Raw genomic sequence first — 55,780 nt, 5'->3', positions numbered from 1 at the left:
AATCGCTGGAATATCAAGCGCTTCGGCGATATCGACAGCGAAATTCGTGGTCTGGTGAAAGACGATGGCGTCAACGTTCTGGGCCGTCACCCACAGATTCTTGCAGGCTTCCTTCAGGATCTTCTGCCCGTCGCGCAGGAGCTTGGGGGCGTAGAGCAGGGAGTTTTTCGACATTACGTTGTCGAACTGCGACTGGCGCATGAAGGCCTGGATATCGCTGCCCAGGGTCTGAAACTCGACGCCGTGGCCGGTGACGAAGCCTTCGAAATCATTGGTGGCGCTCAAAACGACCGAGTGGCCGCGCCGCTGCAGCGTCAGAGCGAGCGCGACAAAGGGCTGCACGTCCCCCATCGTTCCGATAGCGGCGATCGCGATGCGTTTACTCATATGCTCCTCAACCCGCCTGGTGCCGTCTCTGTTCCGGCTGTGTCGGCCATCATTGGGCCACGCCGATGAACGTCACCTGACCAGACCTTGGAAACATACCTCGGGCGCGGAAGCAATGGCTCATGCGTCACTCGCTACCCGGAACGTCGCCATGACGGAACGGGGTGTAGCGTTCCAGCATCCGTTGCTCGTTTTCCACCGATGCCCGCTCCTGCTGCAGGAAGCGCGCGATGGCCTCGCGCAGCCCAGGGTGGCCGATCCAGTGGATCGATCGCGTGGTGGCGGGTGCATAGCCTCGGGCAAGCTTGTGTTCGCCCTGTGCGCCGGCTTCGACCACCTTGAGCCCGTGCGCGATGGCGTAGTCGATGGCCTGATAGTAGCAGAGCTCGAAGTGGAGGAACGGAACCTCGCGGGTAGAACCCCAGTAGCGGCCATAGAGCCGGTCCTTGCCGATCAGGCTCAGGGTTCCCGCTATCGGCTCATCGCCGTCATAGGCAAACATCAGCAGGATGCGGTTGGCCATGGCAGCAGAGAGCTGGGTGAAAAAGCTCCGCGTCAGGTAGGGGCGGCCCCATTTGCGGCTGCCGGTATCTTGATAGAAGGTGAAGAATGCATCCCACACGGCCTCGGTGAGGTCGCTGCCACTGAGCCATTTGACGGTGAGGCCATCGGCCGCCAGAGCGTCTCGCCGCTCCCGACGCGTAACCTTGCGGTGACGGGAGGAGAGCGTTCCGAGGAAATCGTCGAAGCTGCCGTAGCCCTCGTTGTGCCAGTGATACTGGGTGTCGTGACGCACGAGCCATCCGGCTTCGCGCGCCAGTTCAACCTCGTCGTCGGGAACGAACGTTGAGTGGACCGAGGAGATGTCGTTCTGGCTTGCGAGCGTTGCGGCGGCGGTAAGCAGGGCGGACCGCGAGGCTGGATCACGGGCGAGAAGGCGCGGGCCGGTGACGGGGGTGAAGGGGACCGCGCATTGGAGCTTGGGGTAGTACTCGCCCCCGGCGCGCTGAAAGGCATCGGCCCAGCCGTGATCGAAGACATATTCGCCCTGCGAGTGGGACTTCAAATAGAGCGGCATGACGCCGACTGCGGCGCCAGTGGCGTCGGAGAGCAGCAGGTGCTGCGGTTGCCAGCCGGTGCGGCGGGTGGCGGAACCGGACTGTTCAGCGGCGAGAAAGAACGCGTGCTCAAGGAATGGATTGTCCGGTACGCCACCTGCGCCGGGAGCCAGCCCATTCCAGACCGCCGCCGGGATCTCGGCGACGGACGAAACGACGCTAGCCGTGTAGGCGCTCTCAGGCACTTTGCGGATTAAACCCCTCGAAGACGATCTGGTCAGCTTTGCCGACGGTGGCAAGCGCGGCAGTGGGAGTCTTGATTGTCCAGGTCGTGAACGGGATGCCAAACGAGCGGAAAAGCTTCACCGCCGGCAGGTCCAGCGCCTTGTCGTGGCAGGAGATGAAGTCGAAACGGGTCAGGGGCCAGTGCAGCAGGTTGCGCAGCACCAGCTTCTCACTGAAGCTGAGGTCGGTGTCCCACTCGGGTTCGTCGTACCCGTAGGTGATGATGCCCAACGGCATCCGGGCACCGCGCTTTCGGACTTCCATGATCAGGCGCGGATCAAATGATTCGATGGTGACCGGACCGCGATAGGTCTTGAGGGCATCCATGACCGTTTGGGCCAGCACCTGGGTCGCTGGCATGTTGGGCTGTTTCTTCAGCTCAATCTGCAGAAGCACGCGCCCCGCGACCTGATCGAGGAATTCGCTAAAGCGCTGCGGTGTGTCCCCCGCTGAGCTGCCGAGCAGCTTGTAGCTGGAAAGCTCCGCCATGCTCCTGGCACCAACTGGGCCGGCGACACCGGTTAGTCGATCGAGTTCGTCGTCGTGAAAGATCATTGGGACCCCGTCACGGCTCAACTGGACATCGCACTCGATGGCGAAGCCTTGGGCGATCGCGGCCTCGAAGGCGCTTGCCGTATTCTCAATGACACCACGCTCGCGATCATGGAGACCGCGGTGGGCGATGGGACGATCAAAGTTGGGTTTGGCGCACATGGGTTTTCGCTATGTAGGTACAGAGGAGCGCTGGCGCTAGCAGCGCTCCGTGACACTGTCGCGTCGCAGCCCTGTAAGCGTCAGTCCTCGACCTCGACGATACCTTCGACTTCGACAGCGGCCCCCAACGGCAGGGCCGCCATGCCGATGGCGGAGCGGGCATGCTTGCCCTTGTCCCCCAGGACACCGACGATCAGGTTGGAGGCGCCATTGGCCACCAGATGATGCTCGGCGAAATCCGGGGTGGAGGCGACAAAGACAGTCAGCTTCAGCACGCGCTTGACCTTGGTTAGCTCTACGCCGGCGCTGTAGACGATCTGGCTGAGGAAGTTCACGGCAGCCAGCTCGGCTGCATTGCCACCCTGCACGACGTTCATCGTGTCACCCAGCAGCCCTGTGATCACGCCGCCTTCAGTCCGGGAGATCTGGCCTGACACATAGATAATGTTGCCGGTCCGGGTGACAGGGATGTAGGTGGCGACCGGCGCGCTGGGCACTGGGAGCTCGTAACCATATTCACGGAGCTTTTCGACGGGAGTGGTCATTCTGGCTTCTCTTGCTCTTTCGAATCTTCGTCTGCCCGGGCGGCGCGGGCTTTCACCCGGTCATATAGCTTGCCGCGGATCACAGCGTCCTTGCCGAACCGCTCACGAACTCTGTCGATAGCACGTTCTGCTGCGGCGCGCCGCGCAATCTGGGGTTCGATGAGATCGACTTGATCAATACCGTCGGCCCCGGATAACCCTGATAGCCCGATTCCGATGAGCCTGAAGGCAGTGCCATCTATCTCTCGGGCCAGCAGCTGAAGGGCGCTTTCGTACATCACGCCCGCCAGTTGCGTAGGGATCATCAAGTGCCGCGCCCGGGTACGCAAGCGAAATCCGGCTGACTTGAGCTTCAGCGTCACCGTGTCGCCGACCAGCGATTTGGCTTTCAGGCGGTCCGACAGCCGCTCGCAAAGGGCCAGCAATTCGGTGGATAGCGCCTCGAAATCCTTGAGATCGGTGTTGAAGGTCGTCTCGCTCGAAATGCTCTTCATCTCGCCGTCGATGGAGACCGCGCGCGCATCCTCACCCCGGGCCAGCCGCGCGAGTCGGGCGCCGCTCTCTCCGTAGCGCCGCATCAGCTGCTCCGGTTCGGCCTGTTGCAGCTGACCGATGGTTTCGTAGCCGTCCTTGCGCAGCGTTTCGGCAAAAACCTTGCCTACGCCGAAGATCAGGCTCACCGGCTGGGCGGCGAGAAAGCTGAGGGTTTCGGCCTTGCCGATCACCGCAAAGCCGCGGGGCTTGTCGAGGTCTGACGCAATCTTGGCGAGAAACTTGTTGTGGCTCAGCCCCACCGAGATCGTGACGCCGATCTCGTCTTCGACGCGCTTGGCGAAGCGGGCGAGGCTGATGGACGGCGGGGCGCGGTGCACGGCCTCCGTTCCCGACAGGTCGAGGAAGGCCTCATCGATCGAGAGCGGTTCGACCAGCGGCGTCAAGGCATCCATCAGCGCCCGGATCTGCCGGCTGACGCCGACATATTTCTGCATGTTGGGCGGGATGATCACCGCGTGCGGGCAGAGTTCTCGCGCCTTGAACATCGGCATGGCCGACCGCACCCCGAACTGCCTTGCGATATAGCAGCAGGTCGACACCACGCCACGCGTGCCACCGCCAATGATGAGGGGCTTGTCGGCTAGCGTCGGATCATCGCGTTTCTCGACCGAGGCGTAGAACGCATCGCAGTCCACATGCGCCACGGAAAGTCCGTTCAACTCCTCATGCGCAACGATGCGAGGGGAGCCACAGCGCTTGCACCGCGACGGCCGCTCGGTACTTTCGCTTGTTGCAAAGCAGTCGCGGCAGACGCTCTGCATTTCAGCCCGCAGGATTCAGCTTGGCCCAGACCCTCATGAAGTCATCTGGACGGAAGCCGGCATTGGCGCAAAGCGCCAGCAGCAGCGGCTCGTTGCTGGCAAAATAGTCGATCAGACCACGTGCGAGGCCCGTGGTGCCCACCGAGCTCCGGATCGCATCCGGGGAGTAGCCCGTCACACCCATGAATTCGGCCAGCTGGCCGGGGTTTTCCGCCAGATGATGCAAGCAAAGCTCACCCAGTGTTTTCGGCGTCAGTTCAATGGACTTGGACAATGGACTCAGGGCCATGTTGTGGCTTCGGTAATCGATTGATGTTACCCCGAAGTTCAGGCAGAACACGAGGGGCCTTGGGCCCCGCAAAGGTGCAGGGCCGAGTCCGATATGCCAAAGACCGTGATGATCGTCGAAGACAATGAGCTCAATATGAAGCTCTTCAACGATCTGCTGGAATCGCGTGGCTACTCGGTCATCCAGACGCGCAACGGTCTTGAGGCTCTCGATCTTGCCCGGGAACACCACCCAGACCTGATCCTCATGGATATCCAGCTGCCGGAAGTGTCCGGGCTGGTGGTCACCAAATGGCTCAAGGAAGACGACGACCTGATGTCGATTCCGGTGATTGCGGTGACGGCATTTGCCATGAAGGGCGATGAAGAGCGGATCCTGCAGGGCGGTTGTGAGGGGTACATCTCCAAACCCATCTCCGTACCTCACTTTTTGGAAACGATTGCCCGTTACATTGGGACTGCCAATTAGTCGGCATTCGGACGCTTTTCGTAAAAATCACAGGGCGGCAGGTCTTTGACGGCACGTGTGCTGATCGTTGACGATATTCCTACGAACGTGCGCCTCCTCGAGGCGCGCCTGAGTGCGGAGTATTTCGATGTCGTAACCGCGTCTTCGGGTGCGGAAGCGCTGGCTATCTGCCAGGCAGGCGAAATTGACATTATCCTGCTCGACGTAATGATGCCCGAGATGGACGGCTTTGAGGTCTGCCAGCGGCTGAAGGCCGACCGGCGTACCCACCACGTCCCTGTGCTGATGATTACAGCCCTCGATCAGCCCTCGGATCGCGTTCGTGGCCTCGAGGTCGGCGCCGACGACTTTCTGACGAAGCCAGTAGATGACGTGCAGCTGATGGCGCGCGTCAAAAGCCTGGTGCGCCTCAAGGCGCTGACAGACGAGCTGCGGGCGCGTGCACGCACCGGCCAGGAAATCGCCATCGAAGAAGCGATGCGCGTGATGGACCAGATCAGCTCGGAAGACGGCAAGATACTGGTTGTGGATATAGATGCGCGCCAAACCGAACGCCTGCGTGGCTATCTCGGCGCGACCAACCGCGTCGATGTGCTTTCGAACCCGGCAGACGCGGCACTGGCCGTCAGCAGTGGTGACTATGAGCTCGCGATCGTCTCGATGTCGCTGGGCGACTTCGACCCGCTGCGGGTTTGCTCACAGATGCGCACGGCCGAACTGACGCGGTCGCTGCCGATTATCCTGATTGCCGAGGAAGACGATCGCCCCCGCGTGGTGCGCGGCCTCGACCTGGGCGTCAATGACTTCATCATGCGGCCGGTTGAGCGCAACGAGCTGATGGCTCGGGTGCGGACGCAGATCAGGCGCCACCGCTACGCCGCCGAGTTGCGTCAGAGCGTGACCAACACTCTTGCCCTAGCCGTGACTGATGAGCTGACCGGGCTCTACAACCGCCGCTATTTCGACCGCCACCTCTCGATCATGCTCGAGAAGGCCCAGTCGCAGGAGCGCGACATGGCCGTGATGCTGATCGACATGGATTTCTTCAAGGCCGTCAACGACACGCACGGGCATGATATCGGCGATGCGGTGCTGCGCGAGTTCGCTGACCGCCTGCGTCGCAATATCCGAGGCGTCGACCTCGCCTGCCGCTTTGGCGGCGAAGAGTTTGTGGTGCTGATGCCGGACACAGACTTCCGGCAGGCCCAGGCGGTTGCCGAGCGTGTGCGGCACGCCGTGGCAGAGCGCGCCTTCGAGGCCGATGGGGCCCGTCCACTGGGGATCACGGTTTCGGTGGGTGTGTCGCTCAACGAATCCGACACCGATACGCCCGAAGTCATGCTCAAGCGCGCCGATGTGGCGCTCTACAGGGCCAAGCGCGAAGGCCGCAACCGCGTTGTTTTCGACGCGGCATAGGCCGATCCGAAGTCGTCGGACCGTGTCAGGACTAGACCTTTAATCAATTGTAATTAGGCGGGCCAGGTAAGGTTAACGATTAGTTATCCTGTGGTCTAGTTGTTGATGCCGCAGTGGTTTTGACTAGGGTGAGCCTTAGCAAAAACGCCAGCACGATGTGTCTGGCAGTTACCCCTACGGTTCTCCTCAGGTCCGCCGCAACTCCTGAGCCCGTAGGGAGGCTGGTCCGAAGTGGACAAGAGTGGCCTCTTCGACATGCCGCTCCGGACCAGCCACTTATTTGCAAACGCCCGTTCCCTTGCCTGGGAGCGGGCGTTTTGCGTTTCTGGTCGGCGCAAACAAAAACCCCGCGCCAAGGCACGGGGTTTTCAAATGGTCTGCGAGAAGCCGAAGACTACTTGATCTTGGCTTCCTTGAACTCGACGTGCTTGCGCACCACCGGATCGTACTTCTTGAAGCTGAGCTTCTCGGTCTGCGTACGCGAGTTCTTCTTGGTGACATAGTAGAAGCCGGTGTCGGCAGTCGACACGAGCTTGATCTTGAGAGATACGGCTTTGGCCATGGTCGTGATCCTTAAACGGCTTGCCGCGCGATTGGCGCGCGGCACTGAATTCACCCGGCCCAGCGGCCCGTGGAAATTTGGCCGCAACCTACGGATTTGCCGCCGATTGTCAAGGCGATATCCTGGTGTGGCTCAAGGGTCGACGAACCGGCCCAACTGGTGACGCTAAGCGCTAGATATTGCTGGTTTCGGGGGCAGCCGGATCGAAGCCATACATATAGTTGGCCCACTGCAGGCCCACTACGGCACCCTTGATCGAGGGTAGCATGATGATGGGCAGAATGATCGCCATGGGAATCATCGTCCAGACGTAGAACATCGGATCGACCGGGCCGCTCATTTCGCTATGCAGCATCCAGCCGACCAGGACGTGGCCAACGATGAAGATGGCGATGTAGGGCGGGAAATCGTCGGCGCGCGCGCTGCCCAGATGCTCGCCGCATTCGGAACAGTTTTCGTTGATCTTGAGGTAGGCGCGATAGAGCTTGCCCTTGCCGCAATTGGGGCAGCGGCACATGATTCCGTTGGCAATACCGCGCCAGAGCGACCTCGGTTCACGCAACGCCTGGATCTCGATGGCCATGTCTATCTCTTCTTCCTGGCGAACTTCCGGTATGCGCCCGCCTTGCCTGATGGTCTAGATGGGCCCTTGCGACCACGTTTCACAGATGACGGATCGCCGCGGCCGCCTTCGGAGAGCAGTTCGAAGCGGAGCGCGCCGGCAACCGGGGCGACTTCTAGCAATCGGACCTTGACGGGATCGCCGATGCGGAAGGTCTCGCCGGTGCGGTCACCGACCATGGCCTGCATTTCCTCGACGTACCGATAGTAGTCCTGTCCGAGGGTGGAGGCGGGGATGAAGCCGTCGGCGCCGGTTTCACTCAGCTTCACGAAAAGGCCGGAGCGGGTAACGCCCGAGACCCGGCCCTCGAATTCGACACCGATCTTTTCAGCGAGGAACTGCGCCAGCAAGCGGTCGGCGGTCTCGCGCTCGGCCAGCATGGCACGGCGCTCGGTCGAGGAGATGTGCTGCGCGATGCCCTGAAGCTTGGTGACTTCAGCGTCGGTCAGGCCGTCCGGCCCGAAATCGAGCGCGGTGATCAGGGCGCGGTGGACGATAAGGTCGGCGTAGCGGCGGATCGGCGAGGTGAAGTGGGCGTAGCGGTCGAGGTTCAAGCCGAAATGGCCATAATTCTCCGCCGCATACTCGGCCTGCGCCTGGGTGCGGAGGACGATCTCGGACACCTGCTGGGTCTTGCCCAGCCCCTTGGCCTTTTCGAGCACGCGGTTGAAATCGACAGGGCGCACGGCGTCGGATTTGCTGAAAGGCAGATCGAGGGAACTGAGGAAGTCCCTGAGCCCCATCAGCTTTTCCTGGCTGGGCGTATCGTGGACCCGGTAGAGCAGGGCACTGCGGTGCTTTTCCAGCGTCTCAGCGGCCGCAACGTTTGCTGCGATCATCATCTCTTCGATGAGGCGGTGAGCGTCCAGACGCTCCGGCACGCGGACATCGGCCACCATGCCCTTGGCATCGAGGATGATCTTGCGCTCGGGCAGGTCGAGGTCGAGCGGGCCACGCTTGTCGCGGGCCTTCGCCATAGACCCGTAAGCGCGCCACAGCGGCTTGAGGATGGTATCAAGGATCGGGCCGGTCTTGTCGTCGGGACTGCCGTCGATGGCGGCCTGAGCCTGCTGGTAGCTGAGCTTGGCGGCCGAGCGGAACAGCACGCGGTGGAAGCTATGCGTAAGCTTGCGGCCGTCGGCGCTGAAGATCATCCGCACCGCGAGGGACGGGCGGTTTTCGCCTTCCTTCAAGGAGCACAGGTCGTTGGAAATCCGCTCCGGCAGCATCGGGACGACGCGGTCGGGGAAATAGACCGAGTTACCGCGCAGATATGCTTCGCGATCGAGCGCAGTGCCCGGTTTTACGTAGGCCGAGACGTCGGCGATGGCGACGTAGACGATGTGCCCGCCGGCATTTGCCAGGTCGGTATCCGGCTCGGCGTAGACGGCGTCGTCGTGATCCTTGGCGTCATAGGGGTCGATGGTGACCAGCGGAATGTGCCGCCAGTCTTCGCGGCCCTTGAGGCTGGCTTCCTTCGCGTCCTCGGCTTCCTTCAGCACGGCGCTGGGGAAGCGATAGGGGATTTCGAGGTTGTGGATGGCGATCATCGACACCGCGCCTTCCGAGCGCGGGTTGCCGATCACCGCCGCCACCTTGGCCTTGGGGATCATCATGCGGCCAGTGATCTTGACCTCGACTTCCACCAGGTCGCCATCGCCGGCCGTGCCGAGGTCGCCGCGCTCGATGCGCATTTCCTTCTGCTTGCGGTCGATGGGGATCAGGCGGGCACCGTCTTCGTCCATGCGCACGATGCCGATCTGGCCGCGGCGCGGCTTTTCGAGGATCTTCATGGCGCGGGCGGTGTAGTGGGGCAGGTCGCCGTCGCCGGCATCGATGCGCGCGAGGATGCGATCACCCGGAGCGGGGACGACGCGGGCGTTCTTGGGCTGCTCGACGATGACGCGCGGGCGTTCGCCTTCCTCTTCGTTCCACTGGGCCGGGAAGGCGTGGAGATCGTCCGGGTCGGCGTCGGCCGGGATGTCGAGTACGGTGACAGCGGGCAGGGCGGCAGTGCGGCGGATGGCCTTGCGGGTGCGGGCGATAAAGCCCTCGCCTTCCATCTGCTTCAGCAGCACCTTGAACGGGGTGCGCATGTCGCCGTGGATCCCGAAATGGCGCGCGAGGTCGCGCTTGCCGTCGAGGTTCGGGTCCTCGGCCATGGCTTCAAGGATGGCCTCCCGCGAGGGGAGGGTGCCCACGACGAACTGCCGTGGGACTTTGGTTTTGGTCTTGTCTTGCGGCGGTTTCGCCATTGTCTCTTTCTTTTAGGCGGTCGTTACCGCCTTCGGTTTTGCTGCCGCTTTGGCAGGCTTCTTGGCCGCCGGTTTGGCCGCAGTCGCTTTCTTGGCGGCGGGCTTTTTGGCAGGCGCCTTTTTGGCAGCGGGCGCCTTCTTCTTGGACGGTGCACCGCCCTTGGCAATGATCAGCTCAAGCGCCTGCTCGAGCGTTACGTCTTCGGGCTTCAGCGTCTTGGGCAGCGTGGCGTTCACCTTGCCCTGATTCACGTAAGGCCCATAGCGCCCGGCGCGGACGGCAATAGCGCCGCCTTCGTGCTCGAAGCTCTTGATCGCGGCAATCGCCGCCCCGCGGCCCTTGCCGAAGCGCCCGCCACCGGCGGCCTTCTCGGCCAGTAGGTCAACAGCCCGGTTGAGGCCGACGGTGAAGACTTCCTCGACATCTGGGAGGTTGGCATAGGTGCCGTCATGCAAGATGAACGGTCCGTAGCGGCCAATTCCCGCGCTGATCGGCAGGCCCGTTTCCGGGTGATTGCCGACCGCGCGGGGCAGCGCCAGCAACTGAAGCGCCCGTTCCAAGGTCAGACCGTCAGGAGTCCAGCCCTTGGGGAGGGAGGAGCGCTTCGGCTCGTCACCGTCGCCAAGCTGGACATATGGGCCGAACCGGCCCGACTTCAAGAGCACGTTGAGGCCGGATTCCGGGTCAACGCCGAGGATCCCGTCGCCCGGTGTGGCCGTCTCGGAGCCGGACGCGGCATCGGAGAGCTGCATCGTGTGCTTGCATTCAGGATAGTTCGAGCAGCCGATGAAGGCGCCGAATTTGCCGAGCTTCAGCGACAGCTGGCCGGTGCCGCAGGTGGGGCAGCGGCGCGGATCGGAGCCGTCGGCCTTGGCCGGAAAGATGTGGTCCTTGAGCGACTCGTTGAGTGCGTCGAGCACCTCGGAGACGCGCAGATCCTTGATCTCGTCGGTCTGCTTGGTGAAGTCGGTCCAGAACTCGCGCAGCACGTCCTTCCACTCAAGGGTGCCGGCTGAGATCTCATCGAGCTTTTCCTCAAGGCCGGCAGTGAAGCCGTACTCGACCAGCTTGGCGAAGAAATTTTCGAGGAAGGCCGTGACGATACGACCTCGATCCTCAGGGATCAGCGAGCGCTTTTCGAGCCGCACATAGTTTCGATCCTGCAGCACGGTAATGGTTGCGGCATAGGTGGAGGGTCGGCCAATACCGAGTTCTTCCATCTTCTTGATCAGGCTCGCCTCGGTGTAGCGCGAGGGCGGCTGGGTGAAGTGCTGCTCGATAAGCGCCTGCTCAAGCTTGGGTCGGTCGCCGACGGCAAGCGGCGGCAACTCGCGGCTGTCCTCGTCGTCCTCATCGCTATCTGTCTTGGCCTCGACGCCGTAGAGCGCGAGGAAGCCGGAGAACGTCACGACCGAGCCGATGGCGCGGAGCGCGATGTCGCGGCTGGTGGCGAAGACGGAAATGTCGGCGGTGGTACGCTCGATCTCCGCCGCACGCATCTGGCTGGCGAGGGTGCGCTTCCAGATCAGGTCGTAGAGCTTGAACTGGTCGGGATCGGCGCGGAGCGTATTCGGATTGCGGAACATATCCGTCGGCCGGATCGCTTCGTGAGCTTCCTGGGCGTTCTTGGCCTTGGTCTGGTAGATGCGGGCCTTTTCCGGGATGTACTCGGCGCCAAACTCTTTGACGATGGCGCGGCGGGCCTGCTCGATGGCTTCCGGTGCCATTTGTACGGCGTCGGTACGCATGTAGGTGATCACGCCTTCTTCGTAGAGGCGCTGCGCGATCTGCATGGTGCGGTTGGGCGAAAAGCCCAGCCGCGACGAGGCATCCTGCTGCAGGCTCGACGTGGTGAAAGGCGGATAAGGGTTACGGCGCGTCGGCTTCTTGTCGACCGAACTGACACTGAAGCTGCCGCCTTCAATGGCAGCCTTGAGCGCTTCGGCCTCGGCGCCGCTCGCGACATCCAGCTTGTCGGTCTTCTTGCCGTCGACCGAATAGAGCCGGGCCTCGAAAGCCTTGCCTTTTTCATTGAGGCGAGCGGCGACGCTCCAGTATTCCTGGGCTCTGAATTTTTCGATCTCACTTTCGCGATCGGAGACGATGCGCAGGGCAACGGACTGCACCCGTCCCGCGGAACGCGAACCGGGAAGCTTGCGCCAGAGGATGGGAGAGAGCGTGAAGCCGACCAGATAGTCGAGAGCGCGCCGCGCCAGATAGGCATCGACCAGCGGCTCATCGATCTGCCTCGGATGCAGCATGGCCTCGGTAATCGCCGACTTGGTGATGGCGTTGAACACCACGCGGCTGACCGGCTTGTCCTTGACCAGCTTCTTTTGCCGGAGGACGTCGAGCACATGCCAGGAGATCGCCTCGCCTTCACGATCCGGGTCGGTTGCGAGGATCAGTTCGTCGGCATTTTTCAGCGCATTGCCGATGTCGGCGAGCCGCTTCTTGGATTGCGCGTCGACCTCCCAGATCATCGCAAAATCGTCGTCGGGCAGCACCGAGCCGTCCTTGGCCGGCAAATCGCGGACGTGACCAAAGCTCGCCAGGACCTCATAGCCCTTGCCTAGATAGCTGTTGATTGTCTTGGCCTTAGCCGGACTTTCAACGATGACGAGCTTCATTTAGGGAACTTTCAACGGTGGCCTGCAAACGCGGCGCAACATGGTGAAGCGGGGTAGGGCTGTCAACCGCCACAAAGGCATGGCTCTGTGTTCCCCCTATAGGGGGGAAGAAAAGTTGGGCTAGGGGCGCAGAGCAACCAGTTGCCCGCTCGACCATTCGATCCTGCCTTCGAGGTCGAGTTCCAGCAGCAGCGACTGCATGCGCGAACTGCCGATGCCGGTGGCGCGGATCACGTCATCGATTGCCGTTGGAGTGACGCTCAGGGAATCGAGGAGCTGGGCCATCTCATCGCCAGTTGGCGGCGTGAAATCGAACGGCTCCGCTTCCGGCAGCCAGTCCGGTTCAAGGAGGCTGGTGCGAGAAGGATCAGCGTCTCGCAGGGTCTCGATGATATCGGCGGCACCAGTGATGAGCTTGGCGCCCTGCTGGATCAGCAAATTGCCGCCCTCGGCGCGGGGATCGAGCGGCGAGCCGGGGACCGCGAAAACCTCGCGGTTCTGCTCCAGCGCCAGCCGGGCGGTGATCAGAGATCCCGAGCGCTTGGCCGCTTCGACCACTACGGTGCCAAGCGACAGTCCAGAGACCAGCCGGTTGCGGCGGGGGAAGTCGCGGGCGCGTGGCTCCCAGCCGACCGGCATTTCGGTGAGGAGTGCCCCGCCATTGGCGAGGATGTCTCGCGCAAGGGGAATGTTCTCATCGGGATAGATGTGGTCCATGCCGCCTGCCAATACTGCGACGGTGCCGGTGCGTAGGGTCGCCTTGTGGGCGGCTGCATCGATACCCCGTGCCAGCCCCGAGACGACAACATAACCGGCGTCACCCAAATCCTCAGCCAGCATGCGGGTCATCTTCTGGCCAGCGGCGGAGGCGTTGCGAGCGCCAACCATGGCCACCGTGCGGCTCCAGTCGATGCTCTCGCCTCCCGCGACGGCGATCAGCGGCGGAGAACCCGTGATGTAGCGCAGCAGTGTCGGGTAGTCAGGCTCGCCCGAACCGACAAAGCGGCCACCCAGGCGATCGAGCCTCGCCACTTCGTCTTCGGCCTCGGTTAGCGTCGGAATACGCGTCGGGCGGCCCAGCCGCTGCATGATGGCCGGCAGTGCGGCCAAGGCTGCTTCCGCCGACCCTTCCCGGTTGATCAACTGCCTAAACGTCTGCGGGCCGATGTTCTCTGTGCGGATCAGGCGGAGCCACGCAAGGCGCTGTGCGGCGGTGAGGCTGGTGCCGTCGCGCCGCATCCGTCAGCTCGCCTTGGTCTTTTCCGAGCCGATCTTTGGCTCTGTGCCGTTCCAAAGGCGGCGGATGTTGCCCCAATGGCGATAGTAGAGCAGCAACGTCATGATGCTCACGGCCGCTGCCATTTCGAGGCTATCGAGCCCGTAGGCAAAGAGCGGCGCCGTTGCGGCAGCCGTCAGCGCGGCGAGGGACGAGTACTTGCGGGCAAAGGCGATGAGCAGCCAGCAGGCGCAGAACACCAGACCTACGATCCAGTTGAGGGCCAGAAGCACGCCGATATAGGTCGCAACGCCCTTGCCGCCGTTGAACTTCAGCCAGACCGGGAAGACGTGCCCAACCATTGCGGCGATCCCGGCGGCAAAGACCACCAGCTTGTCGGAGAGGATGGTTTCAGCACCCGGAACCGACAGCAGGAACCAGCGCGCAATCAGCACGGCGGCGGCGCCCTTGGCGGCGTCGAGGATCAGCGTTGCAGCGGCCAGCCAGCGGTTGCCGGTGCGTAGCACGTTGGTGGCGCCGATATTGCCCGAGCCGACGGCCCGGATATCGATGCCGACTGCACGGGTCAGCAGCAGCCCAAAAGGGATCGAGCCCAGGAGGTAGCCGATAACGACGGCGACGATGTAGTTCATGCTGAATAGTCCCCACTGAGCGCAGCATGGCGGAAGACGGACTTGCCTGCAACGAAGCTCTGCATCACCGCGCCCTGCATCCGCGCGCCCTCGAAGGCCGAGTTGCGCGAACGGGAGCGCAGCGACTGTTCTTTCACCACCCACGGGAAATCGAGGTCGAACAGCACGAGATCGGCCGGGGCGCCCACCGCGAGACGGCCGGCAGAAAGTCCGAGGATCTCAGCAGGCCGCACCGTCATCGCGCGCAGCACCGTCAGCAGCGGCACATCGCCGGAATGTACCAGCCGTAAGGCGGCAGCGAGCAGCGTTTCGAGTCCGATCGCGCCGTCTGAGGCCTCTGCAAAGGGCTGGCGCTTGACCTCGCTATCCTGCGGATCGTGGGCGGAGTGGATGACATCGATGGTGCCGGCGCGCAGACCCTCGACTACCGCGCGGCGATCGTCCTCGCTGCGCAGCGGCGGGGCGAGCTTGAAGAAGGTGCGGTAGGCGCCGACGTCGTTCTCGTTGAGGCTGAGGTTGTTGATCGAGATGCCGCAGGACACTGCGGCAGAGCGCGCCTTCGCGGCGGCCATCAGAGCCACGGAGCTTTCGGCTGAGATCTGAGCGGCGTGGTAGCGCACGCCGGTGAGGGACGCGAGTTGCAGGTCACGGGCGAGGGGGATGCTCTCGGCCTCGACGGGAATGCCACGAAGGCCGGAGAGAGTAGCGAGGGTGCCCTCGTTCATCACGCCGTCGCCAACCAGTGTCTTGTCCGCGATATGGTGGAGCACGGGCAGGTCAAAATTACGGGCGTAGGTGAAGGCGGCACGGAGAATGCCGGCCGACTGGATCGACTGCTGCCCATCCGTCAGCGCCACGGCGCCGGCTTCCTTGAGGAGGCCAAACTCGGTGATCTCCTCGCCCCGAAGGCCGCGCGTGATGGCGGCCGCGGGGAGGATATTGACCGAGGCCGTCGCCTTGGCGCGGCGGAGCAGGAAATCGACCAGCGCGCCATCGTCGATCACCGGGCTGGTGTCTGGCATCAGGACGAAACTAGTAACGCCTCCGGCCGCGGCTGCAGCCGCCGCCGATGCGAGGGTCTCGCGATATTCGTGGCCCGGCTCGCCGGTGAAGACGCGCATGTCGATGAGGCCCGGGGCGAGGACGAGGCCCTTGGCGTCGATGACCTCGGCGCCGTCTGGCACGCCTTGCGGCGCACCGTTGGAAAGGCCTGCTATCTTGCCGTCAACGATCAGCAGGGCGCCGGGGCCGTCGCGACCGGTGGCCGGGTCGATGATCCGCGCGCCGACGATAACCTGGGACGCGCTCATGGTTCGTTCCGCTGTGGGTCGGCAAGCAGGGTATCGAGGATCGCCATGCGCACGGCGACACCCATCTCCACCTGCTCGGTGATCACCGAACGGGGACCGTCGGCAATGGCGGGGTCGATCTCGACGCCGCGGTTCATCGGGCCGGGGTGCATGACGATGGCGTCGGGCTTGGCAAAGCTCAGTTTTTCCTCGTCGAGACCATAGAAATGATAGTACTCGCGCACAGAGGGGATCATCCGGCCATTGGCGCGCTCGTGCTGGAGGCGCAGCATCATCACCACATCGGCGCCCTTCAGCCCCTCGCGCATATCCGTGAAGACCTCGGTGGCGAGGGCCTCGATGCCGCGCGGCAAAAGGGTGCGCGGGGCGATGACGCGAGTGCGCACTTGCATGGCGCCGAGCAGCAGGAGGTTGGAGCGGGCGACGCGGGAATTGGCGATATCGCCGCAGATCGCCACCGTGAGACCCGCGAGATCGCCCTTGTGCTGGCGGATCGTCAGCGCGTCGAGCAGGGCCTGGGTGGGGTGCTCATGCGAGCCGTCCCCGGCATTGATCACCGAGCAGCCGACCTTCTGGCTGAGCAGCTCCACCGCCCCGGACGCCGAGTGACGGACGATGATCACGTCGGGCTGCATGGCGTTGAGCGTCGCGGCGGTATCGACCAGCGTCTCGCCCTTGGCGACTGACGAGGTTTTGACCGACATGTTGGTGACCTGGGCGCCGAGCCGTTTGCCGGCGATCTCGAAGCTCGCCTGGGTGCGGGTGGAGTTCTCAAAGAACAGGTTGATCTGGGTCTTGCCGGTCAGCGTGGGGAGGATTTTGCGCGGCTGCCGCGAGATCGGGATCATCGCCTCAGCGCGATCCAGAAGATCGACAATTTCAAATTGGTTCAGCTGGCTGATGCCGAGGAGGTGTCGATGGCGAAATGGCACCCTGAGGCCACTTCCCTGTGCTGGCGAAACCTGTGCCATGCCGCTCCGTTCCCAATGTTCGCGGGGGTCTAGCGCGCGTGCACGAGACTGGCAAGCCGCTGGGGCGATTATCCCCGGCGCAGGCGCTCCAGTGCCCCCTGCAAAATGTAGCTTGCCGCCAGCTTGTCGACCACCTCTGCCCTCTTGTCCCGGCGGACATCGGCCTCGATCAGGGTACGGGTGACGGCGCTGGTTGATAGTCGCTCGTCCCAGAACACCACCGGGATGCTGATCTTGGGCAGCAGGTTGCGGACAAAGGCTCGGGTTGACTGCACGCGCGGACCCTCGGAGCCATCCATGTTCAGCGGCAGCCCGATGACGATGCCGACCGCGGCATTCTCGGCGATCAGCTGGATGATGCGCTCGGCATCCTGCGTGAACTTGGTGCGCCTGATGGTCTCGAGCGGGGTGGCCGAGTAGCGCATGCCGTCGGCGATAGCGATTCCAATGGTTTTGGTACCAAGGTCGAGCCCGAGGAGCTTGCCGGTAGGGGGGAGGGCGGCGAGGGGATTGGGCGCATCGGCTGCAGTATCGGTCATGGCATTGCGCTACCACGAACTCGACTTAATCGGAAGCAATCACTATGATTGATAACGATTAGGAGCTGCACATGACCACGCGCGTAGTGACGGCACACATTCCCGAAGAGATGGCGGAAAAGGTCGACGGCTACGCCAAGAGCATGGAACGCTCGCGTGGCTGGATCGTGAAGCAGGCGCTGGCGAACTGGATTGGACGGGAAGAGCACAAACTTCGCCTGAGTCTGGAAGCGCTAGATGCAGCCGAGAAAGGCGACATCGTCGAAGACGAGGATGTCGCAGCCTGGGCCGCGAGCCTTGATACCGATAACCCGCTTCCGCCTCCGGCGCCGCGCAAGAGATGAAGGTTCGCTGGACGGGCAAGGCGTCCTCCGATCTCGTTCGGCTCGCAGAGTTCCTCCGTCCGAAAAGTCGTCGGGCGGCCGCGCGTGTCGCGCAAATGCTTCATGCGGCGCCATCCCGCCCCCGCGATCAACCCAGAATTGGCGAGCTGATTGAGCACGCTGGATCCCGGGAGATTAGGCGGCTTCTGATCGGCGATTACGAAATGCACTATGAAGTTCGCTCCGACGAAATCTGGATTGCCCGCATCTTTCACACCCTTGAGGACCGATGAAACTCACCTGGTTCGGCGGCACCACGCTGCGCATCTATATTGGGGGCAGTATACTCGTGTCCGATCCCGCGGGGATAAGTGGGGTGGCGACGGAGGAACTGGTCGGCGGGGCTGATGCGACCTTTGAGGTCGCGGCACCGGGACCGGTGGTTGATCTCAAGGGCTGGCAGCCACGGCGCGCGGGCTCGGTGCTTGAGGATAGCCCATTAGAATTGCCGCGCACGTTCCTGGCAGAGGGCGGCGTGGTAGTGGTGGACGCGATGGGCGAGCCGCCGCTGTTGCTGGTGACAGGCGACGTTCCGGCAGCCGGTCGGTGGGGGCGGGATGCGGTGGTTGTTGCGTTTGGCCAACGCGCTGCAGAGGCGGCGCTCGCAGCGCTTGGGCCGCGCCTGATTGCCGTGGCGGGTGACGATGCGGACGTGGAGCGGACCTTTGCGGCGCTGCGGGATCGTCTAGATGGCACGGCGCTAGTCGCCCTCGAGAAGGCGCTGGCGCTGGAAGTTTGATGCAGCCCATCAAAGCTTTTCGTTTTTCTTCTCGCTCCTTCATTGCTAGAAGCCGGTGACGTTAAAGCCTTTCGGAGCCACCCATGTCGGTCGACGCTGCCACCGTTAAGCGCATCGGGCGCCTCGCCCGTATCCGGATCGAAGAGTCCGAGGTCGAGACTTATCAGTCCGAGCTCAACACGATCCTAGGCTTTGTCGAGCAACTGAGCGAAGTCGATGTGACCGGCATCGAGCCGATGACCTCTGTGACGCCGATGGTTCTGCGTCAGCGCGAAGACAAGGTCGCCGATGGTGGCTATCCGGACAAGATCGTCGCTAACGCGCCGCTCAGCCAAGACAATTTCTTCATGGTGCCCAAGGTCGTCGAGTAAGCGTCATGGCGATTTCGGTTGCGGTCGAGAGCCCGCTGCAGGACGATGTGCGCGAACTGGTAGCCCTGCTCAACGAGCATCTGCTGCCGCTATCGCCGATCGAGTTCCAGTTCAAGATGACCGTGGAGCAGATGGCCGGTGCCGACACGACGGTGTTTGTTGCCCGAGACGAGTCGGGCCGGGCGGTGGGCTGCGGTGCACTCAAGGTGCATTCGACGGAGCTGGCTGAGGTCAAGCGCATGTACACACGGCCCGAAGTGCGCGGAAAGCGGGTCGGATCGGCGCTGCTGGGGGCCATCGAGGCACTTGCTGTAGACAAGGGCATTGGGCAACTGATGCTTGAAACCGGCACCGGGCCGGGCTTTGATGGCGCCGTCCGGCTCTACACCAATAGCGGTTTTGCGCCGCGCGGGGCCTTCCTCGACTACCCGGACAGCGAGTGGTCGGCGTTCTTCGAGAAATCGCTCACCACCCCCGCTACCGCCTGACGGTTGCGAGAAGCGCCCTTCCTCTGTAGGAACGGCAAACGAGATTTCCGCGTCCCTACCGCGAGCCAAGCCTTGACCGACCTTACCCGCCTGACCCTTGCTGCGGCCCGCGACGGGCTCAAGGCCAAATCCTTCACCTCTGCCGAGCTCACCAGCGCCTATCTTAATGCGATCGACGCTGCTAACCCCAAGCTCAACGCCTATGTGGCGGTGACGGGGGATGCGGCTCTTGAACAGGCCAAGCAGAGCGACGCAAAGCTCGCGACCGGGCAGGGTGGCCCGCTCGAGGGCATCCCGCTTGGCATCAAAGACCTGTTTGGCACCAAGGGCGTCCACACGCAGGCGGCGAGCCACATCCTCGATGGGTTCAAGCCGGAATACGAATCGACCGTGACGAGCCAGCTCTGGCGCGACGGGGCCGTGATGTTGGGTAAGCTCAACATGGACGAATTCGCCATGGGCTCGTCCAACGAGACGTCGTACTACGGTCCCGTGATCAACCCGTGGCGGGCCAAGGATTCCAACGCTCAGCTGGTGCCCGGTGGGTCCTCGGGCGGTTCTGCGGCAGCGGTGTCTGCGTGGCTTTGCGCCGCGGCGACTGCTACCGATACCGGCGGCTCGATCCGCCAGCCGGCGGCGCTGACGGGGACGGTTGGCATCAAGCCGACTTATGGCCGCTGCTCACGCTGGGGCGTGGTGGCCTTTGCGTCCTCGCTCGATCAGGCCGGGCCGATCGCCCGCACGGTCGAGGATGCGGCGATCATGCTGACCTCGATGTCGGGGTTTGATGCCAAGGATTCGACCAGCGCGCAGCTGGCCGTTCCCGATTTCGCTGCTGCGGTTGAGCGCGGCGTAAAGGGGCTGACCATTGGTATTCCACGCGAATATCGCATGGACGGCATGCCGGCCGAGATCGAGGCGCTTTGGCAGCAGGGCATTGCCTGGCTGAAGGCCGAGGGCGCGACGGTGCGCGACATCTCGCTGCCCAACACCAAGTACGCGCTGCCGGCCTACTATATCGTGGCACCCGCTGAGGCGTCCTCGAACCTCGCGCGCTATGACGGGGTCAAGTACGGGCTGCGCGTTAGCGGCAAGGACATCACTGACCTTTATGAGCTGACTCGCGCCGAGGGCTTCGGCCGCGAGGTGAAGCGCCGCATCATGATCGGCACCTATGTGCTGTCTGCCGGTTACTATGACGCCTACTACGTGCAGGCCCAGAAGGTCCGCACGCTGATCAAGCGCGACTTCGAGACGGCTTTCCATGATGGCGTAGATGCTATCCTCACCCCCGCAACTCCTTCTGCTGCCTTCGGAATTGGCGACGAGGACATGAAGGCGGACCCGGTGAAGATGTATCTCAACGACGTCTTCACGGTGACCGTGAACATGGCCGGATTGCCGGGTCTCGCGGTGCCAGCCGGCAAGGATTCTGCAGGTCTTCCGCTTGGTCTGCAGCTGATCGGCAAGCCCTTTGACGAGGAAACATTGTTCGCGGCGGGCCGGGTGATCGAGCGCAGCGCTGCCACCGATTTCTCGCCGTCGAAGTGGTGGTAAGCCGAAACGCCTTGAATTCCGGGCGCTTGGGCCCTATTTCCCGCCCATGCGCAAATTGAGACTTGTCGAACTGCCGGCCAAACCGGCGATTTCGTTTCAGAGGACTGGCTCCATGGCCGATGTTTTCACGACCCTCGACTGGTCGGCCCCGCCCAAGGACATGTCAAAGCCCCTGCAGGCGCTGTGGTGGATCAAGAAGGGGGCTTTCAAGGTTGGCCCTGAATGGGATGAGGCGCATGCCATCATCCAGACGATGGAAGGCGTGTTCGAGTTCGACTGGGTGCATGCGCTGCTGCACTGGATCGAAGCCGACATGGGCAATGCCGACTACTGGTATCGCCGCGCCGGCAAGAAGCGCGCGACCGCCAGCGTCTCGGCGGAGTGGGAACACATAGCCCGCGCGCTGAGCGGCGTCACGCAACATTAAGGCAGACATTGGCTGCATCCAGCACTGACCTTTCCTCGCCCAACGTCCTGTGAATTTAGCACAGGACGCCGAGGCGGGGATAAGTCGGTCTAGCGGTTGTCGACTTCACTTCTGACCAGTTCCAGGCCACGTCGGGTGATCTGGTATGGGCGGCCGCCCGATGAGGCTATGGCCTTCTTGTTCTTGAGCTTTCTGAAGATGTGGAGCGTACAGCCGTCCATCTGCCACCCTGTTCGGGTGAAGCAGCCGACGGCTATGATCTTGCCGTTTTCGGATTTGCGGGCGTGAATGCTGCCGCCCTGCGCGAGTGCATGCAGCACCCGCTGTTCTTCGCGGGAAATGTCCATGATTTCAGGCCTTTGGGGATGCGTCGGAGCGGGCCGCGGCCAGCATCACGCCTGGCAGCAGCCGGGTTCCAAAACCCCGTCACGGCACGTCACGCGACCATTGGGCGCGTGGGCGGACGGGGTTTTACGCAGTCTCCAGCTGGCTGGACATAAAGCACCTGATCACGAAATTGCCATCGCCGAACCCCGGCGATGAACAACTTCTGAATAGCAAAGCTGCGGCATTTGGAGGAGCCCCCCGGTTGCAATCGACGCCCTGTCGGTGCAAACCAGCAACACCGACCTGACCCAGCCGAGACCCATCGTGACCAAAGCCCCCGCCGACTGCATGACCAAGGAAGATGTGCGCGCCGAGATCGACCGCATCGACCAGGGGCTGCTGACGCTGCTCGCCGAGCGGCATCGCTATGTGACGCGGATGGCCGAGATCAAGACCGACCCGCACGAGGCGCATGACCCGGTGCGGATCGAGGCCGTCATCGCCAAGCAGCGCAAGCGCGCCGAGGAACTGGAGCTAGACGAGGACCAGGCCGAGCTGATCTGGCGCACGCTGATCAGCTGGAATGTGAATTACGAAAAGGGCATTATCGCCGCACGGAAGCGTCAGGGCTGAACTGGCGCGAGCGAGGAATAACCCGATGACGTCCGCAGGTGTGACCATCCGCAAAGCCATGTCGAGCGAAGCCGAACGGCTCGCCGATATCGCCTTGCTGGCGTGGGACCGGGATCTGCGCCCGTTCCTCAGTGGCGAGGCGGCAAGCCCGGCGGTAGAAAAGCGCCGGCTGAGCCAGGTGGTGCATGAGCTGCTCGACCGGGTGATTGTCGCCGAGGCAGACGAGATTGCCGTTGGCTGGTGCGCGCGGGCGCGGAGCCGACCCTATATCCCGTATCTGTTCGTGACCCCGCCATTGCAGAACCGCGGCATCGGCACGCTGCTGCTGCGGCGGATGGAATCGATCCTCGAGCTCGAAGGCGCCGAACGGGTGCAGCTCGACACGTTGAGCGACAATGTTCGCGCCGTGAACTTTTACCAGCACCAGGGCTATCGCATCATGGTGCTCAAGCCCGACGGGCCGCACCGGAGCGACGCGCAGACCAGCGTCCGGCTCGAAAAGCGCCTGTCCCCCTACACGGGCCCTGTGCCCGACATCGACGAATAGGAAGTACGTCCCTTGACCCTCATCGACACGCGCACCCCGAACCCCAAGAGCTTCATCAAGGGCCAGACCGGGGATTGGGAGATCGTCATCGGCATGGAAGTGCATGCGCAGGTGACCTCGGAGAGCAAGCTGTTCTCGGGCTCATCGACTGAGTTCGGCCGTCCGCCCAATTCCAATGTCAGCTTCGTTGATGCGGCGATGCCCGGGATGCTGCCAGTGATCAACGCGGAATGCGTCCGCCAGGCGGTGCGCACCGGACTGGGGCTGAAGGCGCAGATCAACAAGCGCTCGATCTTTGATCGCAAGAACTACTTCTATCCGGACCTGCCGCAGGGCTACCAGATCAGCCAGTTCAAGGACCCCATCGTCGGCGAGGGCATCGTCTATCTCGACATGGGCACCGAGCGGATCGAGATCGGCGTCGAGCGGCTGCACCTTGAGCAGGACGCCGGCAAGTCGATCCACGACCAGCACCCCAACATGAGCTTTGTCGACCTCAACCGGTCTGGCGTGGCGCTGATGGAAATTGTTTCGAAGCCCGATTTGCGCAATTCGGAAGAGGCCAAGACGTACCTCTCCAAGCTGCGGACGATCCTGCGCTACCTCGGCACCTGCGACGGCAACATGGAGCAGGGCTCGATGCGCGCCGACATCAACGTGTCGGTGCGGCGTCCGGGCGGCCCGTTTGGGACGCGCTGCGAGATCAAGAACGTCAACTCCATCCGTTTTGCGGGCCAGGCCATTGAGTACGAGGCGCGCCGCCAGATCGATATTCTGGAAGATGGCGGTTCGATCGACCAGGAGACCCGGCTCTACGACCCCAAGACCGGCGAGACGCGCTCGATGCGGAGTAAGGAAGAGGCTCACGACTATCGCTACTTCCCCGATCCGGACCTCTTGCCGCTGGAGTTCGACCAGGCGTTTGTTGACGAACTGGCCAAGCATCTGCCGGAACTGCCCGACCAGAAGCAGGAGCGGTTCATCACTGAATATGGCGTGACGCCCTATGACGCGATGGTGCTGACGCTCGAGCGCGAGAGCGCCGACTATTACGAGGCCGCAGTCGCCCATGGCGGCAAGAAACGCGACGGCAAGGCCGTGGCGAACCTCGTGATGGGTGATATTTCGGCCTATGCGAACTCGCTCGGGCTTTCGATGTACGAAACCCACATCACGCCCGCCCAGATCGCCGGGATCGTCGACCTCGTCGCTGATGGTACGATTTCAGGCAAGATCGCCAAGGACCTGCTGCAGATCATCATCACCGACGACAAGACCGGCGATCCGGCAGCGATTGTCGAAGCCCGCGGCATGAAGCAGGTGACCGATCTCGGCGCCATCGAGAAGGTTGTCGACGACATCATCGCGGCCAACCCGGACCAGGTGGCGAAGGTGTTGGCGAAGCCGACACTGATCGGCTGGTTCGTCGGCCAGGCGATGAAGGCCTCCGGCGGCAAGGCCAATCCGCAGGCGCTGAACGAGATTTTGAAGAAGAAGCTGGGGCTGGAGTAGGGTTCGCTCCTCGCTACGCTCGGATCGCGCATCGCTTTGCGATGCGGACCCCTCATCCGGCGCTTCGCGCCACCTTCTCCCCGACGGGGAGAAGGGACGGGCGGCTGTGGTGCACCTCAGTGCGCGGCGATGGCCGCTGCGCCGGCCTTTGGTTTTGGCGTGAACGGCAGCAGGGCGACGACGGCGATTGTCAGGATCGCGACGAGGGCCCAGGCTTCGTTGATCGAGAGGGTCAGCGCGGCTTTTTCGACCAGTGGGGCGACCATCGCCTGGGTGGCGCTGTCGAGGGGGCCGGGGGCGCGGGAGGCGAAGAGGGCGACGGGGATGCCGATCGCGGTGGCGGTGTCGACGTTGCCGGCGGTGAGTTGGGCGATGATGTCCTGGCCATGTCCGGCGGCGCGGCCGTAGATCACGGTATCGACGAGCGCGAGGCCGATGGCACCGCCGAGATTGCGCATCAGGTTGAAGAGCCCGCTGGCGTCCGGGACCCGGTCGAGCGGCAGCGCGCCGAGAGCGAGGCGGGTGGGCGGCAAGAGGCAGAACATGATGGCGACGCCGCGCAGCAGTTGCGGCACGATCATTTCAGTGAAGTCGGTCGAGACGGTCTGGAAGGCGCTGAGGCCGAGGCCGAGTGCGAAGACGACAAATCCGGCGGCGGTTAGCCAGCGGGCGTCGACGCGTTGTTCGAGATAGACAGCGACCGGGGCCGTCGCCAGTTGCGCGACGCCGGTGACCAGCATGATGGTACCAATCTCAAGCGCGTTGTGGCCGCGCACGAAGCCGAGAAAGACCGGCATCAGGTAGACCGACCCGAAGAGCCCGATGCCCAGCACGAAGCTCAGCACGCACCCGATGAGGAAGGTACGGTCCTTGAGCGTTGTCAGATCGACTACGGGCTGGCTCGAACTCAGCGTGCGTCGGGCAAAGCCGACGATCATGAGGATGGAGGCGGCGAGGAGGCCGAGGACGCTTGGCGAGAGCCAGCCACGGCTCGGGGCTTCCTTCAGGCCGATCTCGAGGCTGGCCAGAGCGGCGGCCATCATCAGCAGTGACAGCCAGTCGAGGGCGCCGCGCGCCGAGGGATCCGGTTTGTCGCGCGGCAGGAAGCTTGCGGCGCCGATGCCGGCGAGGATGCCGGGGACGATGTTGATCAGGAACAGCCAGTGCCAGGAGAAGGTCTCGGTGATCCAGCCTCCGACGATCGGGCCGACGGTCGGAGCGAGGACCGCGAGCAGGCCCGCAACGGTGGTGGCGAGACCCTGGCTGCGCACCGGGAACAGCACGAAGACCGCCGAGAAGACCGACGGGATCAGGGTGCCGCCGGCGAAACCCTGGACCACGCGCCAGGTGACCAGCGTCTCAAAACTGTTGCTCATGGCGCAGCCGAGGGAGGCTGCGGAAAACACCCCGATGGCGATGACGAAGAGCCAACGGCCAGTGAGGAGGCGGGTGAGGTAGCCGGTGAGGGGGATCGCGATGACCTCGGCGATGAGATAGGCGGTCTGCAGCCAGCTCAACTGGTCCGGCGCGATGCCGAGCGACGCCTGGATGGCGGGGAGCGAGGTCGCGACCACCTGCACATCGAGGATGGCCATGAACATGCCCACGCACATGGCGACAAATCCAAGCCAAGGGGCCGCAGACGGTCGCGAGGGAGTGACAAGAGACATGGCGGGGAGCTCTTTGGATCAGGAGGAAGATCAACTGCTTACGGATGGTGCGCAATTGCGATCACCGCAAGCGCTGTTGTCCGGCACTGGCTGACAACCCCGTGAACGGGGGTGACGACATCGTGAATGAACCGGTCTCATGCAGGGCCCGTTGAAGTGGAAGGTCCAAAAGTCATCTGTCCGGGCCACCACACAGGACCAATCATGAACTTCCATGCGTCGATGCCAGCAGCCCGGCTGCTCGGAGTGGGAACGGCCGTTCCTGGATATCAATGCCCGCAGGACATGGTGAAGACCGTCGCTCGCCGCGTGCTGGGCGACCGCTATGCCGATTTCGACCGCCTGACCAAGTCGTTCGACAATGCCGGTATCGACAACCGCTATTCGGTGGTGCCGTTCGACTGGTTCGAAGAGGTACAGGACTGGCCATCGCGCACCAAAGCTTACCTTGAGGGCGCGACGGCGCTGTTCATTGATGCAGCGCAGAAGGCGCTGGATGAGTCCGGGTGGCGCGCTGAGGATGTGGATACGATCGTCACCATCTCCTCGACCGGCATCGCGACGCCGACGCTTGAGGCCCGCGCGATGCGCAGCATGGCGTTCCGCGATGACGTGCAGCGCGTGCCGGTGTTCGGGCTCGGCTGCGCCGGTGGCGTGACCGGGCTGGCGCTGGCGGCTCGCCTCGCCGCCGCCTCGCCGGGGAGCAAGGTGCTGCTGGTCGCGGTGGAAACCTGCACGTTGTCGTTCCGCGCCGACCGGCTGCAGAAGGCCGATATCATTGCAACCGTGCTGTTCGGCGATGGCGCTGCGGCTGCCTGCGTCTCGACGGCGAGCGATGATGCGCCGGTGCTGGGGCAGGGCGCTGAGCACACCTGGCCCGATACGTTACCGATCATGGGCTGGGACGTCGATCGCGACGGGTTCGGCGTGATCTTCGACCGCTCGATCCCCGAATTCGTCAAACAGAACCTCGCCGACGCGGTGACGAGCAGCCTCAAAAAGCTTGGGCTGGAGCAGTCGGACCTGAGCCGGATGATCTGCCATCCGGGCGGTGCGAAGGTGGTGGAAGCCATCGAATCGGCGCTGCACCTTGAACAGGGCGTGCTCGACCATGAACGCGAAGTGCTGCGCGAGTTCGGCAACATGTCTGCCCCGACTGCGCTGTTCGTGCTGAAGCGCGTGATGGCCGACCAGCCGAGCGGCACCATGCTGCTCACAGCACTCGGGCCGGGTTTTACCGCATCGGTGCTGCCGGTGAGGTTCGACTGATGGCGTCGATTCCAGCACTGCTTTTCATCGGCTTTGTCATCCTGCAGCGTCTCGGCGAGCTCTGGCTGGCACGGCGCAACACGGCGCGGCTTATGGCGCGTGGAGCGCGAGAAGTTGGGGCGGAACACTATCCGCTGATTGTCGCGTTGCACGCGAGCTGGATCGCGGCGCTGCTGATCTTCGGGTGGCAGGCGGAGGTCTCGCTGGTCTGGCTCGCCGTCTATGCGGTGCTGCAGGCCTTTCGGGTGTGGATCCTCGCGAGCCTTGGCGCGCGCTGGACGACGCGGATCATCATCCTCGATGAGCCACTGGTGCGTCGTGGGCCCTACAAGTTCGTTTCGCATCCCAACTACATGCTGGTCGTCGCCGAAATCTTTGTGACACCGATGGTGCTCGGGCTGATCTGGGTGGCGGTGCTGTTCACGGTGCTGAATGGCGCGATGCTGGCGCTGCGGATTTCAAAGGAAAGTGCGGCGCTGGCTGGTGGCCGATGAGCTGAGAGATGGCGTCGAGTCATGAAACGTGGAATGCCTGCCGATAAAGCAAGGCAGGCACCATGACCCAGACGCCGTTCACCGCACCATCCGGGCACTCCTATGTCGACGGTCCGCCGCGGCAGGTGCCGGGCTTTGCGAGCTTGCACAGGATGGTCGCACTGCTGCTGGCTGAGACCACGCCGCCCGATGGGCGCGTACTGGTGGTGGGGGCTGGCGGCGGGCTGGAGCTGAAGGCCCTGGCGGCCTTTCGACCGGGATGGACGTTCGATGGTGTCGACCCGTCCGCGAGCATGCTTCGGATCGCCGAGGAGACGCTGGGTTCTGAGTTGGCGCGCGTGAAATTGCATGAGGGCACGATTGATGCGGCGCCTGACGGTCCTTTCGATGGTGCTGTCTCGCTGCTGACGTTCCATTTTATTGGGCGCGACGAGCGTCTTCCGACGCTCAAGAAGATCAGGCAACGGCTGCGGCCGGGGGCGCCGTTTGTCCTGGCTCATATCAGCTTTCCGCAGGGCGAGCCCGAGCGCTCAGCGTGGATTGCGCGGCATGTCGCCTTCGGTGCAACGGAGGGCGCCGACGCGGCGGCGCTGGAAAGCGCACGTCAGGCGATTGGCACGCGGCTGACCATTCTCGCGCCGGATGAGGAGGAAGCCATGCTGCGCGAGGCGGGCTTTCGGGATGTCAGCCTGTTCTACGCCGGGCTCAGCTTCAGGGGCTGGGTGGCTTACGCGGCGTGACGAGGCACTGACGCGCACGTAGTGCGTTCACATGTGCACTGGCGGCATTTCGTTGAGTTGGCATTCCACCGCGGTTCTGCCATGAAAGTGCTGCCATGCCGATTTCCGCCCGCGCCTTTGTCAGATCTCAAGCGATATTTCTCGCCGTCGGCTTTCTGGCGCTCGCGGCGATTGTTGTCGTCGCCCTGTGGCTGGGTGAGCGGTCCAACAGGCTGGGTGACGAAATACTGGCGGCGCGCGACCTGAAGGCGGCGGTCGTTGAGCTTGGCGCCACGGTGCAGCGCGCCGAATCCAGCCAGCGCGGGTTTCTCTACACCGGCAACGAAATCTATCTGGCGCCCTATGATCTGGCCAAGACAGAGGCCAGGCGCGGCATCGAATCGCTGCCGCCCAGACTGATCACCTACCCGCAACTGGCTGCCGCCACCGCCAAGCTTGGCGAGACGATCAGCGCCAAATTCGCGGAAATGGACGGCAGCATCATGCTGGCGCGGGATCGCAAGACCGAGGCCGCGCTGGACAGCGTGCTGACCAATCGCGGCAAGGCGCTGATGGATGAGGCGAACATTTATATCGCCGGCATCAGCACTGCCGCTGACGACCGTATCGAAACGCTGGCGACCGAGCAGGCCACCAATGCCGGACTGCAAAGGCTGATCGCCGTGACGGGCGCGCTGGTGGCGATCGCTGCTGCCGCCGCCGCCTTGTTCACGATCTTCAAGTACGCTGGGGAACTTGCGACTGCCCGGGACGCGCTGACAGCAGCCAACACGCAGCTCGAACACAAAGTTGCCCTGCGCACGGCGGACCTTGCCAAGCGCACCGAAGAGATGAGCGCGGCCAAGGACCGGGCCGAGTTGCTGATGCACGAAGTGAATCACCGGGTCGCCAACAGCCTCTCGATGGTGTCGGCACTGGTGGGGCTGCAGGCCAACGCGCTTACGGATCCTGCGACGAAGGCGGCTCTTGCCGAAACACAGTCGCGCATCCACGCGGTGGCCCTGGTGCACCAGCGACTGTACGTATCTGGGGAAGTCAAAGAGGTGGCGTTGGACGAGTACCTGCGTGCCGTCCTCGACCAGTTCCAGTCCACCATGGGCAACGCCGGCAAGGTTGTGCTGAGCTATGACCTCGAGCCGCTCCTGTTGCGAACCGACGCAAGCGTCAATCTGGGTGTCATCGCCGCCGAATGGGTGATGAATGCCGCCAAATACGCCTATCCGGATCGCTCCGGTGAAGTTCGCGTCAGGCTGGCCGGTGGGTCTGATGGAAAGGCAGTGTTTATAGTCGAAGACGACGGCGTGGGCCGCGGCGATGGCGTTGCGCAAGGAACCGGACTGGGCAGCAAAATCGTTAGCGCCATGGCACGCTCCCTGCAGGGCAAAGTCGAGTACTTGGAGCGCCATCCGGGGCTTTCTGCGCGCCTGGAGTTTTCTCTCGTCGGTGCATGAAACTGTATATCTCCGTTGGCCGTGACTCGATAAACAATCGGGTCAACGACGACGACGGGAAATACAGATTGATGAACTTGAGACACCGGATGGGCGTTCTCATTGCCGGAGTGGCGATCGCTGCGACGTGCCAGGTCGCTGTCGCCGACGCACCGCAGGGCATCGTCAATCCCATCGTGCTGCAGCCGTTCGACCCCGCTGGGCAGAGTTGCAATGCGCCTCCCGGGCTCGAAAAGTCGCTGACGTTTGTGCAGGACAACCATCGCGACTTCATCGAGGGGGTTGGTATGGGCCTATCTCTGGCCGCTGCGAACCGCAATCTCGCCTATAGCAGCGTTGTCGCCGATGATGACGGGAGCAAAATGATCGCCGAGGTCAATGCCATCGGGGCTGCCAAGGGCGGTGCCGTGGTTGTTGCGCCGGTCGATCCGAGGTCCCTGACGCCGAGCCTTCAGGATCTCATCGCCAATGGTGTTTATGTCGGCGCGGTGGTCCCGCCACCGGCGGTGACTATTCTCAATGCGCCGCAATATCTGACCGGCAAGACGCTAGCGGATGCCGCTGCCGAATACATTCAGACCAAACTCGGTGGACGGGCGAAGGTGGTGCTGCTGACCCATGACAGCCTGCAGTTTCTGGCGCCGCGCTTTACCGCGATGCGCGATGTGCTGTCACAACTGCCGGGCGTCACCATTGTTGCCGACATTTCGCCGATGCCGGTCAGCGAGGATGGCGGCTATGCCACGATGAAGACCATCCTTCTGGCGCAGCCCGACGTGGATGTGGTGCTGGGGGCCGATACAGTTGTGCTCGGGGCGCTGCGCGCGCTGCGGGAAGCCAACAAGGCTAACCCCCAGCAGTTCCTTGGGGGCATTGATGGGGAGCCGCAGGCGGTCGCTGAGCTGCGATTGCCGGATAGTCCCTATAAGGCCAGTGTCAGCCTCGCTTCGCCGGTCTTTGGATATGCGCTGGGCCAGTATTCGGCGGACTGGCTGGAGGGCAAAGTGGTGCCACAGGCCATGGATATTCTCCCATCGCTGCTGACACGGGACAATGTCGATCAGTACCAGGGTGATATCTCCCACCCCGATGCCGTGTGGGCCGATCCGGCGCGGCGGCAGCAGTATCTCAGGATGTACGGCGGCATCTGTTACGACACCCGCGCTTCATACCTGAATTTCCCCTGGTCCTCCGAAAGCCCTGCCGCTAACTGACCGCCAAGCTTGTCGGCGCCGTAAAGTGTCACAAACTACTTGCCCGTCGCGAATGACGCAAATATGTTAGCGCTTACATAAATGCTGACGGGTGCCGTATGGAGTATATTTCTAGCCTTGGGCTGCAGGCGATCGCCAGCCGGTTGCGGGCGCTGAGCGATCGGTTCTATGGGCTGGCTGATGACCTCTACAAGCGGAGCGACCTGCCGCTGCAATCGCGCTGGCTGCCGGTGCTGCGGTTGCTGCATGACCGGGGGCCGGTATCCGTTGGCGAGATTGCAACAGCCATCGGGCAGACTCATTCGGCAGTGAGCCAGCTGGCCAAGAAGCTGCTCGCAGAGGGATGGCTGGAGATAGTGGCGAGCACCGACCGGCGCGAAAGGCGGCTGGCAGTGACACCCAAGGCGATCGCGGCGATGCGGGAGGCGCGGCCGATATGGCATGGGCTGCAGCAGGAACTGACCGAGCGGTTTACGGCCGCCGGGATCGATGCGGTGGCAGTGCTCGAGACGTTCAGTGACGCCTTCGAGGCGGACTTGGCCGGAGCAATCGCCGCACGGGCCGATGGCTTGCGGGCCGATGCCGTAGAGATCGTGCCATTCAGGCCGGAGTTGCGTGAGGCGTTCTACCAACTCAATGCGGACTGGATCCGCCGGTTCTTCCACCTCGAGGAGGTGGACCATCAGGTGCTGTCCGATCCGGAAGGAAATATCCTCGCCGGCGGCGGTGCGGTGTTCTTCGCGCTGTCTGGGGAGCGCGTGGTGGGGACCTGCGCGCTGATGCCGACGGCGCCCGGCGTGTTCGAACTCACCAAGATGGCGGTCGATCCATCAGCGCAAGGTTTGGGCATTGGGCGCAAGTTGATCGAGCATACCATCGCGGCCTACCGGAGAATGGACGCCAAGCTGCTGTTCCTTGAAACCAACTCGCGGCTGGCACCAGCAATCCGGCTCTATGAGACCTCGGGGTTCGTGCACACGCCCAAGCCCGAGCCCTCCCACTACCAGCGCGCCGACGTCTACATGGTCTGGCAGGCCGACTGAGGCGCCCCGGGGGCGGAACTCACCCAATGGGATTTGCGCGAATAGACCTGCTCCGCGGTTGCAGTGTCTTCTGCTGCCTTCAATCGTGGAGGCCGCAATGGAAGCAATTATCGATGTGCCGGTGGATGTCTCAAGCTATGCCCACCGGCTGAAGGCTGCCGGGGTCAACACCGTCATCCGCTACTACAACAACAAGAATTCCAACACGTTTCCGACCAAGTGCCTGACCGCCGGTGAACGCGACGCGCTGTTCGCCGAGGGGCTGTCGATTGCCGTCGTGTTCGAGCAGCGCGCAGGCGCTGGCGGGGTGATCGACGACCTGAGCGCGGCCAATGGCACGCGCGACGGCAGGCGCGCAATGAGCCTCGCCACTACGCTTGCCCAGCCGCCGGGAACGGCGATCTACTTCGCCGTTGACTGGGATTTCACCACTCAGGCGCAGCTCAAGAGCATCGGCGATTATTTCGCGGCGGCCCGGGCCGAGCTTGGCGGGAACTATCTGGTGGGCGTCTACGGCTCGGGGTTGGTCAGCAATTTTCTGCTTGGCAAGGGGCTGGTGGAGCATGTCTGGCTGGCCGGTGCGACCGGCTGGTCGGGCACCAAGCAGGCGCTGGCGGCAGGCAAATGGTCGCTGTTCCAGAAGTTCCTCGACAAGACCTCGCCGATCGGCGGCTTTGGCTATGACGGCAACGTCACCAACCCGGCCAATGCCAATTTTGGGCAGTTCTCCGGAATCGGGCCGCTCGACACGCCCAAGACCGTTGGAACGGCAGCGCTGTTCGAGGTGAGTGCGCGGTCGGGCCTCAATCTGCGCGGCGGACCTGGTGAAAGCTACAAGGTGATCGAGACAGTGCCGCATGGCACCGTCGTGACCGGTCTTGCCCGGGAGAGTGATTGGCTGAAGGTCGATCTCAAGGGTGACGGGACTGCGGATGGCTACATGTTCGGCACCTACCTCAAGGCGCTATCTGGCGGTGTGCCGTTGCCGGCTCCACCTCCGCCGCCCGGCGCTCCGGGAGGAACGGCACCGATCGATATTGCGTGGCAGGAACTGGCGATTGGGGTGAAGGAGGTTCCGGGTGATGAGAACAATCCGCGCATCGTCATGTACCACGCCACCACCAGCGGCGGAGCGGCGCCAGACGAGACCGCTTGGTGCTCCTCTTTCGTCAACTACTGCGTCGAGCGCGCCGGACTGGTGGGCACAGACAGCAAGTGGGCGCGGTCCTGGCACGAGTCGAGGTGGGGGAGCGATGTGACGGCTAACCCGCGCGAGGGCGATATCGTCGTCTTCCGCCGTGTTGGCGCGGGGGACGACGGCGGCCATGTCGGCTTCTACCTGGAGCAGGACGACGACACCATTCTCGTTCTTGGTGGGAACCAAGGCAACCGGATCAGCAAGTCGCGTTACCCCAAGAACGGAATGAGCGGGCCCTACAGGTACACGCTGCTCTCGATCCGTCGCCCGTAACAGAACGGTTACGTAAGGCCGCGCGGGTGACGCCAGCGCGGCCTTGCATCTATGCTGCTGCAGGCCGGAGCCAGCGGACGAAGCGTCCGTCGATGAAGACCAGCCCGACAAAGATCACGATCATGCCCAGCACGTGCACCAACTCGAAGCGCTCGTGGAGGATGAGTACGCCGAGAAGGATAGCCGAGATCGGGGTGATGAAGGTGTTGAGCGAAAGGTTCGTGGCACCGACCTTGGGCAGCAGCCAGTAGACCAGCAGGAACGAGAAGCTGGTCGAGAATACGCCGATACCGAACAGGGCGCCCCAGGTTTCGATCTTCGTGATCACCGGAATGCCCTCGAACAGCAGGGCCAGCGGCACCATGATGAGCGCGGCGGCAGTGAGCGAGCTCGAGGCTATGGTGGCCGAATCGAGGCCCTTGAAGCGGCGCGCGTAGTTGAGCGTGAGTGCGTAGCAGCAGGTGGCGCCGAGGGCCGCGAGGTAAGCGAGGATTTGGCCGGAGGCGCCGGCATCGCCGAGCGATGGGGACGCGAGAAGGAGCGCGCCGGCAAAGCCGATCAGCACCCCTGCAACCTTGTTCCACGTCGCCTTCTCGCCACCACGCCAGAGCTGGGAGATGATCACAGTGGTCATCGGGGTGAGGCCATTGATGACGCCAACGATGCCAGAGGCGAGATGCTGTTCGGCGAAGGGAAACAGCGCGAAGGGGATGGCGTAGTTGAGAATGCCCAGCACAACCAATTGCGGGTAGAGGCTGCGGTCGCGCGGCAGGCTGCGTTTGGTAGCGAAGAAATAGACCCAGCAGATGGCCGCGCCGATGGTGACGCGCCCTGCGGACACCCAGAGCGGGCCGATTTCCCGGATCAGGATGGCGTTGAAAAGGAACGAGCCGCCCCAGACTGCCCCAAGACCGATGATCAGCGCCCAATAGCGGATTGGCATACGTGTTCTCCGTTTGTACGCAGATTAGGGGCCGGCGAGAGTCGTGTCGAACCGATTTTGACCGGCCAGGTGGCAGCGCTTGTCAGACGTCGATCTTGAACCCGGGGTCCATGTCCGCGAACGAAATGCCACCAAGTCCCCAATTCTCCCGATCGACATCGTGGATGAGGACCTTGACGTTGTCCCCGGTGACGCCGAACGACGCCAGCTCGTGCGACAACGCGGCATAGAGCCTCCGCTTGGCCTCGACCGAGCGGCCGCGGAACATCGAGATTTCGATGAGGACTGCATTGTCGGCCCGGCCGGCGGGTGGCGCGAAAGCGTCTGCGGGGTATTCGAGGATACGGATGTCGCGATCGGCCGGTGGGATTCTGATGGCCTCTACAAGCGCCGACTGCACGGCAGCGATCAGCGCCTCGTGGCGGCCGTTGATCCAGCCGGTGCGGGTTTCGATTCGAGTTGATGGCATGACGAGCCTCCTTGCGGCCAGTGACGCTAAGTACTGAGGCGCCCAGTGTCGAACCGATACTTGTGATGAGGACGATCACTTGTGGTGATAACGGCGCCTGAGTTCGGCCTGACTTCCCAAAGCCCTGCGCTGTGAGTTTCGATTTCTTAACGAGCCCATGTGCAAGTAGTTGGCTCAGGAGATTTGCCCAGCATTGGCAGGCACGCCGGGAGAGACATCACGTCCCAAGCTGAAAACACACTGGCGCGCCGGATCTTGAGGATCTGCGGGATTGACCTGCAGAAGCCTGAGCTGCTGCTGGCACGGGCCGCCGCTCTGTCGACCCAAATTCCAATGATGTATCTGCTGGTGCTGATCTGCTCAGGCGTCCTGGTCTGGACGCACTGGACCACCGCGCCGGTTTACCTGACGGTCTATTTCCCGCTCGCGTTGACAGTGCTGTGCGCGTTTCGGCTTGTCCGCTGGTGGCATGCGCGCGGCACACCGCTTTCAGCCGAGCAGGCGGTCCGGATGCTCACTCAGACAATGGCGATGGCGGCTGTCCTCGGTGTGATGTTTGCCTGGTGGGCGCTGAGCATGGCGCCATATGGCGGGCCGTTCGAGCAGGCCCACGTGATGTTCTACCTGGGCTTTACGCCCATCGCGTGCCTGTTCTGCCTGATGCATCTGCGCGTGGCAGCGCTGATCCTTGCCATCGTGGTGCTCATCCCCACGCTGGTCTACTTCTATTTCAGCGGCAATCATGTGCTGTTCCTGATTGCCATCAATATGCTCCTGGTCGAGCTGGTGATGGCAACGCTGCTGGTACGCAACTCCATGGATTTCGATCGGCTGATCGCGTCGCGCCGCGAGTCGGTCAATCGCGAACAGGCGGCGCGGGAACTATCAGAGATCAACGCGCGGCTCGCCAATATCGATAGCCTCACTGGCCTCGCCAACCGCCGCCACTTCCTGCACCTCTTGCAGGAGCGCCTTGGAGAGCAGCGGCCATCGGTGCCGCCGACGATTGTCGGCATCATCGATCTCGACGGGTTCAAGGCCATCAACGATGTGTTCGGCCACGCCATTGGCGATCAGGTTCTGGTGCAGGCCGGAGCACGGCTGAACCAGTTGGGCGAGGTTGGCACGGTCGTGGCGCGGCTGGGCGGTGACGAGTTCGGCATCATTCTGGCGCCGGGGACGCGCGATGATCAGCTCGACGGCCTCGCGACAATCCTTGTTTCGAGCCTCCAGCAGCCGTTCCGCTTTCCGGGCGCCGTGGCGCGCATTTCGGGATCGGTCGGGTTTGCCGCCACCCGCGCCGGCGACACGGCCGAGGAAGCGCTGGCCCGGGCGGACTACGCGGCCTATGAGGCGAAAACGACGGCGCGCGGGAACATGGTGCGGTTTTCCGCCATCCACGCCGAACGGATCGCCGCCGATCATCGGCTGGAAGCGGCGCTGATGAACGCCGATTTCGCTTCGGAATTGACGGCGCTGTTTCAGCCGGTGGTGGACGGACGCACCGGCGAGCGGCTGGGTTACGAGGCCCTGGCCCGCTGGAGCAGCCCGACGCTGGGCGATGTGCCGCCGAGCAAGTTCATCCCTATGGCCGAGCGGCTCGGACTTGTGCCGGTGATCACCCGCGCCATGGTCGCCAAGGCTATCGTGCTGGTGGACCAGTTGCCCAAGCCAATCCGTGTGGCCGTCAACCTTTCGGCCCGCGACCTGGCGTCGACGGAAGCCATGCGCGCGCTATCTCATATGCTGTCGAGTACGGGGACAAAGCCGTGCCGGCTTGATTTCGAGGTGACCGAGACCGCGGTGATGCGCGACGTGACCGAGGCGAGCCAGGGGCTGCTGATGCTGCTGGCGCACGGCGCGCGCATTTCGCTGGATGACTTCGGCACGGGGCACTCGAGCCTCAGCCGGGTGCAGACCCTGCCGCTCGATCGGATCAAGATCGACAGCAGTTTCGTCGCTGGTATTGAATCCGATCGGGCGAGCCAGGCGATCGTCAAGACTATCCTCAGCCTCTGCCAGAACCTTGGCCTGTCGTGTGTGGTGGAAGGTGTCGAGACCTGGGAGCAGGTGCAGACTTTATCCGGTTTGGGCGCGACGATCTTCCAGGGATACTATTTCGGCCGGCCGCAGGCTGCCGACGATGTGCTCGCCTACCACCGCGCCGATGCGGCGGGCCAGCTATCTGCGTGACTGACTAGCCCTCGAACGTGACCTCGCCGCGGGCTAGCCGGGCCAGCGCCTCGGGGTAGATGCGGTGTTCCTCGGCCAGCACCCGCGCGCCAAGTGTTTCGGCGGTATCGCCGGGGAGCACGGGGACACGGGCCTGCGCGATGATCTGGCCTTCATCCATGCCAGCAGTGACGAAATGCACGGTGCAGCCGTGCTCGGTCACGCCATCGGCCAGCGCCTGCTCGTGGGTGTGGAGGCCCTTGTGAAGGGGCAGGAGGGAAGGGTGGATGTTGATCATCCGGCCCTGCCATTTCTTCGTGAACTCAGGTGTGAACAGCCGCATGAAACCGGCAAGGCAGATGTAGTCCGGCCGCCAGAGGCGCAGAACGTCACCGATGGCGAGCTCGAACCCGATGCGGCTGGGATAATCCTTGTGCCAGCGCCAGGCTGTGGGGATGTTGTAGGTCGCGGCGGCGGCGAGGCCAGGGGCGTCAGGCTTGTTTGAGAAGACACCGACGATTTGCGCGGGATAGTCCGGATCGCGCGCCGCTTCGATCAGCGCGCTCATGTTGGAGCCGCGGCCGGAAATCAGGATGGCGACGCGTTTCTTGCTCACAGGGCCAACGCGCCGTCAAAAGTCACCGGCTCGCCGGTGCGGGGCCGGAGCTCGCCGACAATGGCTGCGGTTTCGCCAGCGGCGCCGAGATGCGCCACGAGCTTGCTCGCGTCTTCTGCCGAGACGGCGCAGAGCATCCCGACGCCGCAATTGAAGGTGCGGAGCATTTCACGTTCGCTCATGCCACCGACGCGGGCGAGCCAGCCGAAGACCTTGGGCACGGTGACTTTGCCCAGATCGACGTGGGCCGAGAGCGTATCTGGCAGGACGCGCGGGATGTTGTCGATGAAACCACCGCCAGTGATGTGGGCGAGAGCCTTGAGATTGATCCCCGCCTTCAGCGCAGAGAGCAATGGCTTGACGTAGATGCGGGTGGGGGTGAGCAGCGCATCGGCAAGGGTCTGGTCCTTGACGAACGGGGCAGGCAGATACCAGTCGATGCCCGAAAGCTCGACGATCTTGCGCACCAGCGAATAGCCGTTGGAATGCACGCCGGACGAAGCAATGGCGACCAGCACGTCTCCGGCCTGGAGATCGGCCCGCGGCAAAAGCGTGCCACGCTCCGCGGCGCCGACGGCAAAACCGGCGAGGTCGTAGTCCTTGCCCGAGTACATGCCCGGCATTTCAGCGGTCTCGCCGCCGATCAGCGCGCAGCCAGCGATGCGGCAGCCTTCGGCAATGCCTTCGACGATCGACGTCGCCACGGCCACATCGAGCTTGCCGGTGGCATAGTAGTCGAGAAAGAACAGCGGCTCGGCGCCCTGGACGATGATGTCGTTGACGCACATCGCCACGAGGTCTTGCCCGATGGTCGCGTGTTTGCCGGTTTCGATGGCGATCTTGAGCTTGGTGCCGACGCCATCATTGGCTGCGACGAGGATCGGATCGACAAATCCGGCGGCCTTGAGATCGAACAGACCACCGAAACCACCAATTTCTCCGTCGGCGCCGGAGCGTCGCGTGGAACGAACGGCGGGCTTGATGGCTTCTACAAGGGCGTTGCCTGCGTCTATATCGACGCCCGCCTGCTTGTATGAGAGCCCGTTTGATGGCAGGTTTTGCGCGTCGGACATGGGCTCTTTCCCGCTTTGGCCAAGGGCATGAAGCAACAACGCGCTGATAGCCGCTCCACCTCACTCACGCAAGAGACGCCCGTATTGCTGACCCTTAGAAATCAAGTGCTGGCCTGGGCAGGCTTCTTCATTGCGGCCATCCTGCTGCTCTGGCTGTTCCGCTCAATCCTGCTGCCCTTCGTGGTCGGAGGGGCGCTGGCGTACCTCTTGAACCCGCTGGTCAACCTGCTGCAGCGCTGGGGCATCAACCGGCCGTGGGCGTCGATGCTGGTGCTGGCCCTGGTGCTGCTGCTGATAGTCAGTCTGTTCCTCGCCATCGTGCCGCTGGTGGCGGCGCAGGGCGCGAGCCTGATCTCCCTACTGCCCGGCTACATTACCGATTTGCAGGAGTTGCTGCGCAAATGGGCGCCGCAGCTCAACGAGTGGCTCGGCCCCGAGCGCGCGCTGCAACTTGAGAGCAGCCTTGCCGACCTGATCGGACGTGGCGTCGAAATGACGGCTGGGATCACCGCGCAACTGGCGCAGAGCAGCCTGACGGTGCTCAACACCATCGCCGTGCTGTTCATCACACCGGTGGTGGGCTTCTACCTCCTGGTTGACTGGGAGGGCATGCTCAAGAAAATCGATGACCTGCTGCCCCGGCAGTACCACTCGGAAATCCGAGGGGTATTGGGCGATATCGACCGCGCCATGGCCGGTGTGATCCGCGGGCAGGGTGGCGTGATCCTGGTGCTGTGCATTTACTACAGCACGGCTCTGACCCTGAGCGGGCTGAACTTCGGTCTCGCCATCGGCCTGATCGGCGGGCTGCTGAGCTTTATCCCCTATGTCGGGTTCCTTGTCGGCTTTTCGCTGTCGATGACGGTGGCGCTGGTGCAGTTCTGGCCGGATCAGTGGATCCTGATCCTAGTGGTATTTGGCATCTATCTGGTGGGCCAGTTCCTCGAGAGTAACGTGCTCTATCCCAAGCTTGTAGGGCAGAGCATCAACATCAATCCGGTCTGGCTGATGTTCGCGCTGTTCGCCTTTGCGCTGCTGTTCGGGTTCGTGGGGCTGCTGCTGGCTGTGCCACTGACGGCTATATCGGGCGTGCTGATGCGCTTTGCGCTCGCGAAATACCAGGCTTCGGCGCTCTATCTTGGCCAGGACACGCCCCCTCCACCGCCGCCTGCGCGGATGCGCGCGGCCACAGCGAAGTCTGCCGACCGGAAAGCAGCGGCGGACAAATGACTGTTGGTGAACCTGCAGCGCCGGGAAGGGGGCAGTTGGCCCTCGAACTCGGACATGAGCCGTCTCATGCTGCCGATGACTTCATCGTCGGTGAAGGCAATCGGCTCGCCTACGCGCATGTTCTTTCTTTTCCCCGCTGGGCCGCCCCGCTGACGCTGATCGAGGGGCCGGCGAGTTCCGGCAAGTCCCACCTGGCGCGCATCTGGGCGGAACTTGCCGACGCCGCGTATGCTACACCCGAGACGGCCGAGGATCTGTCGCGCGGCGCGGGTGCAGGTCCGCTTGTGGTAGAGGATGCCGACAGGGCCGGTTACGACGAAGCCGCGCTGTTCCACCTGCTCAACCAGTCGATGCGTGACCACAGGCCGATGTTGCTGACGGCGCGGGAGCCGGTTGCCAACTGGCCCTTCACGACAAATGATCTCAAATCGCGCGCCCGTCTTGCGGCACACTTTACCGTGGCGCTGAGCAGTGACATTCAATTGTCACAGATGTTCGTAAAGCTGTTTGGGGACCGTCAGGTGTCGGTGGATCCCAAGATCATCGCCTACCTTGTAGCTCGCATGGAGCGCTCCCCCGACGAGGCGGTGGCGCTGGCCGGCCTGATGGATCGCATGGCGCTGGAGCGCGGCACGGCGATTTCGCGGGGCATCGCTGCCGAGGCACTGGCATTGCGCGGCGCAAAGCGCGACGATCATCAACTGGCGCTCGCATTTAGCGATGCAGACGGTGCGGACGAAGCCGAAGGCCTGGAAGGCGATACCGATGAATGAGATGAGCGAAATCGCCAGCGACACCAGCACGGCTCCGGATGTCTCGGAACTCCGCCAGAGCCCGGCGCGCTTCGTCAACCGCGAGGTCAGCTGGCTGCAGTTCAACATGCGCGTGCTGGAAGAGGCGGGGAACACCAACCACCCGCTGCTGGAGCGGCTGCGGTTCGTCTCGATCTCGGCCAACAACCTCGACGAATTCTTCATGGTGCGTGTTGCCGGCCTCAAGGGGCAATTGCGCGCCGGGCTGACCAAGCTCAGCGCTGATGGCCTGTCGCCGGCCGAGCAGCTCGACGAGATCGCAACGCTGGCCCAGCACCTGCACCTTGAGCAGCAGGACCATTGGCAGCAACTGCGCGAGGAACTGTTTGCCAAGGACGTCGTGATCCACGAAGCCGACGACCTGTCGGCGGATCAGATCAGCTACCTCCAGAAGCTGTTCCGCGAAGAAATCTTCCCCGTATTGACCCCAATCGCGGTCGACCCGGCGCATCCCTTCCCGTTTATCCCGAACCTGGGGTTCACACTCGCCTTCGAGATGGTGCGGCTGGGGACGGCGCAGACGTTGACCGCCCTGGTGCGCGTGCCGTCCAACATCGATCGCTTCGTGACGCTGCCGAACAACCTCACCACCGAGAACCGGGTCGAGGTGGTGACGGTCGACACGATGATCAACCTTTTCATTTCGAAGATGTTTCCGGGCTACGAAGTGTCCGGGTCGGGCTCGTTCCGCATCATCCGTGACAGCGAAATCGAAATCGACGACGAAGCGGCCGATCTGGTGGTCGAGTACGAATCGGCCTTGCGCCAGCGCCGGCGCGGCCAGGTGATCCGTCTCGAGATCGACAAGAAGATGCCGCGCGCCCTCCGCCGGCACATTTCGGAACGGCTGGGCGTCGGCCCCACCGATACGTTCGAGGTCGAGGGGTTCCTCGGTCTCGCCGATGCGTCGCGGATCTGCGACATCGACCGGCCCGACCTGAAATTCACGCCTTATATTCCGCGCTTCCCCGAGCGCATCAAAGACTATAACGGCGACATCTTTGCTGCCATTCGCGCCAAGGACCTGCTCGTCCACCACCCATTCGAGAGCTTCGACGTGGTGGCGCAGTTTTTGATGCAGGCCGCGCGCGACCCTGATGTGGTGGCGATCAAGCAGACGCTCTATCGAACCTCGCGCGACAGCCCGATCGTCAAGGCACTGGTGCAGGCCGCAGAGGCTGGCAAGTCGGTGACGGCGCTGGTGGAGCTGAAGGCGCGGTTTGACGAAGAGGCCAATATCCGCTGGGCACGTGACCTGGAACGGGCTGGCGCGCAGGTGGTGTTCGGCTTCATCGAGCTGAAGACCCACGCCAAAATGAGCCAGGTGGTGCGGCGCGAGAACGGCAAGTTGGTGAGCTATTGCCATCTCGGGACCGGCAATTATCACCCGATCACCGCCAAGATTTACACCGACCTGAGTTTCTTCACCACCGACCCATCGATCACCCGTGACGTCAGCCGGGTGTTCAACTTCATCACCGGCTATGCGCGCCCTACCGACATGGAGGCGATCGCCTTTTCGCCGGTGACGCTCCGCCAGACGCTGCTTGATTGCATTGCACGCGAGGTCGGACACGCCGAGCGGGGCGAGCCGGCGACGATCTGGATGAAGATGAATGCGCTGGTCGACCCCGAGATCATCGATGCGCTTTATGACGCCAGCCAGAAGGGCGTGAAGATCGAATTGATCGTGCGCGGCATCTGCTGCCTGAGGCCCGGGATTCCGGGGTTCTCCGACAATATCCGGGTCAAGTCTGTGGTCGGTCGTTTCCTCGAACACTCGCGCATCTTCTGCTTCGGCCAGGGCTCGCCGCTGCCGTCGCGCCGCGCCAAAGTCTACATGAGCTCGGCCGATATCATGCAGCGCAACCTTGATTGGCGCGTCGAGGTGATGGTTCCCATCCTCAACAAGACCGTGCATAAGCAGATCCTGGACCGCACGATGGTAGCCTATTTCAAGGACAACCAGCAGAGCTGGGAAGTGCTGCCAGACGGCAGTTCGGACAGGATTCGGATGCAGGAAGGCGATGAACCTTTCAACGCACATGATTACTTCATGACCAATCCGAGCCTGTCGGGACGAGGAAGCGCGTCGCAGCGCGATACTGAGGATAGTGACGAGTGAACCAGTACTGGGGCGTTGACGCCGATCCAACGGCGCAGGGCCGCATCAAGGGGGCGCGGCCGGTTGCGGTGCTCGACATCGGCTCGAACTCGGTGCGCCTCGTGGTCTATGAGCGGCACGCGCGCTCTCTGACCCCGCTCTACAACGAAAAGTCATCCTGTGCGCTTGGCCGTGGGCTCGCGCAGACCGGGCGCATTGCCTACGAGAATATCGACCGTGCCCTCACCGCCATTCAGCGTTTTGCACTGGTATGCCGGCTGATGAAGGTGGGCGACACGTTCATTCTCGCCACCTCTGCCGTCCGCGACGCCTCCAATTCGCAGGCGTTTGTGACAGCGGTCGAAGAGATCATGAACGCCAAGGTCAGTGTGCTCAGCGGCAGCGAAGAGGCGCACTACGCGGCGCTCGGTGCGCTCTCCGGCATGCCGGGCTTTACTGGCCTGGTGGGCGATCTTGGTGGCGGCAGCCTCGAAATGTCGGCGATTGCCGGCGGACATGATTCCGTGGGCGAAACGCACGAGCTTGGCGTCATCCGCATCCAGGACGATTCCGGCAACTCGCCGCAAAAGGCGATGGCACTTGCCAAGCAGCGGCTGAAAGCGTCGAAATTGCTGACGGGGCAGGGTGGAGCATTCTGCGCCATCGGCGGTACGTGGCGCTCGCTCGCCAAGGTGCACCAGGTGCTGCGCGATTATCCGCTGCACATGGTCCAGCACTATTCGGTCAAGGCAGCCGACATGCTGAAGCTCTGCGAGGACATCGTTTCGGCCACCGAAGCCGGCAAGCCTTGGGTGGGCTCCGAACACGCAAGTTCCGGCCGCCGTGATCTGGTGCCTTATGGCGCCGCGGTGCTCGCCGAAGTGCTGAAACTGGGCAAGTTCGACAGCGTGGTGTTTTCGGCTTTGGGCGTCCGCGAGGGCTACCTGTTCGGAAAGCTTGACGAGACGGAGCGGGCCGTGGATCCGCTGATCCAGATGGCCGAGCAGATGTCTGTGCTGCGCTCGCGCTCGCCGGCGCACGCGACCGACCTTATCGATTTCACCGCCGAGTTCCTGACCGCCATCGGCATCGGCGAAACCGAGGAAGAGCAGCGCCTGCGCAAGGTCGCCTGCTACCTTGCCGATATCGCCTGGCGCGGACACCCGGACTATCGCGGCGAACAGGCCGTGGACATGGTGGCCTATGGCTCGACCACCGGCGTCGACCACCCTGGCCGCGCCTTCCTCGCCGAGGTGCTGGCCGTCCGCTATATGGGGCTTAAGCACAAGTCGATCAGCCAGGCGCTGCTCAATCTCGCGGGTCCGGCAGCGAACATGAAGGCCCGGCTGATCGGTGCGGCGTTCCGCGTGGCCTATCCAATGTCAGCAGCCATGCCCGGCGTCCTGCCACGCACCGGCTTTGATCTCGAAGGCGGCCGGCTCAAGCTCTACCTGCCGCAGGATCTCGCTTTCCTCGATGGCGAGCACCTGCGTGGACGGCTGGATCAACTGGCCGGCGTTGCAGGGATCAAGGCAACGGACGTGGTGGCGCGGTAGCGCTAGCGCGCGAACGTCCCATCAGGGTCGTGGGCGGCGAGCATGGCATCAACAGCCACGCTAAGCGGCTCAAGGTCATTTTGGTAGATCAACCAGAGGGTTTCGAAGCTGGCCTGCTCATAGGCATGCCTTAGGATGTTGCCTAGGCCCGCAATCTGCCGCCATGGAACCTGGCTGCCGAACTGCAGTTTCCACTCATCGGGGATGTGGCGCGACGCCTCGCTGATAATCTCCAGAAATCGCTCGAACGCGGCGCGGACAACGACGTCATCACCCGCTTCCGCCAATGTCTTGTCGCCAAGTAATTTCTGAATGTTGCCAATAGCTTCGCGGACATGATGGAGCCGAATAGCACCACGCTCAGCGCTCAGAATATCAACACCTCGTCACGCATCACGCGTCGCTCGAAACCCGGCGACATGTCTCTGCGAATGACCACCGACGCTGGAAGACCGATATGGTCTTCGACGAGATGTCCCACGCCGACCAGATCAAGCAACGAGAATTTTCGCGTTTCGTCGACGTCGATCATCAGGTCAACGTCACTATCGGGACGATTGTCATTGCGTGCCCTCGAACCAAATAGGGCAACGCGAACCACAGCCTGGCGCTCAAACTCGGGCTTTAGTGCCAGCAACTCGGCCAGTAATTGTTCACGGACGATGTCACGCATCTGAGCTACTCGCGGAGAACCACAAGCAACATAGCTGTTTTTCTCGGGGTTTTCCAGCCGCGCGGCGGCCTACTCCTCGTCGTCGTCGAGGATGTCGATCTCGATGATGCCGCCCTTGCTGGCGGCGAGGCCAACCTTGCCGTGCTTGAGGGCGAGGGCCTTGTCGCCGAAGAGCTTGCGGCGCCAGCCTTTGAGGGCCGGCACGTCCGCGTCATCGTCGAGCACGAGTGCATCGATCTCGTCGGACGTTGCAATGATGCGCGAGGCGACGCCGTGTTCTTCCGCAACCGACTTCAGCAGCACGCGGACGAGATCGCCGACGGCGCCCTTGGGTGAGGGGCCACGATAGCGTTCGGGCAGCTTGGGAAGATCGGTCTTCCCCATCTCTTCGACGTTGCGAAGAATGGCGAGGATTTCTCCGGCGGCACTGGAGCGACCATAGCCGCGCTGCACGGCACGGAGCTTGTCAAAAGCCTCGGGCGTGGTCGGGCGCTGCATGGCGAGCTCGACCAGAGCATCGTCCTTGAGCACCCGGCTGCGTGGCTGGTCGCCGTCCTGCGCCCGCTTTTCGCGCCAGGCGGCGAGCGCCTTCAGCGCTGCCACATCGCGCGGCTTGTTCAGTTTGGCCTTGAGGCGCTCCCAGGCATGCTCGGGCTGCACCACATAGGTGTGGATCGATTCGAGTACCGCGAGCTCGTCCTCGACCCAGTCCCAGCGGCCGGTATCATCGACCTGCTTCAAAAGCGCCGCATAGACGTCGCGCAGGTGGGTCACGTCGGCGAGCGCGTAGACCATCTGCTTTTCGGTGAGAGGGCGGGCCGACCAGTCGGTGAAGCGCGAGGATTTATCGAGTTCGACGCCGGTGATCGAGCGCACCAGGTTGTCGTAGGAGACGCTGTCGCCAAAGCCGCAGACGCTGGCCGCGACCTGGGTGTCGAAGATGTTGAGCGGCACCTTGCCGGTGAGCTTGACGAAGATTTCGATGTCCTGGCGCGCCGCGTGAAAGACCTTGCGGACCTTGTCGTTGGCGAGGAGTTCAAAGAACGGCGCGAGATCGAGTCCCGGAGCGAGCGGGTCGATGAGCACTGCTTCATCGAGCGTCGCCGCCTGCAGCAGGCAGAGCTTGGGCCAGTAGGTGGTTTCGCGCAGGAACTCTGTATCGACCGTCACGAAATCATATCCGGCGGCACGCTTGGAGAACGCAGCGAGCACGTCGGTCGAAACTATGAGCTCCATCAACAGTCTTTCAGTTCAATACTCAGTGTTTTTGCATAACAGGCGAATCCCCCGGCTGTCAGCAGCGAATCGGGCTTGCGAGCCGGCGGGGTGGCACAAAGGGGTCTAAAACTTGACAAAACGGGGCTCGCATGCGCTTGTCCGCGCCGGATTCCGCCTGCTTTAGAGATTGAAAAAAATGGCCGAGATGCACCGCTACCGTACCCACACCTGCGCCGCGCTGACCGCTGGTGATGTGGGCAATAATGTGCGGCTTTCGGGCTGGGTGCACCGCATCCGCGACCATGGCGGGCTGCTGTTCATCGACCTGCGCGACCACTACGGCATCACCCAGTGTGTGGTGGATCCGGATTCGCCGGCTTTTGAGGCGGTCAACGCGCTGCGTGCCGAGTTCGTCGTGCGCATCGACGGCAACGTGAAGGCCCGCACGCCCGAGACGGTAAATCCGAACCTGCCGACGGGCGCAGTCGAAGTGTTCATCCGCGAACTCGAAGTGCTGGGCGCGGCGACCGACTTGCCGCTGCCGGTGTTCGGCGAGCAGGACTATCCCGAGGATATCCGGCTCAAGTACCGGTTCCTCGACCTCCGCCGCGAGCGGCTGCATGGCAACATCGTCAAGCGCACCAAGATCATCTCGTCGATGCGCCAGAAGATGAACGCCATCGGCTTTGCCGAGTATTCGACGCCGATCCTCACGGCCTCGTCGCCGGAAGGCGCGCGTGATTTCCTCGTGCCGAGCCGCATTCACCCCGGCAAGTTCTTCGCGCTGCCGCAGGCGCCCCAGCAGTATAAGCAGTTGCTGATGGTTGCGGGCTTTGATCGCTATTTCCAGATCGCGCCGTGCTTCCGCGACGAAGACCCGCGCGCCGACCGCCTGCCGGGCGAGTTTTACCAGCTCGACCTCGAGATGAGCTTCGTCACCCAGGAAGAAATATGGGAGACGATGCAGCCGGTGATCACCGAGGTGTTCAAGGAATTCGCGGAGGGCAAGCCGGTGAATGCCGACTGGCCGCGCATCCCCTATGATACAGCGATCCGCACCTATGGCTCGGACAAGCCGGACCTGCGCAACCCGATCGAGATGCAGAACGTCACCGAGCACTTCCGTGGCTCGGGCTTTGGCGTGTTCGCCAACCAGATCGCCAATGACGACAAGGTCGAGGTCTGGGCCATTCCGGCCAAGACCGGCGGCAGCCGCGCCTTCTGTGACCGGATGAACGCCTGGGCGCAGGGCCAGGGCCAGCCCGGCATGGGCTATATCTTCTGGCGTAATGTCTCCGAAGCAGATTTGGAACTCGTAAAGCGCATCGGCGCCATCGCTGAAACGGACGAGGGGCAGAAGACACTGGCAGAGTCTGGCGGCACGCCGATATCTGGGCCAGGTCAGAAGCTATCTGGCCTTGAGATCAAGTTGCTTCAGTTGGGTCTATCGAAGCTCATCGCCGACGGCAAAATGGACGAAGCTGAGGCCTTGTGGGCAAAGTACAATGAGAGTGCCGGTCCGATCGCTAAGGCGCTTGGCCCCACTGGGACGGAGCGTATCCGTGCCCAATTGGGCCTTGATGCAGGCGACGCCGTGTTCTTCGTGCTCGGCAGCCCCGACAAGATGTACCGCTTTGCCGGTGAGGCGCGGGTGAAGGTTGGGCTCGACCTGAACCTGACTCAGCTCGACCAGTTCAAGCTCTGCTGGATCGTCGATTTCCCGTTCTACGAATGGAGCGAGGAAGAAAAGAAGCTCGATTTCGCCCACAACCCCTTCTCGATGCCCAAGGGTGGTCTTGAGGCGCTGAACGGGCCGGATCCGCTGTCCATCAAGGCCTACCAGTATGACGCGGTCTGCAACGGCTTCGAGATCGCTTCGGGCTCGATCCGTAACCAGCAGCCCGACACGATGGTGAAGGCGTTCGAACTGGTCGGCCTGAGCAAGCAGGATGTGGAGGATCGCTTCGGCGGCCTTTACCGCGCGTTCCAGTACGGAGCCCCGCCGCATGGTGGCGCGGCGTTCGGGATCGATCGCGTCGTGATGCTGCTTTGCGGCGCGCAGAACCTCCGCGAAATCACGCTGTTCCCGATGAACCAGCAGGCCGAAGACCTGCTGATGGGCGCCCCGTCGCCCGCCAGCGCCAAGCAACTGCGCGAGCTGCATGTGCGGGTCAGCGCCGACGTGAAGTAAGGGCTCTGCCCCTCACCCTAACCCTCTCCCCGACGGGGAGAGGGGACTGCCAACCGGTCGGCGCGCGGCAAGGTCTGGTTAATCAGCGTTAACACTCTCTTAAAGCTCCGGCTGCTAGGCATTTGTTGCCTACTGGGCAGGTCCGGATTCGCGTCTTGAAATCGAAATACTCCCATATCCTGGTGCTGCTGGCCGCGATCTGCGCGTTCCTGCCGGTTATGGCTGTGGATTTCCTGCTCGATTCCTATGTGCGGGTGCGTGAACGGGCGCATCTGCAGTCGGCTGCAGATGCCATTGCGTCGCGCGTTCAGGCCAATGCCTATGACACCATCGCCTCGCTGCGGCATGTCTTGGCGGACAGCCCGTCGCTGTGCACGCCGACCTTTGTCGCCAATATCCACAAGCTGATGGCGCAGAGCGTCTACCTCAAGCAGGTGCTGGTCGAGAATGGCGACGGCGTGCAGTACTGCGATGGACTGGGGCAGAACCTCGACTACTCGCCGCTCTCACGCGTCCTGTCGGTGCCGGGCCATACCGAGACCATCGAGGTAGTGCAGTATGGCGAGATGGGCGTGCCGGCCCTCAAGGTGACGCAGGCCTTTGGAACCACCCGCACAGTCTCTGCCTTTGCGCCGGTAGTATCGGCCGATCCGGCGAGCCTCCTTGCCGGTTTGAAGCCATCTTCCATGGTGCAACTGGACCTGACTGATGGCGCTGAGATTTTCGGAATCGGCGATCGAAGCGGCTACGCCAACAGGGGGAACACCGAATACCTGACGGCAGAGGCCTTTGCAGGCGAACTGCCGATCCGGGTGACAGCGGCGGTGCCCTTTGCCATCGTGAGGGCTGACTATGGCGATCTGGATGCGAGTTTTACCGTCCTGACCAGCCTGATGTGCGCAGCATTCCTGATTCTCGCGCTGCAATACGTGCGGAAGTCGGACCTGCCGGCCTTCGATCTGGAGCGTGCCATCGCCGCTGGGGAGTTGAAGCCGTACTACCAGCCGGTGATCAATCTGAGGACAGGCGCGCTGGCCGGGTGTGAGGTTCTGTGCCGGTGGGAAAAGAAGAACGGCGAGATCATCAATCCCGGCATGTTCATCGAATATGCCGAGGTCACGGGGCTCGCCATTCCGATGACCCTGAGCCTGATGCAACAGGTCAAGGCCGACCTCGGCGCGCTTTGCCGCGACCTGCCGGACCTGAAGATCTCGATCAACCTGTTCGAGGGCCATTTCCGCGACGGCAGCATCGTGGAGGATGTGCAGTCGATCTTTTCCGGCTCGCCGATCTCATTCCGCCAACTGGTGTTCGAGATCACCGAGCGCCAGCCGCTCGACAAGCAAATGCAGGCGCACAGCGTCATCGCAGGGCTGCACGCGCTGGGGGCGCGCCTCGCCATGGATGATGCCGGCACGGGCCATTCCAACCTCGCCTATATGCAGACCCTCGGTGTTGACGTGATCAAGATCGACCGGGTGTTCGTCGATATGATCAAGCCTGATACCCAGAGCGTGCCGGTGCTCGATGGGCTGATCACCATGGCGCGCGAGCTCAATACCGAGATCGTCGCCGAGGGCGTCGAGACCGAGGAACAGGCGATCTACCTGCGCGGTCGCGGCGTCATCATGGCGCAGGGCTATCTGTTTGCACCCGCCTTGCGCGCCGGCCCGTTCCGCGACCTGGCACGGGCATTGAACCCGCAGCCACAGCGCATCAGCCTGGTTGAGGCCGAGGCGGCGTAGGGAAAACTGGCGGGTGCAGTTTCCTCCAACGGCGTCCTTCCCATCGCCACCATTTAGTGGCACTCACTCAAGAACTTAAGGGGAGAGTAGCCATGTCCGCCGATATGACCGAGCAGAAGAAGGCCTTGCGCGAAGCGGCGCTGCACTTTCATCAGTTTCCGAAGCCCGGAAAACTCGAAATCCAGGCCACCAAGCCGCTCGGCAACCAGCGCGACCTGTCGCTCGCCTATTCCCCCGGCGTCGCGGCGCCCTGTGAGGAGATTGCGGCCGACCCGGAGGCCGTGACCAAGTATACCTCACGCGGCAACCTGGTTGCTGTGATCTCGAACGGCACGGCGGTGCTGGGCCTGGGCAATATCGGTGCCCTGGCATCCAAGCCCGTAATGGAGGGCAAGGCGGTGCTCTTCAAAAAGTTTGCCGGCATCGACGTCTTCGACATCGAGATCGACGAGACTGACCCCAAGAAATTCGTAGAAGTGGTGCGGCCGCTGGAGCCGACCTTTGGCGGCATCAACCTCGAGGACATCAAGGCACCAGAGTGCTTTGCCATTGAGGAAGAGCTGCGCGACCGGATGAAGATTCCGGTATTCCATGATGACCAGCACGGCACGGCGATCATCGTCGGCGCGGCGGTGCTCAACGGGCTGGAACTGAGTGGCAAGCGGATCGAGGACGTGAAGATCTGCACGTCCGGCGCCGGGGCTGCGGCGATCGCATGCCTCAACATTCTCGTGGCGCTGGGCGCCAAGCTTGAGAACATCTGGGTGGCCGACAAGGACGGGCTGCTCACCGACAAGCGCGACGACGTCAACGACAAGTGGCGCGGTCGGTTCTGCCGGAAGTCGAATTTTACCGCGCTCTCCGAGGTGATCGAAGACGCGGATATCTTCCTCGGTCTCTCGGCGGCCGGTGCGCTGAAGCCTGAGATGCTGGCCAAGATGGGGAAGAGCCCCCTGGTGCTGGCCCTCGCCAATCCCAACCCCGAGATCATGCCGGAAGTCGCCAAGGCCGTGCGGCCCGATGCGATGGTGTGCACCGGGCGGTCCGACTATTCCAACCAGGTCAACAACGTCCTCTGCTTCCCCTATATTTTCCGCGGCGCGCTCGATGTCGGCGCGACGGCGATCAACGAGGAAATGAAACTGGCGGCAGTCAAGGCCATCGCCAAGCTGGCGCATGATCCGGGCCTCGAAGTGTCGCCCAGCGGGCTGCCAGCGGTGTTCGGGCCGGACCACATCATCCCCAACCCGTTCGACCAGCGGCTGATCCTGCGCATTGCGCCGGCCGTGGCACGGGCGGCGATGGAGTCGGGGGTGGCCAAGCGCCCGATCCTCGATTTCGACGCCTACCTCCAAAGCCTCAACCGGTTCGTGTTCCGCTCCGGCCTCGTCATGCGGCCGGTGATCGACCGGGCGCAGGGGCAGGGCAAGCGCGTCGTCTTCTCCGATGGCGAGGACGAGCGCGTGCTGCGCGCGGCCCAGGTGCTGCTCGAAGAGCGTATCGCGCGGCCGATCCTGATCGGACGCCCGGCGGTGCTCGAAAGCCGCATTGCGCGCTTCGGGCTGACGCTGAAGCCGGGCATCGACTTCGAGGTCATCAACCCCGAGGACGATCCGCGCTATCGCGACTATGTGGCGCTGTTCCATTCGCTGGTAGGCCGCAATGGCGTGACCCCGGACACCGCCCGTACGATTGTCCGCACCAACACCACGACGATCGCGGCCCTGGCAGTGAAACGTGGCGATGCCGATGCGATGCTCTGCGGGTTGCAGGGGCGGTTCATCAAGCACGTGCGCGACATCCGCTCGGTGATCGGCATGCAGGATGGGGTAAAGGACCTCTCGGCGCTCTCGATGCTGATCATGCCGCGCGGCGCGTTCTTTCTCGCAGACACATATGTGAATATGGATCCGACGCCCGACGAACTGGTGTCGATCGCGCTGCAGGCCCGCGACCACCTCAAGCGCTTCAATATCGAAGCCCGTGCGGCGCTGCTCAGCTACTCGAACTTCGGCTCACGCGATGGCGACAGCGCCTTCAAGATGCGCGAGACCTACAACAAGCTGATGGTGCTGGCGCCCGACATGATCATCGAGGGCGAAATGCAGGGGGACCTGGCGCTCAACGAGGAACTGCGCGCCCGCTACATTCCGGATTCGGTGCTGCATGGCGAAGCCAACCTGCTGCTGTTTCCCAACCTCGACAGCGCCAACCTGTCGATGACGCTGCTCAAGGAAATGAACAACGCGCTCGCCGTCGGCCCGATTCTGATGGGTCCGCGCGCGCCCGCCCACATTCTCGCCCCCTCGACCACCAGCCGTGGAATCGTCAATATGGCTGCAATCGCCGCCAGCGAAGCGGTGACTCTGGGAGAGAGGACAGCATGATCAGGCATACGGTGATCTTCACACTCAAGCACGCACACGGCTCGCTGCAGGAAAAGGCATTCCTGCGAGACGCCAAGGTGCTGACCGAGATTCCGGGCGTAAAGAAATTCGAGCAGCTCAAGCAGGTGAGCCCGAAGAACAATTACCAGTTCGGCTTCTCAATGGAATTCGCCGACCAGGCCGCCTACACGGCCTACAACGTCCACCCCAAGCACGTGAAGTTCGTCAAAGAACGCTGGGAGCGCGAGGTAGAGGCGTTTCTGGAGATCGACTACGTGCCGGTGTGAGGGGGCTAGTCCTTCGACGACAGCCTGGGATCGAGTTCCCCGAGTGCTTCGATCTTCGATAGGAGGTCTGGAAGTGACTCGTGGATCACCACCCAAATTGTCGACATCTCCAACTGATCATAGTCGTGTACGATCCGGTTTCGCAGTCCGCGGATTTTGTTCCACGGCCAGTCAGGGTGCTTCGCCACAAAGTCCGGCGAGCGCCTTTCGATCCGGGCGGTGGCCTCACCGATGAGGATCAGACACATGGCACAGGCTTTCTGTGTGGTCGCCGACTCCAGGAATTCACCCTCAGACATTTCCGCGACGAACGAGATTGCATCCGCAGCAGCCCGCTTCATGCTGTCGAGGCTCAGCGCAACGCGTTCGTCGATCATACTGGCAAGGCCTCGGCCAAGACCTTGTCGCGAATGAATCTGTGAAGTCCCTCGGATGTGACAATGTCCACTCGGACACCGAGAGCTTCTTCAAGGTCGCTCTGAAGCCCGGTCAGGTCGAAAAGGCTTGTTTCAGGCACAGTATCGACAACGATGTCGATGTCGCTGTCGTCCTTGTCTTTCCCGTGCAGCACGGAACCAAAAATGCGCGGGTTGGCCACGCGGTACCGTGAGGCCACCTCGCGGATCAACGCTCTGTTCTGTTCGAATACTTCGGACGGGCGCATCTCACAGTCTCCTGACTTAAGGATAGGATACGCCCGGCGTATTGCAAGCGCGCTACTGGAACGCCGTTTCCGCAAAGCTCCGCAACTTCCGCGAGTGGAGCTTCTCCGCCGGTTGATCGCGGAGGATTTCCATGGCCCTGAGGCCGATCTGGAAGTGGCGGTTGACCTGGGTGCGGTAGAAGTCTGAGGCCATGCCCGGAAGCTTGAGCTCGCCGTGGAGCGGCTTGTCGGAGACGCAGAGCAGGGTGCCGTAGGGGACGCGGAAGCGGAAGCCGTTGGCGGCGATGGTGGCCGATTCCATGTCCAGCGCCACTGCGCGCGACTGGCTGAGCATGCGCGTGATTTCGGTCTGGTCGCGCAGTTCCCAGTTGCGATTGTCGAACGTCGCGACCGTGCCGGTGCGCATGATGCGCTTGGTTTCGATGCCTTCGAGATGGGTGACCTCGGCCACTGCTTTTTCAAGCGCCACCTGGACTTCGGCGAGCGCTGGGATCGGGACGGTGACCGGGAGATCCGCGTCGAGGACGTGGTCCTGGCGGAGATAGGCGTGGGCGAGGACGTAGTCGCCCAGTTCCTGCGAATTGCGGAGGCCGGCGCAGTGCCCGAGCATGATCCAGGCATGCGGACGCAGCACGGCGATATGGTCTGTCGCGGTCTTCGCGTTTGATGGCCCGACGCCGATGTTGACGATCGTGATGCCGCGGTTACGCGGCATGGTCAGGTGCAGCGCCGGCATCTGCGGGATGCGGGTAGCCCGCGTGCCCGAGGTGCCGCCGCCAAGCCTGCTGTTGTGAGTGACGAAGCCGCCGGGCTCGACGAAGCTCTCGTATTCAGGGTGGCCCTCTTCCATGTAGCGCTGCGCGGTGCGCGCGAACTCATCCATGTAGAAGCCGTAGTTGGTGAAGATCACGAAGTTCTGGAAGTGATCGGGCTCGGTACCTGTGTAGTGGCTCAACCGCTGCAGCGAATAGTCGACGCGCGGTGCGGTGAAGTGGGCGAGCGGGTAGGGGCCGCCGGGGGGTGGCACGAACGTGCCGTTGGCGATTTCGTCATCGGTGTCGGCGAGGTCGGGCACATCGAACAGGTCGCGGAGCGGGATGGGGAGCGCGTTGATCGCCTCTCCGTCAATCCGCTCGGTGGTCGGGATGGCAAAGTGCAACGGAATCTTGGTCGACGATTCGCCCACCTCGATGGCCCCGCCATGATTGCGGAGGATCACCGTGAACTGTTCGATCAGGTAGGTCTTGAACAGATCCGGCGCAGTGATCGTGGTGCGATAGAGGCCGGGGGTGTGCAAGTAGCCGTAGGGCAACGTGCTGTCGGTCTTGCCATAGCTGCGGGAGGTGACCTGCACCTCCGGGTAGAAAGCGCGCACGCGGCCCTTGGGCACGTGTCCCTTGGTGAGGCGCAGCAACTGGTCACGGATGAAGCCTGTGTTGCGGTGGTAGATCTCGGAGACATAGGCCCAGGCTGCCTGAGGGTCAGTAAAAGCCTTCTGCGGCAGCGGGGGCGGCGTGATGGTATCCATGACGGTCTCTTTGCATTGCAGGCCTGCCAGGTTCCCCATGGGAAGGGGCGGAGCACCGCTTTGCAGCCCATCCTTAGGGGCTTCGGCGGGTTTCGGCAACTGGCCGACATTAACGGCAGTTCATGAGTTTCAAGTTTGAGTGATGGCTCTTTTCCTGCCGCAAACTGCCACCATCTTTAGAGGCAGTTCACTGGACTACTGCAAACGACCCATGCACCGGTGAACCTCGAGAAGTTGCCCGCCGCTGCCCCCAAGCCCTCAACAGTGCGGCCGGCGCTTCTCAGGACCGCAGTACCGGAAACGGTGCTGCGGTCCCTTCATTTTAGCCCATACGATGTTTGTCGTGACAGCTTAGCGACGGCTGCGGCGCCCAACTCAGTCGCGGCGCTTGGCAGTCACGGTCTTCGATTTCAGGCCCGCCGGCTGCGGGTCGTAAGTGCAGGTCATCGCACCGAGGACCGGGTAGTCGGGGTTAATCAGTTTGGCAATGATCGCCGCCAGAGCGGAGAGGCCACGGCAATCGAGACGATCAGCCGACC

56 protein-coding genes (2 of these 56 cut by a window edge) are annotated in these 55,780 nt (G+C 63.0%); 28 read left to right on the top strand and 28 right to left on the bottom strand.

Annotated features, from left to right (window positions below):
* From ACO06J_RS07330 to ACO06J_RS07305, 6 genes are all read right to left on the bottom strand, one after another.
* Positions 1–387, bottom strand: partial view of a glycosyltransferase gene (locus ACO06J_RS07330; RefSeq protein ID WP_421760049.1) — the 5' end (the start) only. Its footprint begins 942 nt before the window's first position; the window shows 387 of its 1,329 coding nt (coding positions 1–387); its start codon is at positions 385–387; its stop codon lies off the left edge, out of view.
* Positions 388–514: 127 nt separating this feature from the next.
* Positions 515–1,690 (bottom strand): GNAT family N-acetyltransferase, encoded by a 1,176-nt coding sequence (locus ACO06J_RS07325; protein ID WP_421760048.1) that lies wholly within the window; start codon positions 1,688–1,690, stop codon positions 515–517.
* On the bottom strand, positions 1,683–2,444 hold the full coding sequence (locus tag ACO06J_RS07320; RefSeq protein WP_421760047.1) for a glycerophosphodiester phosphodiesterase family protein: 762 nt from the start codon (positions 2,442–2,444) through the stop codon (positions 1,683–1,685). Before ACO06J_RS07320 ends, ACO06J_RS07325 begins: the two co-directional genes overlap by 8 nt.
* An 80-nt stretch (positions 2,445–2,524) precedes the next feature.
* Positions 2,525–2,989, bottom strand: a complete 465-nt coding sequence (locus tag ACO06J_RS07315; protein WP_421760046.1) for a RidA family protein — start codon at positions 2,987–2,989, stop codon at positions 2,525–2,527.
* Positions 2,986–4,305 (bottom strand): DNA polymerase IV, encoded by a 1,320-nt coding sequence (locus tag ACO06J_RS07310; RefSeq protein WP_421760045.1) that lies wholly within the window; start codon positions 4,303–4,305, stop codon positions 2,986–2,988. The genes ACO06J_RS07315 and ACO06J_RS07310 overlap by 4 nt, the downstream gene beginning before the upstream one ends.
* 1 nt (position 4,306) lies before the next feature.
* Positions 4,307–4,594: a DUF3572 family protein gene (locus ACO06J_RS07305; RefSeq protein WP_421760044.1), complete on the bottom strand. Its 288-nt coding sequence runs from the start codon at positions 4,592–4,594 to the stop codon at positions 4,307–4,309.
* A 93-nt stretch (positions 4,595–4,687) separates the two neighbouring features.
* Between ACO06J_RS07305 and ACO06J_RS07300 the strand changes: the two genes are divergently transcribed.
* Positions 4,688–5,062, top strand: a complete 375-nt coding sequence (locus ACO06J_RS07300; protein ID WP_421760043.1) for a response regulator — start codon at positions 4,688–4,690, stop codon at positions 5,060–5,062.
* 45 nt (positions 5,063–5,107) lie between these two features.
* Complete coding sequence (locus ACO06J_RS07295; protein ID WP_421760042.1) at positions 5,108–6,478, top strand: PleD family two-component system response regulator; 1,371 nt, start codon at positions 5,108–5,110, stop codon at positions 6,476–6,478.
* Positions 6,479–6,872: 394 nt separating this feature from the next.
* On the opposite strand, the gene rpmG is transcribed toward ACO06J_RS07295, so the two are convergent.
* The 9 genes from rpmG to ruvX form a co-directional block, all read right to left on the bottom strand.
* Positions 6,873–7,040, bottom strand: coding sequence for a 50S ribosomal protein L33 (rpmG, locus tag ACO06J_RS07290; protein ID WP_055048921.1), 168 nt, complete (start codon positions 7,038–7,040; stop codon positions 6,873–6,875).
* A 172-nt stretch (positions 7,041–7,212) separates the two neighbouring features.
* Positions 7,213–7,623 (bottom strand): DUF983 domain-containing protein, encoded by a 411-nt coding sequence (locus ACO06J_RS07285; RefSeq protein ID WP_421760041.1) that lies wholly within the window; start codon positions 7,621–7,623, stop codon positions 7,213–7,215.
* Between the two features lie 2 nt (positions 7,624–7,625).
* On the bottom strand, positions 7,626–9,917 hold the full coding sequence (rnr, locus tag ACO06J_RS07280) for a ribonuclease R (protein WP_421760040.1): 2,292 nt from the start codon (positions 9,915–9,917) through the stop codon (positions 7,626–7,628).
* A gap of 12 nt (positions 9,918–9,929) precedes the next feature.
* The gene (gene topA / locus ACO06J_RS07275) at positions 9,930–12,548 is read right to left on the bottom strand and encodes a type I DNA topoisomerase (RefSeq protein WP_421760039.1); all 2,619 of its coding nucleotides are present in this window, start codon (positions 12,546–12,548) and stop codon (positions 9,930–9,932) included.
* Between the two features lie 120 nt (positions 12,549–12,668).
* Positions 12,669–13,787, bottom strand: coding sequence for a DNA-processing protein DprA (dprA, locus tag ACO06J_RS07270; RefSeq protein WP_421760038.1), 1,119 nt, complete (start codon positions 13,785–13,787; stop codon positions 12,669–12,671).
* Positions 13,788–13,790: 3 nt separating this feature from the next.
* A complete protein-coding gene (plsY, locus tag ACO06J_RS07265) occupies positions 13,791–14,417 on the bottom strand; it encodes a glycerol-3-phosphate 1-O-acyltransferase PlsY (protein ID WP_421760037.1) in 627 nt (208 codons plus the stop codon).
* On the bottom strand, positions 14,414–15,727 hold the full coding sequence (gene pyrC / locus ACO06J_RS07260) for a dihydroorotase (protein ID WP_421760036.1): 1,314 nt from the start codon (positions 15,725–15,727) through the stop codon (positions 14,414–14,416). Before pyrC ends, plsY begins: the two co-directional genes overlap by 4 nt.
* Complete coding sequence (locus ACO06J_RS07255; RefSeq protein WP_421760035.1) at positions 15,724–16,698, bottom strand: aspartate carbamoyltransferase catalytic subunit; 975 nt, start codon at positions 16,696–16,698, stop codon at positions 15,724–15,726. Before ACO06J_RS07255 ends, pyrC begins: the two co-directional genes overlap by 4 nt.
* A 68-nt stretch (positions 16,699–16,766) precedes the next feature.
* A complete protein-coding gene (ruvX, locus tag ACO06J_RS07250; RefSeq protein WP_421760034.1) occupies positions 16,767–17,237 on the bottom strand; it encodes a Holliday junction resolvase RuvX in 471 nt (156 codons plus the stop codon).
* 71 nt (positions 17,238–17,308) lie between these two features.
* Here ruvX and ACO06J_RS07245 point away from each other — a divergent pair, with 71 nt between their 5' ends.
* The 7 genes from ACO06J_RS07245 to ACO06J_RS07215 all read left to right on the top strand — a co-directional run bounded on the left by ACO06J_RS07245 (position 17,309) and on the right by ACO06J_RS07215 (position 21,202).
* Complete coding sequence (locus ACO06J_RS07245; protein ID WP_421760033.1) at positions 17,309–17,581, top strand: CopG family ribbon-helix-helix protein; 273 nt, start codon at positions 17,309–17,311, stop codon at positions 17,579–17,581.
* Entirely contained in the window at positions 17,578–17,853 is a 276-nt protein-coding gene (locus ACO06J_RS07240) for a type II toxin-antitoxin system RelE/ParE family toxin (protein ID WP_421760032.1), read from the top strand. The genes ACO06J_RS07245 and ACO06J_RS07240 overlap by 4 nt, the downstream gene beginning before the upstream one ends.
* Entirely contained in the window at positions 17,850–18,359 is a 510-nt protein-coding gene (locus ACO06J_RS07235; RefSeq protein WP_421760031.1) for a hypothetical protein, read from the top strand. The genes ACO06J_RS07240 and ACO06J_RS07235 overlap by 4 nt, the downstream gene beginning before the upstream one ends.
* Positions 18,360–18,442: 83 nt before the next feature.
* Positions 18,443–18,730, top strand: coding sequence for an Asp-tRNA(Asn)/Glu-tRNA(Gln) amidotransferase subunit GatC (gene gatC, locus ACO06J_RS07230; protein WP_421760030.1), 288 nt, complete (start codon positions 18,443–18,445; stop codon positions 18,728–18,730).
* A 5-nt stretch (positions 18,731–18,735) separates the two neighbouring features.
* Positions 18,736–19,218, top strand: a complete 483-nt coding sequence (locus ACO06J_RS07225; RefSeq protein ID WP_421760029.1) for a GNAT family N-acetyltransferase — start codon at positions 18,736–18,738, stop codon at positions 19,216–19,218.
* A 72-nt stretch (positions 19,219–19,290) separates the two neighbouring features.
* Positions 19,291–20,775, top strand: a complete 1,485-nt coding sequence (gene gatA, locus ACO06J_RS07220; protein ID WP_421760028.1) for an Asp-tRNA(Asn)/Glu-tRNA(Gln) amidotransferase subunit GatA — start codon at positions 19,291–19,293, stop codon at positions 20,773–20,775.
* A 112-nt stretch (positions 20,776–20,887) separates the two neighbouring features.
* Positions 20,888–21,202: a hypothetical protein gene (locus ACO06J_RS07215; protein WP_421760027.1), complete on the top strand. Its 315-nt coding sequence runs from the start codon at positions 20,888–20,890 to the stop codon at positions 21,200–21,202.
* 89 nt (positions 21,203–21,291) lie between these two features.
* Here ACO06J_RS07215 and ACO06J_RS07210 read toward each other — a convergent pair whose 3' ends face one another.
* Complete coding sequence (locus ACO06J_RS07210) at positions 21,292–21,549, bottom strand: YjhX family toxin (protein ID WP_421760026.1); 258 nt, start codon at positions 21,547–21,549, stop codon at positions 21,292–21,294.
* A gap of 304 nt (positions 21,550–21,853) precedes the next feature.
* Between ACO06J_RS07210 and ACO06J_RS07205 the strand changes: the two genes are divergently transcribed.
* The 3 genes from ACO06J_RS07205 to gatB are packed head-to-tail and all read left to right on the top strand — an operon-like array spanning position 21,854 to position 24,221.
* A complete protein-coding gene (locus ACO06J_RS07205) occupies positions 21,854–22,162 on the top strand; it encodes a chorismate mutase (RefSeq protein ID WP_421760025.1) in 309 nt (102 codons plus the stop codon).
* 25 nt (positions 22,163–22,187) lie between these two features.
* Entirely contained in the window at positions 22,188–22,709 is a 522-nt protein-coding gene (locus ACO06J_RS07200; RefSeq protein ID WP_421760024.1) for a GNAT family N-acetyltransferase, read from the top strand.
* A gap of 12 nt (positions 22,710–22,721) precedes the next feature.
* Positions 22,722–24,221, top strand: coding sequence for an Asp-tRNA(Asn)/Glu-tRNA(Gln) amidotransferase subunit GatB (gatB, locus tag ACO06J_RS07195; protein WP_421760023.1), 1,500 nt, complete (start codon positions 22,722–22,724; stop codon positions 24,219–24,221).
* Between the two features lie 116 nt (positions 24,222–24,337).
* Here the strand turns inward: gatB and ACO06J_RS07190 are convergent, their stop codons facing one another.
* On the bottom strand, positions 24,338–25,891 hold the full coding sequence (locus ACO06J_RS07190) for a DHA2 family efflux MFS transporter permease subunit (protein ID WP_421760022.1): 1,554 nt from the start codon (positions 25,889–25,891) through the stop codon (positions 24,338–24,340).
* Between the two features lie 204 nt (positions 25,892–26,095).
* Here ACO06J_RS07190 and ACO06J_RS07185 point away from each other — a divergent pair, with 204 nt between their 5' ends.
* The 7 genes from ACO06J_RS07185 (at position 26,096) to ACO06J_RS07155 (ending at position 33,573) form a co-directional block, all read left to right on the top strand.
* Complete coding sequence (locus ACO06J_RS07185; RefSeq protein WP_421760021.1) at positions 26,096–27,160, top strand: type III polyketide synthase; 1,065 nt, start codon at positions 26,096–26,098, stop codon at positions 27,158–27,160.
* Entirely contained in the window at positions 27,160–27,654 is a 495-nt protein-coding gene (locus tag ACO06J_RS07180) for an isoprenylcysteine carboxyl methyltransferase family protein (protein WP_421760020.1), read from the top strand. The genes ACO06J_RS07185 and ACO06J_RS07180 overlap by 1 nt, the downstream gene beginning before the upstream one ends.
* Before the next feature lie 62 nt (positions 27,655–27,716).
* Positions 27,717–28,394 carry a class I SAM-dependent methyltransferase gene (locus tag ACO06J_RS07175; RefSeq protein WP_421760019.1) on the top strand — a complete coding sequence of 226 codons (678 nt, stop codon included), beginning with the start codon at positions 27,717–27,719 and terminating at the stop codon, positions 28,392–28,394.
* A 95-nt stretch (positions 28,395–28,489) separates the two neighbouring features.
* Positions 28,490–29,845: a sensor histidine kinase gene (locus tag ACO06J_RS07170; RefSeq protein WP_421760018.1), complete on the top strand. Its 1,356-nt coding sequence runs from the start codon at positions 28,490–28,492 to the stop codon at positions 29,843–29,845.
* Between the two features lie 89 nt (positions 29,846–29,934).
* Positions 29,935–31,059 (top strand): sugar ABC transporter substrate-binding protein, encoded by a 1,125-nt coding sequence (locus ACO06J_RS07165; protein WP_421760017.1) that lies wholly within the window; start codon positions 29,935–29,937, stop codon positions 31,057–31,059.
* Positions 31,060–31,157: 98 nt separating this feature from the next.
* Positions 31,158–32,102 (top strand): bifunctional helix-turn-helix transcriptional regulator/GNAT family N-acetyltransferase, encoded by a 945-nt coding sequence (locus tag ACO06J_RS07160; protein ID WP_421760016.1) that lies wholly within the window; start codon positions 31,158–31,160, stop codon positions 32,100–32,102.
* A 97-nt stretch (positions 32,103–32,199) separates the two neighbouring features.
* Positions 32,200–33,573 (top strand): TIGR02594 family protein, encoded by a 1,374-nt coding sequence (locus ACO06J_RS07155; protein WP_421760015.1) that lies wholly within the window; start codon positions 32,200–32,202, stop codon positions 33,571–33,573.
* Between the two features lie 49 nt (positions 33,574–33,622).
* On the opposite strand, the gene ACO06J_RS07150 is transcribed toward ACO06J_RS07155, so the two are convergent.
* Together ACO06J_RS07150 and ACO06J_RS07145 are read right to left on the bottom strand one after the other, a co-directional pair.
* Positions 33,623–34,516, bottom strand: coding sequence for a DMT family transporter (locus tag ACO06J_RS07150; protein ID WP_421760014.1), 894 nt, complete (start codon positions 34,514–34,516; stop codon positions 33,623–33,625).
* A gap of 82 nt (positions 34,517–34,598) precedes the next feature.
* Complete coding sequence (locus tag ACO06J_RS07145; RefSeq protein ID WP_421760013.1) at positions 34,599–34,985, bottom strand: tautomerase family protein; 387 nt, start codon at positions 34,983–34,985, stop codon at positions 34,599–34,601.
* Between the two features lie 255 nt (positions 34,986–35,240).
* Here ACO06J_RS07145 and ACO06J_RS07140 point away from each other — a divergent pair, with 255 nt between their 5' ends.
* A complete protein-coding gene (locus ACO06J_RS07140; protein WP_421760012.1) occupies positions 35,241–37,178 on the top strand; it encodes a putative bifunctional diguanylate cyclase/phosphodiesterase in 1,938 nt (645 codons plus the stop codon).
* 4 nt (positions 37,179–37,182) lie between these two features.
* Here the strand turns inward: ACO06J_RS07140 and purN are convergent, their stop codons facing one another.
* Both purN and purM read right to left on the bottom strand, forming a co-directional pair.
* A complete protein-coding gene (purN, locus tag ACO06J_RS07135; protein WP_421762463.1) occupies positions 37,183–37,725 on the bottom strand; it encodes a phosphoribosylglycinamide formyltransferase in 543 nt (180 codons plus the stop codon).
* Positions 37,726–37,769: 44 nt separating this feature from the next.
* A complete protein-coding gene (gene purM, locus ACO06J_RS07130; RefSeq protein WP_421760011.1) occupies positions 37,770–38,846 on the bottom strand; it encodes a phosphoribosylformylglycinamidine cyclo-ligase in 1,077 nt (358 codons plus the stop codon).
* 84 nt (positions 38,847–38,930) lie between these two features.
* Between purM and ACO06J_RS07125 the strand changes: the two genes are divergently transcribed.
* Genes ACO06J_RS07125 through ACO06J_RS07110 form a run of 4 tightly spaced genes read left to right on the top strand, consistent with a single transcriptional unit; the run spans position 38,931 to position 44,548 of the window.
* The gene (locus tag ACO06J_RS07125; protein WP_421760010.1) at positions 38,931–40,076 is read left to right on the top strand and encodes an AI-2E family transporter; all 1,146 of its coding nucleotides are present in this window, start codon (positions 38,931–38,933) and stop codon (positions 40,074–40,076) included.
* Positions 40,077–40,111: 35 nt separating this feature from the next.
* On the top strand, positions 40,112–40,849 hold the full coding sequence (locus ACO06J_RS07120) for a hypothetical protein (RefSeq protein WP_421760009.1): 738 nt from the start codon (positions 40,112–40,114) through the stop codon (positions 40,847–40,849).
* Positions 40,842–43,013, top strand: coding sequence for an RNA degradosome polyphosphate kinase (locus ACO06J_RS07115; protein WP_421760008.1), 2,172 nt, complete (start codon positions 40,842–40,844; stop codon positions 43,011–43,013). Before ACO06J_RS07120 ends, ACO06J_RS07115 begins: the two co-directional genes overlap by 8 nt.
* Positions 43,010–44,548, top strand: a complete 1,539-nt coding sequence (locus ACO06J_RS07110) for an exopolyphosphatase (protein ID WP_421760007.1) — start codon at positions 43,010–43,012, stop codon at positions 44,546–44,548. The genes ACO06J_RS07115 and ACO06J_RS07110 overlap by 4 nt, the downstream gene beginning before the upstream one ends.
* Before the next feature lie 2 nt (positions 44,549–44,550).
* Here the strand turns inward: ACO06J_RS07110 and ACO06J_RS07105 are convergent, their stop codons facing one another.
* From ACO06J_RS07105 to rnd, 3 genes are all read right to left on the bottom strand, one after another.
* A complete protein-coding gene (locus ACO06J_RS07105) occupies positions 44,551–44,871 on the bottom strand; it encodes a DUF86 domain-containing protein (RefSeq protein ID WP_421762462.1) in 321 nt (106 codons plus the stop codon).
* A 44-nt stretch (positions 44,872–44,915) separates the two neighbouring features.
* Entirely contained in the window at positions 44,916–45,221 is a 306-nt protein-coding gene (locus tag ACO06J_RS07100) for a nucleotidyltransferase family protein (protein WP_421760006.1), read from the bottom strand.
* A gap of 69 nt (positions 45,222–45,290) precedes the next feature.
* The gene (gene rnd, locus ACO06J_RS07095) at positions 45,291–46,457 is read right to left on the bottom strand and encodes a ribonuclease D (protein WP_421760005.1); all 1,167 of its coding nucleotides are present in this window, start codon (positions 46,455–46,457) and stop codon (positions 45,291–45,293) included.
* 187 nt (positions 46,458–46,644) lie between these two features.
* Between rnd and aspS the strand changes: the two genes are divergently transcribed.
* From aspS to ACO06J_RS07075, 4 genes are all read left to right on the top strand, one after another.
* On the top strand, positions 46,645–48,630 hold the full coding sequence (aspS, locus tag ACO06J_RS07090) for an aspartate--tRNA ligase (RefSeq protein WP_421762461.1): 1,986 nt from the start codon (positions 46,645–46,647) through the stop codon (positions 48,628–48,630).
* A 155-nt stretch (positions 48,631–48,785) separates the two neighbouring features.
* Positions 48,786–50,375: an EAL domain-containing protein gene (locus tag ACO06J_RS07085; RefSeq protein ID WP_421760004.1), complete on the top strand. Its 1,590-nt coding sequence runs from the start codon at positions 48,786–48,788 to the stop codon at positions 50,373–50,375.
* Positions 50,376–50,467: 92 nt separating this feature from the next.
* Complete coding sequence (locus ACO06J_RS07080; protein WP_421760003.1) at positions 50,468–52,762, top strand: NADP-dependent malic enzyme; 2,295 nt, start codon at positions 50,468–50,470, stop codon at positions 52,760–52,762.
* The gene (locus tag ACO06J_RS07075; protein WP_421760002.1) at positions 52,759–53,049 is read left to right on the top strand and encodes a Dabb family protein; all 291 of its coding nucleotides are present in this window, start codon (positions 52,759–52,761) and stop codon (positions 53,047–53,049) included. The genes ACO06J_RS07080 and ACO06J_RS07075 overlap by 4 nt, the downstream gene beginning before the upstream one ends.
* A gap of 5 nt (positions 53,050–53,054) precedes the next feature.
* Here the strand turns inward: ACO06J_RS07075 and ACO06J_RS07070 are convergent, their stop codons facing one another.
* The 4 genes from ACO06J_RS07070 to ACO06J_RS07055 all read right to left on the bottom strand — a co-directional run.
* A complete protein-coding gene (locus ACO06J_RS07070) occupies positions 53,055–53,426 on the bottom strand; it encodes a DUF86 domain-containing protein (protein WP_421760001.1) in 372 nt (123 codons plus the stop codon).
* Positions 53,423–53,713: a nucleotidyltransferase family protein gene (locus tag ACO06J_RS07065; RefSeq protein WP_421760000.1), complete on the bottom strand. Its 291-nt coding sequence runs from the start codon at positions 53,711–53,713 to the stop codon at positions 53,423–53,425. Before ACO06J_RS07065 ends, ACO06J_RS07070 begins: the two co-directional genes overlap by 4 nt.
* Before the next feature lie 52 nt (positions 53,714–53,765).
* Complete coding sequence (locus ACO06J_RS07060) at positions 53,766–55,241, bottom strand: AMP nucleosidase (RefSeq protein WP_421759999.1); 1,476 nt, start codon at positions 55,239–55,241, stop codon at positions 53,766–53,768.
* Between the two features lie 375 nt (positions 55,242–55,616).
* On the bottom strand, positions 55,617–55,780 hold the end of the coding sequence (locus ACO06J_RS07055) for a hypothetical protein (RefSeq protein WP_421759998.1). It continues 322 nt past the right edge of the window; only the last 164 of its 486 coding nucleotides appear in the window; its start codon lies beyond the right edge, outside the window; the stop codon is at positions 55,617–55,619.

Origin of the sequence: Devosia sp. (genome assembly GCF_965229025.1) — a bacterium.
GTDB lineage: Bacteria > Pseudomonadota > Alphaproteobacteria > Rhizobiales > Devosiaceae > Devosia_A.
The sequence above is the reverse complement of the archived record's forward strand: the minus strand, read 5'-3'. Positions and strand labels throughout refer to the sequence as shown.

What these genes read in the sequence shown, in the direction of transcription:
- ACO06J_RS07180 (WP_421760020.1), top strand. Translation starts at nt 27,160, where the DNA reads ATGGCGTCGATTCCAGCACTGCTTTTCATCGGCTTTGTCATCCTGCAG.
- ACO06J_RS07155 (WP_421760015.1), top strand. Translation starts at nt 32,200, where the DNA reads ATGGAAGCAATTATCGATGTGCCGGTGGATGTCTCAAGCTATGCCCAC.
- ACO06J_RS07080 (WP_421760003.1), top strand. Translation starts at nt 50,468, where the DNA reads ATGTCCGCCGATATGACCGAGCAGAAGAAGGCCTTGCGCGAAGCGGCG.
- ACO06J_RS07210 (WP_421760026.1), bottom strand. Translation starts at nt 21,549, where the DNA reads ATGGACATTTCCCGCGAAGAACAGCGGGTGCTGCATGCACTCGCGCAG.
- ACO06J_RS07060 (WP_421759999.1), bottom strand. Translation starts at nt 55,241, where the DNA reads ATGGATACCATCACGCCGCCCCCGCTGCCGCAGAAGGCTTTTACTGAC.
- ACO06J_RS07255 (WP_421760035.1), bottom strand. Translation starts at nt 16,698, where the DNA reads ATGGCACAGGTTTCGCCAGCACAGGGAAGTGGCCTCAGGGTGCCATTT.
- ACO06J_RS07300 (WP_421760043.1), top strand. Translation starts at nt 4,688, where the DNA reads ATGCCAAAGACCGTGATGATCGTCGAAGACAATGAGCTCAATATGAAG.
- purM (WP_421760011.1), bottom strand. Translation starts at nt 38,846, where the DNA reads ATGTCCGACGCGCAAAACCTGCCATCAAACGGGCTCTCATACAAGCAG.
- ACO06J_RS07175 (WP_421760019.1), top strand. Translation starts at nt 27,717, where the DNA reads ATGACCCAGACGCCGTTCACCGCACCATCCGGGCACTCCTATGTCGAC.
- ACO06J_RS07160 (WP_421760016.1), top strand. Translation starts at nt 31,158, where the DNA reads ATGGAGTATATTTCTAGCCTTGGGCTGCAGGCGATCGCCAGCCGGTTG.
- ACO06J_RS07190 (WP_421760022.1), bottom strand. Translation starts at nt 25,891, where the DNA reads ATGTCTCTTGTCACTCCCTCGCGACCGTCTGCGGCCCCTTGGCTTGGA.
- ACO06J_RS07075 (WP_421760002.1), top strand. Translation starts at nt 52,759, where the DNA reads ATGATCAGGCATACGGTGATCTTCACACTCAAGCACGCACACGGCTCG.
- rnr (WP_421760040.1), bottom strand. Translation starts at nt 9,917, where the DNA reads ATGGCGAAACCGCCGCAAGACAAGACCAAAACCAAAGTCCCACGGCAG.
- pyrC (WP_421760036.1), bottom strand. Translation starts at nt 15,727, where the DNA reads ATGAGCGCGTCCCAGGTTATCGTCGGCGCGCGGATCATCGACCCGGCC.
- ACO06J_RS07215 (WP_421760027.1), top strand. Translation starts at nt 20,888, where the DNA reads ATGGCCGATGTTTTCACGACCCTCGACTGGTCGGCCCCGCCCAAGGAC.
- plsY (WP_421760037.1), bottom strand. Translation starts at nt 14,417, where the DNA reads ATGAACTACATCGTCGCCGTCGTTATCGGCTACCTCCTGGGCTCGATC.
- ACO06J_RS07185 (WP_421760021.1), top strand. Translation starts at nt 26,096, where the DNA reads ATGAACTTCCATGCGTCGATGCCAGCAGCCCGGCTGCTCGGAGTGGGA.
- ACO06J_RS07305 (WP_421760044.1), bottom strand. Translation starts at nt 4,594, where the DNA reads ATGGCCCTGAGTCCATTGTCCAAGTCCATTGAACTGACGCCGAAAACA.
- rnd (WP_421760005.1), bottom strand. Translation starts at nt 46,457, where the DNA reads ATGGAGCTCATAGTTTCGACCGACGTGCTCGCTGCGTTCTCCAAGCGT.
- ACO06J_RS07150 (WP_421760014.1), bottom strand. Translation starts at nt 34,516, where the DNA reads ATGCCAATCCGCTATTGGGCGCTGATCATCGGTCTTGGGGCAGTCTGG.
- purN (WP_421762463.1), bottom strand. Translation starts at nt 37,725, where the DNA reads ATGAGCGCGCTGATCGAAGCGGCGCGCGATCCGGACTATCCCGCGCAA.
- aspS (WP_421762461.1), top strand. Translation starts at nt 46,645, where the DNA reads ATGCACCGCTACCGTACCCACACCTGCGCCGCGCTGACCGCTGGTGAT.
- ACO06J_RS07065 (WP_421760000.1), bottom strand. Translation starts at nt 53,713, where the DNA reads ATGCGCCCGTCCGAAGTATTCGAACAGAACAGAGCGTTGATCCGCGAG.
- ACO06J_RS07235 (WP_421760031.1), top strand. Translation starts at nt 17,850, where the DNA reads ATGAAACTCACCTGGTTCGGCGGCACCACGCTGCGCATCTATATTGGG.
- ACO06J_RS07315 (WP_421760046.1), bottom strand. Translation starts at nt 2,989, where the DNA reads ATGACCACTCCCGTCGAAAAGCTCCGTGAATATGGTTACGAGCTCCCA.
- ACO06J_RS07145 (WP_421760013.1), bottom strand. Translation starts at nt 34,985, where the DNA reads ATGCCATCAACTCGAATCGAAACCCGCACCGGCTGGATCAACGGCCGC.
- ACO06J_RS07170 (WP_421760018.1), top strand. Translation starts at nt 28,490, where the DNA reads ATGCCGATTTCCGCCCGCGCCTTTGTCAGATCTCAAGCGATATTTCTC.
- ACO06J_RS07070 (WP_421760001.1), bottom strand. Translation starts at nt 53,426, where the DNA reads ATGATCGACGAACGCGTTGCGCTGAGCCTCGACAGCATGAAGCGGGCT.
- dprA (WP_421760038.1), bottom strand. Translation starts at nt 13,787, where the DNA reads ATGCGGCGCGACGGCACCAGCCTCACCGCCGCACAGCGCCTTGCGTGG.
- ACO06J_RS07165 (WP_421760017.1), top strand. Translation starts at nt 29,935, where the DNA reads ATGGGCGTTCTCATTGCCGGAGTGGCGATCGCTGCGACGTGCCAGGTC.
- ACO06J_RS07100 (WP_421760006.1), bottom strand. Translation starts at nt 45,221, where the DNA reads ATGCGTGACATCGTCCGTGAACAATTACTGGCCGAGTTGCTGGCACTA.
- rpmG (WP_055048921.1), bottom strand. Translation starts at nt 7,040, where the DNA reads ATGGCCAAAGCCGTATCTCTCAAGATCAAGCTCGTGTCGACTGCCGAC.
- ACO06J_RS07200 (WP_421760024.1), top strand. Translation starts at nt 22,188, where the DNA reads ATGACGTCCGCAGGTGTGACCATCCGCAAAGCCATGTCGAGCGAAGCC.
- ACO06J_RS07225 (WP_421760029.1), top strand. Translation starts at nt 18,736, where the DNA reads ATGGCGATTTCGGTTGCGGTCGAGAGCCCGCTGCAGGACGATGTGCGC.
- topA (WP_421760039.1), bottom strand. Translation starts at nt 12,548, where the DNA reads ATGAAGCTCGTCATCGTTGAAAGTCCGGCTAAGGCCAAGACAATCAAC.
- ACO06J_RS07240 (WP_421760032.1), top strand. Translation starts at nt 17,578, where the DNA reads ATGAAGGTTCGCTGGACGGGCAAGGCGTCCTCCGATCTCGTTCGGCTC.
- ACO06J_RS07320 (WP_421760047.1), bottom strand. Translation starts at nt 2,444, where the DNA reads ATGTGCGCCAAACCCAACTTTGATCGTCCCATCGCCCACCGCGGTCTC.
- ACO06J_RS07285 (WP_421760041.1), bottom strand. Translation starts at nt 7,623, where the DNA reads ATGGCCATCGAGATCCAGGCGTTGCGTGAACCGAGGTCGCTCTGGCGC.
- ruvX (WP_421760034.1), bottom strand. Translation starts at nt 17,237, where the DNA reads ATGACCGATACTGCAGCCGATGCGCCCAATCCCCTCGCCGCCCTCCCC.
- ACO06J_RS07115 (WP_421760008.1), top strand. Translation starts at nt 40,842, where the DNA reads ATGAATGAGATGAGCGAAATCGCCAGCGACACCAGCACGGCTCCGGAT.
- ACO06J_RS07245 (WP_421760033.1), top strand. Translation starts at nt 17,309, where the DNA reads ATGACCACGCGCGTAGTGACGGCACACATTCCCGAAGAGATGGCGGAA.
- ACO06J_RS07310 (WP_421760045.1), bottom strand. Translation starts at nt 4,305, where the DNA reads ATGCAGAGCGTCTGCCGCGACTGCTTTGCAACAAGCGAAAGTACCGAG.
- gatC (WP_421760030.1), top strand. Translation starts at nt 18,443, where the DNA reads ATGTCGGTCGACGCTGCCACCGTTAAGCGCATCGGGCGCCTCGCCCGT.